Genomic DNA, 56815 nt, shown 5'->3' on the forward strand with positions numbered 1-56815 from the left:
CCCAGCCCGCAGAAGCGACCCAAGAGCTCCTACATCCGCTTCCAGGCAGCGATGCCGAACGAGACCTGGCAGTCCGACTTCACCCACTACCGACTCACCCGACCAGACGGCACCCCAGGCGCCAACACCGAGATCATCACCTGGCTCGACGACCACGCCCGCTACGCCCTGCACGTGTCCGCCCACCCACGGATCACCGGCCCGATCGTGCTCGCCACGTTCCGCGAAACCGCAGGTCAGCACGGCTACCCGGCCTCAGTCCTGACCGACAACGGCATGGTCTACACGACCCGGTTCAGCGGCGGACGCGGCGGCCGCAACGGGCTGGAGACCGAATTGCGACGACTCGACATCGTGCAGAAGAACACCCGACCCAACCACCCCACCACCACCGGAAAGGTCGAGCGCTACCAACAGACGATGAAGAAGTGGCTCACCGCGCAACCCACCCAGCCCACCACCATCACCGACCTGCAACGCCTCATCGACCGCTTCCTCGACGCCTACAACCACCACCGCCCCCACCGCTCGCTGCCGCACCGCGCCACCCCCGCCACCGCATACACCGCCCGGCCCAAGGCCACCCCGACAGCCGACCGCGGCAACGACGTGCACTACCGAGTCCTGCACGACATCGTCGACAAGGACGGCAAGCTCAGCCTGCGCATCAACGGCCGCATGCACCACATCGGGGTCGGCAGACCCCACGCCCGAACCCCAGTCCTCAAACTCGTCGACGACCTCAACATCCGCATCGTCAACGCCGCCACCGGCGAACTCATCCGAGAACTCACCCTCGACCCCACCCGCAACTACCAACCACTCGACCGACCCCCGAAATGACCAACAGCCCGGACCCCAATGGGGTCCGGGCTGTCCGGTATCTCTTGCGAGATCACAGCGGCGGAGGTAGGGGGATTCGAACCCCCGAGGGCTGTTAACCCAACCCGCTTTCCAAGCGAGCGCCATAGGCCACTAGGCGATACCTCCGCCGAGGAGAGTACCGGTCGGTCCGGTGGCCGGTGAAATCGCCTGCCGGACCCTGGGTTTGGGTGGCCGTCCGGGCCTCGCCTAGACTCCCCGGCAACCCCCCACGCGGCGTCACCTCGCCCAATTCCCCCAGGGCCGGAAGGCAGCAAGGGTCAGTGAGCTCTGACGGGTGCGTGGGGGGCCTCTTCGTGTCCGGGAGCGGCCGATCCGGGGGCGGGTCTCCCGCGGTGGTCGGTGTGGGTGGGCACGGTTAGGGTTCAGGACGTGGAGTCACCGCTCGCGCTCTATCGCCGCTACCGGCCCGAGACCTTCCAGGAGGTCATCGGGCAGGACCACGTGACCGAGCCGTTGCGGGCGGCGCTGGCGGCCAACCGCGTCAACCACGCCTACCTCTTCTCCGGCCCGCGCGGCTGCGGCAAGACCACCTCGGCCCGCATCCTCGCCCGCGCGCTCAACTGTGCGCAGGCGCCCATCTCCGACCCGTGCGGCGAGTGCGACAGCTGCCGCGACCTCGCGCGCGGCGGCCCGGGCTCGATCGACGTCATCGAGATCGACGCGGCGTCCCACGGTGGTGTCGACGACGCCCGCGACCTGCGCGAGAAGGCGTTCTTCGCGCCGGTGCGCGACCGCTACAAGGTCTACATCATCGACGAGGCCCACATGGTCACCACGCAGGGCTTCAACGCCCTGCTCAAGCTGGTCGAGGAGCCGCCGCCCCACCTGCGGTTCATCTTCGCCACGACCGAGCCCGACAAGGTGCTGCCGACCATCCGCTCGCGCACCCACCACTACCCCTTCCGGCTGATCCCGCCGCGGCTGCTCAGCGACTACCTGTCCCAGCTCGCCGGCGAGGAGGGCGTGGCGATCGAGCCCGCAGCCCTGCCCCTCGTGGTGCGGGCCGGCGCCGGGTCGGCCCGCGACACCCTGTCGGTGCTCGACCAGCTGCTCGGCGGCGCCGGCGATGCCGGGGTCACCCACAAGCTCGCGACCGACCTGCTCGGCTTCACCCCGGACTCGCTCCTCGACGAGGTGGTCGAGGCGTTCGCCACGCGCGACGGGGCCGCCGTGTTCTCGGTCGTCGACAAGGTCGTCGAGACCGGCCAGGACCCGCGCCGCTTCACCGAGGACCTCCTCCGCCGGCTGCGCGACCTCGTCATCGTCACCGCCGTGCCCGACGCCCCCGCGACCGGCCTGATCGACGTCTCGGAGGACGCCGGCGAGCGCCTCGTGGCGCAGGCCGCGCGCTTCGGCGCGATCGAGCTCAGCCGGGCCGCCGACATCGTGGCCGCCGGGCTCACCGAGATGCGCGGTGCGACCGCGCCGCGCCTGCTGCTCGAGCTGCTGTGCGCCCGCGTCCTGCTGCCGGGCGCCGACCACACGGCAGACGGCGTGATGGCGCGCCTCGAGCGGCTCGAGCGCCGCATGGACGTCACGGGTGCCCCGGCGCCCACCGCTGCCTCCGCTCCGGCCCCCGCTCCGGCCCGACCGACTGCCCCGGCGCCTGCGTCGGCCGTCCCGTCCGCGGCTCCCCAGCCCGAGCCGTCGGCCGTCGCGCAGGCGGCCCCGCAGGCGGCTCCCCCAGGGGGTCCGCAGGTCGCGCCGCGCGGCGACGAGCCGCCCCCGCCGCCCATGCCGCTGGCGCCCACGGGTGCGCCGGCCTCGCCCGCCCGTGACGACGGCCCGCCGCCGCCCCCGCCGATGCCCGGACCGGCGTCCCAGCAGCAGCCCGCGGCGCAGCAGGCCCCGCCCGTCGTGGCGGAGCCGGCTCCTGCCCCCGCCGCCGGCGTCGGCCCCGACGCCCCGGTCGCCGAGCAGCCCGCCGGTCCGCGGGGAGGCCTCAGCCTGGTCGACGTACGCCGCCTGTGGCCCGACATCCTCGAGCAGACCAAGAACCGTCGCCGGCTGGCGTGGATGGTGCTGTCCCAGCACGCCCACGTGGTCGACGTCGACGGCGTGCGCCTGACGGTCGGCTTCGCCAATGCCGGAGCGCGTGACTCGTTCGTCAACGGCGGCTGCGACGAGATCCTCCGTCAGGCCGCGATCGACGTCGTCGGCATGGACTGGCGGGTCGAGTCGATCGTCGACCCGTCGGGGGCGGCCGCGGAGGCCCCCGTGGTCCGCCAGGCGGCCACCGACCCCGTCGCGCCCGCCACACCTCCGGGTCCACCGGCGCAGGAGGCGCCCGACGGCCCGCCGTCCTGGGTGACCGGCGACGCGGCCCCGGCTCCGACGGCTCCCGCGGCACCGCCCCCGGTGTCGGCCGCTCCCGCCCGCGAGGCCCTCGAGGCGGCGCGCGCCGGCGGTCCCGCCGAGCCGGCCGCCCCCGCCCGCTCGGCCGACGACGACGTGGATCCCGACGACCCCGACGCCGACTCCGACGCGATCGACACCGAGTCGCTGCTCAGCCAGACGCTCGGCGCCAAGCTCATCGAAGAGATCAAGAACGACTGACCCGATGACCCCCACCGACCCCACCCCAGACCCGCACCGGGAGACCCGATGACCCAGAACCCCTTCGACGCCCTCGGCAGCGGCGGCTTCGACATGAACGCCCTGCTCCAGCAGGCGCAGCAGATGCAGCAGCAGCTCGAGGAGGCGCAGGCCGACCTCGCCAAGCAGACCGTCGAGGGCACCGTCGCCGGTGGCGCCGTGACGGTCACCGCCAACGGTGTCGGCGAGCTCGTCGGCGTCACGATCCGCTCGGGCGAGTTCGACGGCAGCGACCCCGACGACCTGTCCGACCTCTCCGACCTCATCGTCGCCGCCTACCGCGACGCGCGCGCCAAGTCCGAGGCGCTGGCCGGCGACTCGCTCGGCCCGCTGACCGAGGGCCTCGGCGGAGGCGGCGGCATGCCCGGCCTCCCCGGGCTCGGCTGAGGGGACCTCGTTGTACGAAGGTGTCGTCCAGGACCTGATCGACGAGCTCGGCCGCCTGCCGGGCGTCGGTCCCAAGAGCGCGCAGCGCATCGCCTTCCACCTGCTGCAGGCCGAGCCCACCGACGTACGCCGCCTCGCCGACGTGCTGATCGAGGTCAAGGCCCGGGTGAAGTTCTGCTCGACCTGCTTCAACGTCAGCGAGGACGAGCAGTGCCGGATCTGCCGTGACGAGCGCCGCGACCCGAGCGTGCTGTGCGTCGTCGAGGAGTACAAGGACGTCGTCGCCATCGAGCGCACGCGGGAGTTCCGCGGTCGCTACCACGTGCTCGGCGGCGCCATCTCGCCCATCGACGGCATCGGGCCCGACCAGCTCCACGTCAAGGAGCTCATGCCGCGCCTGGCCGACGGCGTGGTCACCGAGGTCATCCTCGCCACCGACCCCAACCTCGAGGGCGAGGCCACCGCGACCTATCTCACGCGCCTCCTCCTGCCCATGGGGTTGCGCGTGACCCGCTTGGCGAGTGGACTGCCCGTGGGCGGTGACCTCGAGTACGCCGACGAGGTCACGCTCGGACGAGCGTTCGCCGGAAGGAGATCAGCCGAATGACCGAGACCGACGAGAAGGTGTTCGGCGAGCAGATCGCCGACTCCGTGGAGAGCTTCCTGCTCGCCCTGCGCGCCATCGCCCGCGAGGGCAACGGGGCGCAGGCGGTCTCGCTGCTGCTCCTCGAGATCAGCCAGGTCCTCCTGGCCGGTGCCCGGATGGGCGCCCAGAACGACTTCACGCCGCGCGAGGAGTTCCAGCCCGACGTGGGCCCCGAGGCCGACATCGACGACCTGCGGCTGCGGCTGGCCGAGATGCTCGAGGGCGTCGACGACTACTCCTTCGTCTTCGACCCCTACGTCCCCGAGGTCGTCGTCAGCCGCCTCTCCGACGACCTCGCGTCAATCGCCATCGACCTCGAGAACGGCCTGCGCCACTACCGTGCCGGCAACGTCGACGAGGCGCTGTGGTGGTGGCAGTTCTCCTACGTCAACAACTGGGGCAACCTGGCGGGTGCGGCGCTCAACGCGCTGCTGACCGTCGTCGCGCACGACCGCTTCGACACCGACTTCGAGGCCGACGCCGACGCGGTGGCCGTCGCGGATGAGATGCTCGGGAGTGCGCCGGTCGCCCGCCCGTAGAATCGGCGGTGGCCTGGCGGCAACGGCGCCGGCGGGCACGCCAGAGCACCGCGGCCGCTGACGGTCGCACACCGATCCCGAGGACCAACCGTGGGCATTGTCGTGCAGAAGTACGGCGGCTCCTCGCTCGCCGACGCCGACGCGATCAAGCGCGTCGCCCGGCGCATCGTGGACGTCAAGAAGGCCGGTCACGACGTCGTCGTCGCCGTCTCCGCCATGGGAGACACGACCGACGACCTCTACGACCTCGCCAACGGCGTCTCGCCGCTCCCGCCGGCCCGTGAGATGGACATGCTGCTCACCGCCGGTGAGCGCATCTCGATGGCGCTGGTCGCCATGGCCATCAGCGACCTGGGCTACACCGCCCGCTCGTTCACCGGCTCGCAGGCCGGCGTGATCACCGACTCGGTCCACGGCAAGGCCAAGATCATCGACATCACGCCGGGTCGCATCACCCAGGCGATCGGCGAGGGCCACATCGTCATCGTGGCGGGGTTCCAGGGGGTCTCGGCCGACACCAAGGAGATCACCACGCTCGGCCGCGGCGGCACCGACACGACCGCGGTGGCGCTCGCCGCCGCGCTCGAGGCCGACGTCTGCGAGATCTACACCGACGTCGACGGTGTCTTCACCGCCGACCCGCGCATCGTCCCGAGCGCCCGCAAGCTCGGCAAGGTCTCCTACGAGGAGATGCTGGAGCTCGCCGCGTGCGGCGCGAAGATCCTGCACCTGCGCTGCGTGGAGTACGGCCGCCGCTACGGCATCCCGATCCACGTCCGTTCGTCGTTCAGCCAGCTCGAGGGAACCTGGGTCGTCAGCGATCCCGCCCTCCAGGGACCCGAGGAAGAGACCATGGAACAGCCCATCATCGCCGGCGTCGCCCACGACCGCAGTGAGGCCAAGATCACCGTCGTCGGCGTGCCCGACAAGGTGGGCGAGGCCGCCCGGATCTTCGAGGCGCTCGCCGACGCCCAGATCAACCTCGACATGATCGTGCAGAACGTCTCGGCCGCCGCGACGAGCCTGACCGACATCTCCTTCACGCTGCCGCGCACCGACGGCCAGACCGCGATGACCGCCCTGGCGCGCATCCAGGCCGAGGTCGGTTACGACAAGCTGCTCTACGACGACAAGATCGGCAAGGTGTCGCTGATCGGTGCGGGCATGCGCTCCCACCCCGGCATCACCTCGAAGTTCTTCGCCGCCCTCGCCTCCGCCGGGGTCAACATCGGGATGATCTCCACCTCGGAGATCCGGATCTCGGTCGTGGTGGACGAGAACGTCGTCGACGACGCCGTGCGCGCCACGCACACGGCGTTCGACCTCGACGCCGACGAGGTCGAGGCCGTGGTCTACGGAGGCACCGGACGATGACGAGCACGGTCAACATCGGCATCGTCGGAGCCACCGGCCAGGTCGGCGTCGCCATGCGCCAGATCCTGCTCGAGCGGGACTTCCCGGCCGACCAGGTGCGCTTCTTCGCCTCCTCCCGCTCCGCCGGCACGGTGCTGCCGTTCGGTGACCGCGAGATCACCGTGGAGGACGCCGAGACCGCCGACCCGGCGGGCCTCGACATCGCCCTCTTCTCCGCCGGCGCCACCACGTCCCGCGCGCTCGTGCCGAGGTTCGTCGACGCCGGCGTGATCGTCGTCGACAACTCCTCGGCCTTCCGCAAGGACCCCGACATCCCGCTGGTGGTGTCGGAGGTCAACCCCGACGCGATGGCCGGTGTCATCGAGGCCGGGCGCGGCATCATCGCCAACCCCAACTGCACGACCATGGCCGCGATGCCGGTGCTCAAGCCGCTGCACGACGAGGCCGGCCTGACCCGGCTGATCGTGTCGTCCTACCAGGCCGTCTCCGGCTCCGGCGTCGCCGGCGTCGACGAGCTCGCCAACGCGGTCGCCGCGGCAGGTGACAAGGCACGCGAGCTGGCCTACGACGGCTCCGCCATCGCCTTCCCGGACCCGGTGAAGTACGTCGAGCCGATCGCCTACAACGTCCTGCCGATGGCGGGCTCGGTGGTCGACGACGGCCTCAACGAGACCGACGAGGAGCAGAAGCTCCGCAACGAGTCGCGCAAGATCCTGGGCCTGCCCGACCTGCTGGTCTCGGGCCTCTGCGTCCGCGTGCCGGTGTTCACCGGACACTCGCTCGCGGTCAACGCCGAGTTCGAGCGACCGATGACGCCCGCCCGCGCCCGCGAGATCCTCGGGTCGGCGGCCGGCGTCGAGCTCGACGAGGTCCCGACCCCGCTGAAGGCGGCCGGCAACGACCCGTCCTACGTCGGCCGGCTCCGCCAGGACCCCGGTGTCCCCGACGACCGCGGCCTCGCGCTCTTCATCAGCAACGACAACCTCCGCAAGGGCGCTGCCCTCAACACCGTGCAGATCGCGGAGCTGATCGCCGCCGCACGCTGAGGTCACCCGTCTCGGCGATCCCCGGTCGACCGGGGGTCGCCGAAGTTGTCGGCCCGTGCACGGCCTGACAACCTCGGGAAGGGCCTGACAACCCCGGCGTCAGCGGACGTCGTACGACGACGCGCTCGCGGAGGTGCCCGCCGTCTCGTCGTCCCCGACGGCCGTGGTGACCCACCACGACACGGCGTGGGCGACCGCCGACGCGACCGGGACGGCGACGAGCGCCCACCCCTGGTCGAGCGAGTCGAGGAGGAGGACCAGCACCAGGACGGCCAGGATCCCGACGGCGAGGAGGCTGGTCGACCCGGCGTGCGGAACGCCGAGCACCCGGAGCAGGAGGGTTCCCGCCCACGTCAGTGCGGCGAGGACGAGCAGCAGGATCAGCAGCCCGGGCCCGCCGCCGCAGGCCGAGGTGCCGCGCACGGCTTCGCAGCCCACCCCGGCGAGCCACCCGAGCAGCATCGCGAGCGCGCCGACCACGACGCCCGCCACGACCGCGGCCGTCAGGCCGCGCACCGGCACCGTCGGGAGCCGCCGGGTCCTGGGCTCGCGCGCGGGCTCGCGGTCGGGGACCTTCCTCCTGCGGCGCAGCGAGAAGGACGGCATCTCGAGCGGAGGACGGTCGTCTGCCATGGGGGCACAGTGCCACATGACAGGAGCTCCCGGACCCACGGTGGGGTCCGGGAGCTCCGGTGGTCGGGCTGACAGGATTTGAACCTGCGGCCTCCTCGTCCCGAACGAGGCGCGCTACCAAGCTGCGCCACAGCCCGCCGCCCGGACCGACGATCCAGTCCGGGCAACGCGGGCGAGCATACCGGAGCGGCCGGGGGCTGCCGAAATCGCCCCGGCCCGGTGGGACCCGCCTCAGCCCCGCCTGGTGAAGGTGAGGTGGATGACCCCGCTCGGCGAGGACACCGACTCGATGTCGAAGGTGTCCTCGAGCGCCTCGAGCCCGTCCCACAGCCGGGCTCCCCGGCCGAGCACGATCGGCACGACGACGAGGTGCAGGTGGTCGACGAGACCCGCGGCGACGAAGTCGCGCACCACGCTCGCACCGCCGCCGAGGCGTACGTCGAGGTCACCGGCAGCCTCCCGCGCGACGGCCAGCGCCTCGGCGGGGGAGGCGTCGAGGAAGTGGAAGGTCGTCCCGCCCGCCATCTCGAGCGGCGGTCGGGGGCGGTGGGTCAGGACGTACGTCGGCGTGTGGAAGGGCGGGTCCTCGCCCCACCACCCCCGCCAGTCCGGGTCGTCCTGCCAGCCGGGCGGACCGAACTTGTTGGCGCCCATGATCTCGGCGCCGAAGCCCACCTCGTGGCGGCCCGCGAAGACGGCGTCGACGCCGCACTGGCCGCTCTCGCGGTCCCAGAAGCTGGTGGCGAACATCCACTCGTGCAGCCGCTGGCCGGCGTGGCCGAACGGCGACTCGAGGGACTGCGGCTCGCCGGAGCCGTAGCCGTCGAGGGAGATCGAGAAGTTGTGGACCCGGACGAGCGGCACGTGGAGCTCCTTCAGGAGAGGGGCGGGTGGTCGAGCACGGTGGGGACGTACTCGAGGAGCTGGAGGCGACCGTCGAAGGTCCGGCTCTCGACCAGCTCGAGCCGCACGTCCGGGTAGCCGTCGAAGACCCGCTCGCGTCCGGTGGCGCCGTTGATCACGGGGAAGACGACGAGCCGCAGCCGGTCGACGAGACCGGCGACGAGCAGCGAGCGGGCGAGCGTGAGGCTGCCGAGCGTGCGCAGCGGCGACGGGCCGTCCTGCGTGAGGCCCCGCACGGCCTCGACGGGATCGTCGGCGACGAGCCGGGTGTTCGCCCACGCCAGCGGCTCGGTGAGGGTCGAGGAGAAGACGACCTTGTCCATCGCCTCGAGCTCGGCGAAGGCCTCGGGCTCCTCGTCGGCCAGCCCGGACATCAGCCGGTAGGTGGTCGCCCCCATCAGCGTGGTGTGCGCCTCCTGCTCGCCGAGGAACGCGAAGTAGTCGGGACCACCCATGCCCCACAGGCCGGGCCAGCCGTCCGCGGCGGCCCAGCCGTCGAGGGACACGATGAGGTCGACCATCAGCTCGGGCACGGCGGACTCCCCTCTCGCTGGTCCCACACCACCACAGCCGGGGCGCATGTGGGAAGGTCCCGACGACGGAGCTAGGGCGCAGGCACCAGCGTCAGCAGCGTCGCCTCGGGACGGCAGGCGACGCGGAAGCGCACGTAGGGGTTGGTCCCGAGACCGGCCGACACGTGGAGCCACGACGAGCCGTCGTCGCCGGGAGCGGAGCCGGCGGGATGGCGGTGCAGGCCGCGGGCGCGGGCGGGCTCGAGGTCGCAGTTCGTCGTGAGGGCGCGACCGCCCGGCAGGCACACCTGCCCGCCGTGGGTGTGGCCCGCGATGATCGCGTCGTAGCCGTCGGCGGCGAACTGGTCGAGGACGCGCAGGTACGGCGCGTGCGCCACGGCCAGGCGCAGGTCGGCCGCCGGGTCGGCCGGTCCGGCGACGCGGTCGAGGTCGTCGTACGCCAGGTGGGGGTCGTCGACGCCGACGAAGGCGATCCTGGTGTCGCGCACCGTCAGCGAACCGAAGCCGTTGGTGAGGTCGAGCCAGCCGGCCTCGCCGAAGCGCTCCTTGAGCTGGGGCCACGGCAGCTGCGGCGTCGAGGTGTTGCGCTTGCCGGTGTCGGGGAGCAGGTAGAGCAGCGGGTTGCGCATGCCGGGCGCGTAGTAGTCGTTGGACCCGAGCACGTAGACGCCGGGCACGTCGAGCAGCCCGCCGAGCGCGTCGGCGACGACCGGCACGGCGCGCATGTGGGCGAGGTTGTCACCGGTGTCGATCACGAGGTCGGGCTCGAGGTCGGCGAGCCCGCGCAGCCACTCCTGCTTGGCCCGCTGGTCGGGGGCCATGTGGATGTCACTGAGGTGGAGCACCTTCAGCGGGGCGTGGCCAACGGGCAGCAGCGGGACGGTCACGCGGCGGAGCGTGTACTGCCGGGCCTCCCATGCGGCGTACGTCGCCAGGCCCACGCCGGCGAGCGTCCCGAGCCCGAGCGTGCGGCGTACGACGGGGAGGAAAGGCATTCGCCAAGGCTGCCACAATGGTGCGCATGAGTGCCCTGAAGGACCGTCTCCGCGCCGACCTGACCACCGCCATGAAGGCGCGGGACGAGCTGCGCTCCTCCACGATCCGCATGGTGCTCACCGCGATCACCAACGCCGAGGTCGCCGGCAAGGAGGCCCGCGAGCTCTCCGACGACGACATCATCGGCGTGCTCTCCACCGAGGCCAAGCGCCGGCGCGAGGCCGCCGTGGCGTTCGAGGAGGGCGGCCGCACGGAGATGGCGGCCAAGGAGGCTGCCGAGGGCGAGGTCATCGCCGAGTACCTCCCCGCCCAGCTCAGCGAGGCGGAGATCGCCGACCTGGTCGCCGCCGCCATCGAGCAGACCGGCGCGGCCGGCGAGGGGATGCGCGCGATGGGCAAGGTGATGGGCGTCGTCACGCCCCAGGTCAAGGGCCGCGCCGACGGAGGCGCCGTGGCGGCCGAGGTGCGCAAGCAGCTCGCCTGACCCCCGACCGGGCACTTCCTCGCGGTGGAACGCACCGACCGGGCACTTCCTCGCGCTGTAGCGCGAGGAACTGCCCGGTCGACGGGATGTAGCGCGAGGAACTGCCCGGTCAGCCCCGGCCGTTGCCGTTGCCGCGCCCCCGGCCCTTGCCCTTGCCCTTGCCGCCTCCGTCGCCGCCTCCGTTGCCGGCCGACGGCGGCGGGGGCACGTAGCCGGTCGAGGTGTAGAGCGTGACGGTGTCGCCGCTGCTCAGCTGGGCCCCGCCCCCGGGGGAGGTGGAGGCGACCAGCCCGGCGCCGGTCTCGGAGTTGACCTGGCCGCCGTCGGCGACGGTGAACCCGGCGGCCTGGAGCGCCGCGGTCGCCGCCTCGACGCTCTGGCCGGCCACGTCGGGGACGGTGCTGAGCACGCCGGCGATCTCGTCGCCGGGCGGCGTCTGGAAGTCCTCGTAGGGCAGCTTGGCGGACACCGCCGACATCGCGTCGCCCCACAGTGGTCCGGCGACGGTCGAGCCGAACGCCTCGTAGATCGGCGTTCCGCCGACGACCTGCCCGTTGAGGCTGACCCACTCGCCGAACTCGTTGGCGCCGGCCACCATGGCCGCCGTCGCGAGGGTGGGGGTGTAGCCGACGAACCACACGGCCATGTTGCTGTTGTTGGTGCCGGTCTTGCCCGCCGACGGCTTGTCGATGGCGATGTTCTGGCCGAAGCCGCCCGGCTCCATGACGCCGCGCAGGATGTCGTTCACCGCGTCGGCGGTGGCGCCGGGCATGACCTGCTCGCACTGGCTGGGGAAGTCCTTGAGGGACGCGCCGGAGGAGTCGAGCACCTGGGTGACCGGGCGCGGGTCGCAGTGCAGGCCGCGCGCCGCGAAGGTGGCGTAGGCCTGCGCCATGGTCAGCGGGTCGGCGTCGGAGACGCCGAGGATCCACGACGGCACCTGCTGGGCCTTGGGCACCTTGACGCCCATCTTCTCGGCCAGCTCGAGCGGCTCGCACATGCCGGTGCGGGTCTCCAGCTGGGCGAAGAACGTGTTCACGGACTGCTGGGTGCCGCTGTAGAGGTCGAAGGTGCCGGAGCCAGTCGAGTTCTGCGGGTCCCAGCCCTTCTGGTCGCCGGCGTAGGGGCCGTCGCAGGTCTCGAAGTCCCAGTCGTCGAAGTGCATCGTCTGCGGCGCAGAGATGCTCGTGCTCAGCGGGATGCCCTGGTTGATGGCGGCCGCGAGGACGAAGAGCTTGAACGTCGAGCCGGCCTGGAAGCCGTTGGCGTCGCCGTACTTCTTCGGCACGGTGTAGTTGAGGTAGGTCTCCCCGCCCTTCTTGTCCTTGCCCATCGGACGGGACTGGGCGAGCGCGCGGACGTCACCGGTGCCGGGCTCGATCATCGCCAGGCCGCCGATGGCCTGGTCGGTCTGGAAGACGTGGGAGCTGACCGAGTCGTCGGCGGCCTTCTGCATGTCGAGGTCGACCGTGGTGTTGATCGTCAGGCCGCCGTTGTTCAGCGTGCGGCGACGCTCCTTGGGCGTGTCGCCGAGCACCGGGTCCTTGAGCAGCCAGTTGACGACGTAGTCGCAGAAGAACGGTGCCCGCGACTGCTGGCAGCCGTTGGGCGACGTCTCGATCTTGAGGGTCTTCTCGATCGGCGTGCCCTTGAGGCGCTCGGCCTTCTTCTCGGTCAGGATGCCGAGCTGGGCCATGCGGTCGAGGACGACGTTGCGCCGTCCCTCGGCCCGCTCGGGGTTGTCGACCGGGTCGTAGCCCACCGGGTTCTTCACCAGGCCGGCCAGCGTGGCCGACTCCAGCAGGTTGAGGTCCTTGGCGTTCTTGGAGAAGAAGTGGCGCGCCGCCGACTGGACGCCGAAGGCGCCGTCGCCGAAGTAGGCGATGTTGAGGTAGCGCTCGAGGATCCAGTCCTTGGTGTGGTTCTTCTCGAACGCGATGGCGTAGCGGAGCTCGCGGATCTTGCGCGCGTAGGTCTCCTCGGTCGCGGCCTTGCGCTCCTCGTCGGTCTCCGCCTGGTAGAGCAGGGTCTGCTTGACCATCTGCTGGGTGATCGACGATCCACCCTGCACCGAGCCGCCGTTGGCCTGGTTGGTCACGAAGGCGCGGAGCGTGCCCTTGAGGTCGAGGGCGCCGTGCTCGTAGAAGCGGTAGTCCTCGATCGCGACGATCGCCTTCACCATCGGCCTCGAGATCGACCCGAGCGGCACGTTGATGCGGTTCTGGTCGTAGAGCGAGGCGATCAGGTTGCCGTTGACGTCGTAGATGCGCGTCTTCTGCGACAGGTCCTTCGCCTCGAGCGACTCGGGGAGGTTGACCATGCCCTTGCTGACGTCCTTGGCCGCCACGCCGACCAGGCCGGCGAACGGGATGGCGAGGCAGGCGACGAGGACTCCCATGACGACCGCGACGGCGGCCATCACCGCGAGGTGGGACGCGACGCGGCCGGCGGGACGGCCCGGAGGGCGCCCCGAGGGCGAGGACGAGCGTGAAGACATGCGCACCAGAGTACGGGCTGGACGCATAGCACTCGGAATTCCAGCGGCGCAGCCGGATAGTCACATCGGACTATACGAATTGAGCCACACGGTCCCTGTCTGGACCGGGGGTGATTCGTTTACTTTTCACTGGGAGTCAGGGATGGCCGCTATGGGGGCGGCTGACCGGCTCGCGAAAAACACTGTGGGGACTGACTTATGTGGGTCGAGGACTGGGCAGCACGCGCCGCATGCAAGGGCGACACGCCGGACGCACTGTTCGTGCGTGGCGCGGAGCAGAACAAGGCCAAGCAGGTCTGCGCGGGGTGCCCCGTGCGGACCGAGTGCCTCGCCGAGGCGCTCGACAACCAGATCGAGTGGGGTGTCTGGGGTGGCATGACCGAGCGTGAGCGCCGTGCGCTGCTCCGCCGTCGCCCCGGCTCGTCGTGGCGCACCATCCTCGAGACCGCCCGCACCAAGGTCGAGTCGCCCTCAGTCTCCGTCTGAGCCCTGGCTCGCCAGGCTCGCGCCGATCGCGCGCAGGCCGTCGAGGTCGTGGACGTCGCTCGCCATCGCGGGCACGACCGCGGTCGGCACCTGCGGGTGGGCTGCGGCGAACCGCTCACGCAGGTGCTGCTCGCGCTCGATGATGCGGACGCGGTCCGCGTGGAGGCGCAGCAGGCCCGCAGTCAGTGACGAGGAGTCGGCCGACTGCAGCCGGTCGGCGGCGGTGATCGCCGCCTCGGCCGACAGCTCGGTGCGAGCCGAGGGGCTGGCCCGGTTGACGACCAGGCCCGCCAGGGGCATGTCGTCGTCGGTGAGCCGGTCGACGAAGTACGCCGCCTCGCGCAGCGCGTCCGGCTCCGGCGCCGCGACCACGAGGAAGGCCGTGCCGTCGGCCTGGAGCAGCGCGAAGGTCTGGTCCGCCCGTTGGCGGAAGCCGCCGAAGAGCGTGTCGAAGGCCGCGACGAAGGTCTGCATGTCGCGCAGCACCTGCGCGCCGAGGACCTTGGTCAGCGAGTTGGTGACGACCGAGAACCCGGCCGTCATCAGCCGCGCCGGTCCGCGGGCCGGGGCGAGCAGCAGCCGGATGAAGCGGCCGTCGAGGAAGCTCGACAGCCGCTCCGGCGCGTCGAGGAAGTCGAGCGCCGAGCGCGACGGCGGGGTGTCGACCACGATCAGGTCGTGGCTGCCGTCGGCCAGCGCCTGCCGGTGCAGCTGGCCGAGCTTCTCCATCGCCATGTACTCCTGCGTGCCCGCGAACGAGCTGGACAGCGCGACGTAGAACGGGTTGTCCAGGATCTGCCTGGCCTTCTCCGGGCTGGCCTGCGACTCGACCACCTCGTCGAAGGTGCGCTTCATGTCCAGCATCATCGCGTCGAGCGACCCGCCCGCCCCGGTGTCGACCGCCGCGACCGGCCGCGGCGTGTTGTCGAGCTGCTCGATGCCCATCGACTGCGCGAGCCGGCGGGCCGGGTCGATGGTCAGCACCACGACCTTGCGCCCCCGCTCGGCGGCGCGCAGCGCGAGCGCGGCGGACGTCGTGGTCTTGCCGACCCCGCCTGCGCCGCAGCACACGATGATCTCGGTGGTCCGGTCGTCGAGCATCGCGTCGACGTCGAGCGGGGGCGGGGTGTTCGTCATGCCATCCCCTGGCGGCGGAGCAGCTGGGCGAGCTCGACGAGCGCGCCCTGGTCGATCCCGCCCGCGAGGCGCGGCAGCTCATAGGTGGGCACGCCCTCGGCCGCGACGAGCGCGCGCTGCTCGTCCTCGAGGTGACGGCGTACGGCGTGGTCGCGCGCCTCGGCGACCAGTGACTCCACCAGCTCCGCGTCGACGTCGACGCGGGCGCGCGCCAGCTCGGAGGTGACGGCGGTCGGGTCGACGGTGTCGTCGCGCACCTGGGCCAGCGCGCTCGGGCTGAGGGCCTGGGGTCGCACCAGGTTGACCACCACGCCACCCACGGGCAGTCCCGCCGCGCGCAGCTCGCGGATCCCGTCGGAGGTCTCCTGCACCGGCATCTCCTCGAGGATCGTGACGAGGTGGACCGCCGTGCGCGGGGAGCGCAGCAGCTCCATCACCTTGTCGGCCTGGGACTTGACCGGGCCGACCTTGGCCAGGCCCGCCAGCTCGGAGTTGACGCCGAGGAACTGGCAGATCCGACCGGTCGGCGGCGCGTCGAGCACCACGGCGTCGTACGTGATCTGCTCCTTGTGCCGGCCGCCGCGGGGGCGCTGCACCGCCTCGTAGACCTTGCCGGTGAGGAGCACGTCGCGCACGCCGGGCGCGATCGTGGTGGCGAAGTCGATGACGCCGAAGCGGTCGAGCGCCTTCCCTGCCCGCCCGAGCTTGTAGTACATCGCGAGGTACTCCAGCAGCGCCGACTCGGGATCGATGTGGAGCGCAAGGACCTGGCCCGCCCGCCCGTTCTCGTCGGGGGCGCCCTTGGCAAGGCGACGCTCCTCGTAGGGCAGCGGGTCGACGTCGAACATGCGGGCGATCCCCTGGCGGCCCTCGACCTCGCAGAGCAGGACGTTGCGACCCGAGGTGGCCAGCGCCAGGGCCAGCGCCGCCGCGACCGTCGACTTCCCGGTGCCGCCCTTCCCCGTGACCACGTGCAGGCGGACCTTCGGCCAGTCGTGGGGGCGATCGACGTTGGCGGTCACGAGCCGAGGATAGCCATCGGGGCGAGGCCGGATCCGGGCCGCTTCTACGTGTGAACACGCGGCTTTGAGTCCATGGCGACCGTCTTTTGCTTGACCAACGCACAAAAGTCTGCGAACGTCCGCGACAGGACCTTCGTGACCCACGTCACAGCCACGTCCGCACCGCCGTACTCACACCCGCCTCTGGAGGCCCTGGGATGTCACCCACCACCCCGCGTCGAGGGATCGTCCGCCGATCGTCCGTCGGCACCGCGTTGACCGCCGCGCTCGCCCTCGTCGGCAGCGTCCTGCTCGGCGTCGTCGCCGCCGTTCCTGCCCAGGCCCACGACGGGCACGGGCACGTGCTCATCTTCACCGAGGACGCGGCGGGCGACTGGCACGACGCCGCCATCGCCCAGGCCACGCCGAAGGTCAAGGCGGCCCTCGAGGCGGAGGGCATGGCCGTCACGGTCGTCCACAAGGAGACGCCGGGTGGCTCGGAGGCCGTGTTCACCGACGAGGGCCTCGCGCCGTTCGACGCGATCCTCGTCTTCCAGGCCAACGGCGACCCCTGGAACGCCTCCGAGAAGGCGGCGCTCGAGCGCTGGCAGGCAGCGGGCAACGGCATCGCGGCGGTGCACAACGCGCTCGACATGCGCGGCAACTACCCCTGGTGGGACAACATGGTCGGCTCGCTGATGCCCGGCCACGCGCCCACCGGCACGGACCCGGGCCCGTCCGGCGTCGTGCGCAACGAGGACACCACCCACCCGTCCACCAAGCACTTCGCGGGCACCGAGGACGTGACGCGCTGGACCCGCAACGACGAGTGGTACAACTTCAGCAACAATGTGCGCGGCACCGCACACGTGCTCCAGTCCATGGACGAGACCACCTACTCAGGCGGCAACATGGGCTACGACCACCCGATCACCTGGTGCAAGCCCTACGAGGGCGGTCGCTTCTGGGGCACCGCGCTCGGCCACTTCCCCTCCCACTACGACGAGCCCGACTTCATGGCCGAGCTCGTGGGTGGCGTCAAGTACGTCGCCGGCCTCGAGGAGGGCGACTGCGGCGGCACCGTGTGGAGCAACTACGAGCGCATCCCGCTCGACCAGAACACCTCGGCCCCCTTCGCGATCGACGTGGCCGACGACGGCAAGGTCTTCTACACCGAGCTCGTCCGCGGGCAGCTGCGGATGTACGACCCGGAGTCGCAGGCCGTGACGACGGTCCTGTCGCTCCCCGTCTACTCCGGCGGCGAGGACGGCCTGCTCGGCGTCGCGCTCGACCCCGACTTCACGACCAACGGCCACATCTTCCTCTACCGGTCGGCGGAGTCGCCGAACAACGCCGACCCCGGCAACTTCTGGTCCACCGTCTCCCGCTTCACCTTCGAGAACGGGTCCGTGGACCCCGCCTCGGAGAAGGTGATCATCAAGATCCCCGCCCGGCGTCTGCCCGACGAGCCGGGCCACACCGGCGGCGGCCTCGACATCGACGACGACGGCAACCTCTTCATCGGCGTCGGTGACGACGTCAACCCCCACTCCGAGCCCTCGGGCGGCTACGCCCCGCTCTCCGAGCGCGCCGGCACCTTCCACGACGCCCGCGAGACCTCGGCCAACACCAACGACCTGCGCGGCAAGATCCTGCGGATCACGCCGGTCGACGAGCCGGGCGAGCCCGGCGCCGGCTCGAGCTACACGATCCCCGACGGCAACCTGTTCCCCGAGTCCGAGGACGCCGGGCGCGACAAGACGCTGCCCGAGATCTACGCCATGGGCTTCCGCAACCCGTTCCGCTTCTCCATCGACAGCGAGACCGGCTGGCTGAGCATGGCCGACTACTCGCCCGACAACGGCACCGACGCCCCGGCCACCCGCGGCCCCGCCGGCATCGCCGAGTGGAACCTGATCAAGAGCCCGGGCAACTACGGCTGGCCGCTGTGCATGGGTGGCAACCACCAGGGCCAGAACCCCAACGGCGAGCCCTTCCGCGACGTCGACTACGGCACCACCACGCCGCTCAACCCGCCGGTCGTCGGTGACTACTTCGACTGCGCCAAGCCGGTCAACGACTCCGTGCGCAACACCGGCCTGACCAACCTGCCCCCGGCTCGCGCCGCGGACATGTACTACGGCTACCGCCGGTCCTCGGTCGGCGCGATCCCGCAGGGCGGCGGCCTGGCCCCGATGGGCGGCCCGATCTACCGCTACGACGAGGCGCTCGAGTCCGACACCAAGTTCCCGGCGTCCTTCGACGGCAAGCCCTTCTTCTACGACTGGGCGCGCAACAAGATGTACAACATTCAGCTCAAGGACCCGGCCGCCGGCCAGGGCACCCAGGTGGAGAAGGTCAACCCCTTCCTGCCCGACGTGCCGTTCCTCGCGCCGATCGACTCCAAGTTCGGTCCCGACGGCTCGATGTACGTCCTCGACTGGGGCGGCGGCTACGGGCGTGACAACCCGACCTCGGGCCTCTACCGCATCGACTACATCAGCGGCTCGCGGTCGCCGGTGGCCCGCATCGACGCCTCCCCGGACTCCGGCCAGACGCCGCTCGAGGTGACCTTCGACGGCAGCCGGTCGAGCGACCCCGAGGACGAGGAGCTCACCTACGCGTGGGACTTCGACGGCGACGGCACGCCCGACGCGACCGGCGTCACCGCCACGCACACCTATGACGAGGACGGTGTCTTCGACGCCCGCCTGACCGTCACCGACCCGGCCGGCAAGAGCGGTACGACGACAGTGCCGATCACGGTCGGCAACACCCGTCCCGTGGTCGAGCTCGAGACCCCGCCCGACGGCGCGTTCTTCGACTTCGGCGACGAGATCAGCTGGAAGGTGCAGGTCACCGACCCCGAGGAGGGCGACGGTGTCGACCCGCAGGCGGTCGAGGTCCAGCCCGCGCTGGGCCACGACGACCACGCCCACCCGTTGACCGCCACCCGCGGCCTCACGGGCAGCACCGTCACGACCATCGGTGGCCACGCGGCCGACGAGAACATCTTCTACGCCGTCGACGCGCGCTACACCGACACCGGCGGCGCGGACGGGGCCAACAAGCTCCTGGGCTCCGACACCGCCGTGATCTTCCCCAAGCTGCGGCAGGCCGAGTGGTTCGACGCCAAGTCGGACACCGCCACCCTCGCCCCCGGCCGTGACCCCGCCGGCGGCGGCCAGGTCGTCGTCGGCAAGGACGGTGCGTGGATCAGCTTCGAGCCGGTCAGCTTCCACCAGATCGACGCCTTCCACCTCCGGGTGCAGGCGGCCGCCGGGGGCGGCACCATCGAGCTGCGCAAGGGCAGCCCGACCGGTGACGTGGTCGGCACGGCCGAGGTCCCGGCGACCGGGCAGCAGTTCCGCGACGTCGCGGTCGACGTCAGCGAGGTGGGCAGCGAGTCGATGGCGCTCTACCTGGTCTTCACCGGGTCGAGCGACATCAAGCTGAACTTCACCGAGGCCATCGGCCAAGGCATCTCGCCGACGGCCAAGCCGGTCGTCGCCATCACAGAGCCGTCCGACGGCGACAAGGTCGACCCGGGCGCCGAGGTGGCCGTGGCCGCTGACGCGAGCGACGCCGACGGGTCGATCGAGAAGGTGGAGTTCTTCGCCGGCGACACCTCGATCGGTGAGGACACCACGGCGCCGTACACCGCCACGTGGACCGCTCCCGACGAGGAGGGCCTCCACGAGATCACCGCGAAGGCCACCGACGACGACGGCAACACCACGACGTCGCGCCTCGTGCAGGTGCAGGTCGGCGAGCTCTTCGGCGACCTGGTGCCCTTCAGCAACGTCAACGGCGAGTTCGAGCGGCTCGGGTCCGGCGCCTTCCGGATCTCCGGCGCCGGCACCAACGCCTGGCAGGGCACCGACCAGTACACGACGCTGTTCAAGCCGGCCGGTGGCGACGACTCCTACGACGCGATCGTGCGGGTCGACGCCAGCTCCCTGCAGAACAACTCCGGCAAGGCGGGCCTGCTGATCCGCAACGACATGACGCAGCCCGGCACCTCGCCCGGTTACGCCATGCTCGCCTGGCGTCGCGCGAGCGGCATGGAGTTCCTCACCGACCCCGACGGCAACGGCCAGCTCAACGCCTCGGTCGCCGGCGGTGCCAGCACGACCCCGAAGTGGCTCAAGCTCAGCCGCCGCGGCGACGAGGTGTCGGCGTTCTGGTCCAACAACGGAGAGACCTGGACCCAGGTCGGCAGCGCGGTGACGCTGGCGGGCATCGCGGACACGCAGGACGTCGGCATGTTCATCATGGCCCACGAGAACGCCGTCCGGACCGCGGACTTCTCGCAGTTCGCGATCGACACCGACCCGCAGGAGGAGGAGCCCGAGCCGGAGACCCCGAGCGAGCCCCTGACCTGCATCACGGGCCCGGTCTCCGACGAGTTCGACTCGCCGGCCCTCCTGCCCAAGTGGTCGATGCGCAACGCACCGGGCGCGCCCATCACCCAGGCCGGCGGCTCCCTGCGCCTGCCCGTCACCAACGCGGACATCAACGAGTCGAGCCCCGGTCCGGTGAGCTTCGCCGGCCAGCCCGTGCCCGCCGGCGACTGGACCGCGACCACCAAGATCACGTTGGACCACAGCTCGCACTGGCAGTGGGCCGGCCTGGTCGTGCACCAGTCGGACGACGAGTACAACAAGCTCGGCTTCGTCCGTCACCAGAACGGCACGCGCCTGGTGGAGTTCCAGTCCGAGACCGGTGGCCGGCGCACCACGCCTGCCGCGCCGGTCGTGGCGGCTGACTTCCCGAGCACGATCCACCTGCGGCTCACCAACGCCGCAGGCAAGCTCAGCGGGGCCTACTCGGCCGACGGTGGGGCCTGGACCGCGCTCGCGGGAACGCTCGACCTCAAGACCGGGTCGGGTGCCCAGATCGGCCTGATGGCTGCCGGTGACCTCGGCACCTCGCCGCGGGTGGCGCAGGTCGACTGGTTCCGGGTCACCCCGGACCGGACGCCGGGTGCGGTCGAGTCCGACGACGAGTTCGACGGCGCTGCCCTCGACGGCTGCCGGTGGGCGGAGTCGGTGCGCTACGACTCCACCACGGCGACGGTGGCCGACGGCCACCTGAAGATCGAGACGGAGCCGGGCGACATCAACGGCAACAACCCGATCCAGCCGAGCAACTTCATCCTGCAGGACGCTCCCGACGGTGACTGGGTGGCCGAGACCAAGTTCAAGGCCCCGCTCAAGCACCGCTACCAGCTCGCCGGCCTGCTGATGTACGGCAACGACGACAACTACGCCAAGGCCGACATCGTGGCCTACAACGCTCCCGGCAGCGCGCTCGACCTCCGGGCCGAGCTCGCCGCCGAGAAGGGTGGCAACGGCGTCGCCGGCGGTGACGCGCTCAACATCGCCGACACCACCGAGAGCGGCTACTGGTGGGTCCAGGTCACCAAGGAGGGCACGAAGTACACGGCAGCGGTGAAATCGACCGCGGGCCAGGACTGGACGCCCATCGGTGACGGCATCGCCTACGACGGACCGCTCAACTCGCTCGGCATCATGGCGATCGGTCCCGAGCAGGACGAGCCGGTCACGGTGGAGTTCGACCACTTCCACCTCGACGCCGAGGGGGAGGAGCCGCCCGCCGACACGACCGCCCCGGTCACCACCGCCACCCAGGCCGTGGTCGAGGACGGCGTGCAGGTCACGCTCACCGCCACCGACGAGACGGACGGCTCCGGCGTCGCCTCGACGGAGTACCGGATCGACGAGGGTGAGTGGACCGACTACACGGCCGCGTTCACCATCAGCGAGCCCGGCACCCACACGGTGGAGTACCGCTCCACCGACGTGGCCGGCAACGAGGAGGCCGTCAAGAGCCTCGAGGTGGTCGTCGAGGCCGCCGACGAGGACGCGCCGACCACCACCCTCACCTGGACGCCCGCCACGGCCGACGGTGAGCAGGGCTGGTACGTCACCGCGCCGAGCTTCACGCTCGACGCGGAGGACGACGGCTCGGTGGCGTCGACCAGCTACCGCATCGACGGCGGCGCGTGGACGACGTACGCCGGTGAGGTCGAGCTCGGCGACGGTGAGCACACCGTCGAGTACCGCTCGACCGACGGGGCCGGCAACGTCGAGGACGTCCAGTCCTCGCAGGTGAAGGTCGACACGGTGACACCGGCGACCGGGGCCACGCAGGAGAAGGCGCCGAACGGGATGCGGGTGGTGCTCGACGCCACCGACGCCACCTCGGGTGTCGCCGGGACCGAGGTCAAGGTCGACCAGGGTGCCTGGAAGGCCTACACCGCCCCGGTCGTGGTGACCGGCGCCGGTGACCACACGGTCCGCTTCCGCTCGACCGACAAGGCCGGCAACGTGGAGGAGGAGCAGTCCCTGGCGATCACCGTCGACGGACCGCCCGCCGACACGACCGCTCCGGTGACCACCGTGCAGACCGACCCGGCCTCCCCCGGCAGTGCCGGCTGGTTCACCACGGCCCCGAGGGTGACGCTCTCCGCGACGGACGCAGACTCCGGCGTGGCGCGCACCGAGTACCGCATCGGCAACGGCGCGTGGACGGCGTACGCCGCTCCGTTCGCCATCACCGCGCAGGGCCGCCAGGTCCTCGAGGTGCGGTCGGTCGACGAGGCCGGCAACGTCGAGACGGCGCAGTCGAAGGAGATCGCGGTCGACTCCGGCGAGCCGGAGGTCACGGTCTCCGGAATCCGGGCACGCACCTACCCGAGCCACAAGGCGACGGACGTGGCGTGGACGGCGACGGACGCGACGTCCGGGGTCCGCACCGTGCGGGCCGTGCTCGACGGCGAGACCGTCGAGGCCGGCACCTGGCAGATGTGGACGCTGTCCGCGGGCCGCCACGTGCTGACCGTCACGGCCACGGACGTCGCGGGCAACACCGGCTCGCGCACGGTGGTCTTCACCGTCCAGCCGACCGGCGCGTCGCTGAAGAAGGTCGTCAAGACCGTGGCGTCCGACGGCGAGATCGGTCCCAAGCTCGCCAACAAGCTGCTGCAGGCCGACAAGGACGCCCGCAAGGCCGAGCGGTCGGGCAACCGGAAGGCGGCGAAGAAGGAGCTGAAGCAGCTGCGCAAGCTGGTCCGCACCAAGGTCGACGGGGAGCTCCGCGCCGCCCTGCTCGCCCAGGTGAGGGAGCGCCTGGCGAAGCGGTGAGCCGGCAGGTCCGCCACTGAGACTGGCCGGGCCCGGGGAGGGTGCCTCTTCCCCGGGCCCGGCTGTTCCATGCTCGCTGGGTGCCCGCGTCCGACCGTGCCCGGCCACACCTCGGGCGCCTGACTGTGGTGCCCGCCCACACGGTGGCGGCGGTCACACCCCCGCTAGGGTCTCGGGCATGGACAAAGTGGTCTCTTCTGCGGCCGAGGCGGTCGCCGACATCCCGGACGGCGCGACGCTCGCGGTCGGCGGGTTCGGCCTCTCCGGCATCCCCTCGGTGCTCATCGACGCGATCCTCGAGGCGGGGACGACCGACCTCGAGGCGGTCTCCAACAACTGCGGCGTGGACGAGTGGGGACTGGGTCGCCTGCTCTTCGCCAAGCGGATCCGGCGGATGATCTCCTCCTACGTGGGGGAGAACAAGGAGTTCGCCCGGCAGTACCTGCACGGCGAGCTCGAGGTCGAGCTGACGCCGCAGGGCACGCTCGCCGAGCGGATGCGCGCGGGTGGGTCGGGCATCCCCGGCTTCTACACCGCGACCGGCGTCGGCACCCAGGTCGCCGAGGGCGGACTTCCCTGGAAGTACGACGACGCGGGCAACGTCATCGTCTCGTCGCCGCCGAAGGAGACCAAGGTGTTCTCCACCCCCGAAGGGGACAAGGAGTACGTCCTCGAGGAGGCCATCGTCGCCGACTTCGGCCTGGTCCGGGCCTGGAAGGGCGACCGGCACGGCAACCTGATCTACCGGCAGTCCGCGCGCAACTTCAACCCGCTGGCCGCCATGTGCGGGCGGGTGACGATCGCGGAGGTCGAGGAGCTCGTCGAGCCGGGCGAGCTCGACCCGAACGACATCCACACCCCCGGCGTCTACGTGCAGCGGGTGGTGGCGCTGACGCCCGAGCAGGCGGCGGACAAGAAGATCGAGAAGGTGACGACCCGGCCGCGGCCGACCGACGCCGCGCCGGCCGAGGACGCCGCGACGCACGGACTGGGAGGCTGACATGGGCTGGACACGTGAGCAGATGGCGGCCCGCGCCGCCTCGGAGCTGCAGGACGGCTCCTACGTCAATCTCGGCATCGGGCTGCCGACGCTGGTGCCCAACTACGTCGCCGACGACGTCGAGCTGGTGCTGCAGTCGGAGAACGGCATCCTCGGCGTGGGGGCGTACCCGTTCGAGGGCGACGAGGACGCCGACCTGATCAACGCGGGCAAGGAGACGGTGACGCTGCGCAAGGGCGCGTCGTTCTTCGACTCCGCGCAGTCGTTCGGGATGATCCGCGGCGGCAAGATCGACGCCGCGATCCTCGGCGCGATGCAGGTCTCGGCCGTGGGTGACATCGCCAACTGGATGATCCCCGGCAAGATGGTCAAGGGCATGGGTGGCGCGATGGACCTCGTCCACGGCGCCAAGCGCGTGATCGTGCTGATGGAGCACACCGCCAAGGACGGCTCGTTGAAGATCCTCGACGAGTGCGACCTGCCCTACACCGGCAAGCGCGTGGTGCAGCGCATCATCACCGACCTGGCTGTCATCGACGTGATCGACCCGGCGACCGGCGAGGTCGCCCCGTCCGGCACCGCTGGCGACCGGGCGCTCAAGCTCGTCGAGCTCGCCCCGGGTGTCACCGAGGATGAGGTGCGGGAGAAGACGCAGCCGCCGTTGGTCTGATCGGTCTGGAGTCACCGGATATCCGGTGACTTCCCTGCTTCGAGGTCGAGATCTCGGCCTCGAAGCAGGGAACTCGGGTGCGAAGCACGATCGCGCTCGGCCCTGCCCGCAACGTACTGCTCGCGCGCCGAGGACCTCGGGGTCCAGAGCCCGCTCCCGCACCGGGCCAAGAGTCCCGGTTCGGACGGGACCGGACGCCCTTCCGCGGCCACGACGCCGTACCTAGCGTCGGTGGCTCGAGGCCGAGCACGTGAGCGCGGCCGCAACGGGAGGAGCCGGAGGATGCGAGTCTTCACGAGCGGTCGCTACGCAGCGGTCACGTCCACACTCGCGCTGGTGGTGGCGTGCGGAGGAGCGTCGTACGCGGCCATCGTCGTCACCGGTGCGCAGATCAAGGACAACACGGTCAGCACGCAGGACATCAAGGACCGGACGATCAAGACGAAGGACATCTCGGCCGGCACGAAGGATGCGCTTGCGGGCGAGGTCGGTCCGGCTGGTCCCGCAGGAGCGACGGGTGCGGTGGGTCCGTCCGGACCTGCCGGCCCAGCGGGACCTGCAGGCGGGTCGTACCCGTCCAAGGTGTACTCGGTCGCTGCCGAGAACTTCACGTGGATGGTGCCCGGGTCGCTGCAGCAGGTGGCCTCGCTGCCAGTCCCGGCGGGCACGTACGCCGCCTTCGCGAAGGCGACGATCGGCACCAACGGCAGCGGTGGCGGCCACGTGCAGTGCGAGCTGAGCGGGGGAGGACAGGTCGACCGGCAGCTGGTCACCAACGACGGGCCCGGTTACGCGTACGAGGTGACGTACACGCAGATCGTCTTCACCACGGACACAGCGACCGACGTCGCGCTCTCCTGCTTCGGCACGAGCGCGAACTACGTCCACATGGAGAAGGTGACCGCCATCAGCGTCGCCTCCGCAGGCTGACGCAGCGCGACCGACCTCGTCCGGCCCGGGAGGTGGGCCTGCCGCCGCTGGTCCGATCAGTCGCCGGGTCGGCCCACGTGGGCATCGTTCCTGCCCGCGAACCACTGCTCGAGCTCGCGGAGGACCTCGGGGTCCAGCGCCTGCTCCGGGTCCGCCGCGATCTCGCGCTGGATGCGCGTGCGCGCCGCGTCGTACAGCGGTGCGCCCATGACGTACGGCAGGTTGCGGGCGTACCACCGGGGGAACACCTGGGTGCCCCACCGCTGCAGGACGATCGCGACCAGGCCGGGTCGGCCGCGGCGGACCCAGAAGCCGACAGCCCGACCGAGGACGACGGCGACACCGAGAGCGAGCGCCATGACGAGGAGCGTCGAGGCGATCTCGTCGCTCGCGAAGTTGTCGGTCAGGGTGAAGAAGTTGCCGTAGTAGACCGGGATGAGCACGTCCACCTGGTCGGTGAACGGCCGGACCTGCTCCGCGACGCCCGCCAGCTGCCGGAGCGAGTCGAGGTCGGGTCGCGCGTCGTAGGCGTTGCCCACGTGCCCGATCGCCGCGCGGACGTTGTCGAAGGTGCCGCTGAACCCGTCGATCTCGAGCACGCTGCGCGCCCGACCCATCTCGTCGTACGTCGTCTCGATCGAGCCGAGGGTGCGGACGCTCTCGTCCGCCGTCCGCTGGAGCTCGTCCTGCGGGAGGGTGTGCTCGTTGAGGTACGTGACGGCGGCCTGGACCTGCTCGCGGTGCTCGACGACGTACGACGCCTGCTCGTACCTCTCCGTCAGGTTCGGCACCGCCCGGACGGCATCGCCGGCCTTCCCGCTCATCGTCTCGGCGTCGCTCAACGCGACGCTGAGGGCGGCCCCCGCGCCATAGGCCTTGATGAACATCTCCGCGAGCGAGCCGCTCACCAGCCGCCCGATCTCGAGCCGGCGTCGGAGGGAGGACAGGTGGTCGGGGCCGGGCATGGGAGGTCCTTCGGTCGTGGGCGTCCTTCCGCATCGGCATGCTGCCCCACGGGCTCGGCGTTTCCGAGCAGCGTGCACCCCGATGGGTGGACCGGAGCCCGGCCGCACATCCCCCTCGACGCGTGGGTGCCTCGACCTCGTACGCTGCCGATGACATTCGCCGCGGGGGAAGAGGGAGGAGAGGCACGTGCCGAACCAGGAGCACGACACAGACGTCCGAAGTGCAGCGGGCGACCACCAGGACGACCCCGCGGGGCGGCCCGTGGTGCCGGAGCAGCGCTCGCCCTCGGCCGCGCGGCTGCTGGAGATGACGGCCCGCGACACCGACCAGTGGCTCTCCGACGCCCGGGCGGAGGCGGCGGAGGTCGTCGCGAAGGCGCGGCAGGAGGCAGAGACGCTGCTGCGTACGGCGCAGCGCGAGGCCTCGAACATGGTCGAGGCGGCGCGGGTCGAGGCCGCGCGCACCGGCGAGGAAGCGCAGGCCGCGGCGGACGGCGTACGCGCCGAGTCGGAGAAGCAGCGCGTGGAGGCTGAGGCGGAGGTCGCCCGCCTCCAGCAGGTGGCGACCGACCACGCGCAGCACCTGCGCCACCACCTCAACGACATGCTGGAGCGGCTCGAGCCCTAGCCGGACGCGCTGCGTCGCTGGTGCACGAGGGAGCGCACGGCGACGCCGCGCGCGCAGAGAGGTCGCGAGCCTTGCTCGTGTCGTACTCGTGGTGGCGCGGGTAGCGGCTCGTCAGCATCGACGCCCGTGCGGGACCGCACGGCGGCATCGCGCTGGGGGACTGCCGGGACAGGCGCCCCTTTTGCGACAGTCGTCGCCGGGGGTTGTCCATCGACCCCAGCGTCGAGCGCGGCTGTTCGTTCGTGATGACTCACAGCACGTTGTGGGGCACGGGGTGTGAGTGTCAATGCGGGCTCGAGGCGTTGAGGTGGGGTGGAGCGAACCGCCGCCGCCGTCGACGCCGAGGAGCGCCGTCGCGTCAAGAGCGAGGAGGTCGGTGGTCTGTAGTCGTCAACGCCTACGACGCGTCGTACCCCTCGCCACCGGCGCTCTTCGACCAGGCGGGCAGCTGCTGGAGCGCCCAGCCGTTGCCGTCGGGGTCGGCGAAGAAGACGAAACGGCCCCAGGCGAGCTCGTCGACGTCGCTGACCTCGATGCCGCGCGCGACGAGGTCGGCGTGGGTCGCGTCGGCGTCGGCGATGACCATCTGGAGGTTGTCCAGCGACCCGGGCTCCATCTTCGTGAGCCCCTTGCCGATCGCGATCGAGCACGCGGACCCCGGAGGCGTGAGCTGGACGAACCGCACGTCGTCGCTCACCACCTGGTCGTGGTCGGCGACGAAGCCGACCTTCTCGTAGAACTCCTTGGCCCGGTCGACATCGGTCACGGGCACCATCACCAGCTCCAGCTTCATGTCCATGGCCCGAGGCTAGGACCCCTTCAGGCCACCTGCTGACCGCAATACGGCCGCGTCGGCCGAGGACGCCACGGGCGGTCCCGGTATCCGCCATGTGGGCGTGGGTCGTCGGGGTAAATGTCGGCGTGTGCTATCTCTAGTAACCCAGTAGAGATTAAGTGGAAAGGCGCACGATGGAGTTCCTCTGGTACATCCCCAACCAGGTGACGGCGGGCCACCGGCTCGACGACACCGTCGCCGGGCACAACAGCCTCCAGCGCCTGACGTGGCTCGCCCGCCTGACCGAGGCGCACGGCTGGGGTGGGGCCCTGATCGGCACCGGGTGGAAGCGGCCCGACACCTTCACGGTCGCCACGTCACTGGCCGCGGCGACGACGACGTTCAATCCGCTCATCGCGATCCGGCCGGGCTACTGGACGCCGGCGCACTTCGCCTCGTCCGCCGCGACGCTCGACCAGCTCAGCGGCGGCCGGGTGAAGGTCAACATCGTCTCGGGCCCGGACCACCAGCCGCAGTACGGCGACGACGAGGGCGACCAGGCGCAGCGATACGCCCGCACGCGCGAGTTCATGCGGCTGGTGCGGCGCTACTGGACCGAGGGCGACATCACGTTCGACGGCGCGCACTACCGGGCCGAGGGTGCCACCCTCGAGCACAAGCCGGTGGCGCGCGAGGGCAGGCCGCACCCGCAGCTTTACTTCGGCGGCGCGTCCGAGGCCGCCCAGCGCACCGCGGCCGCCGAGGCGGACGTGCAGCTGTTCTGGGGCGAGCCGCTCGATGGCGTGGCGGCGCGCATCGACCACCTGCGCACGCTCAGTGCCGAGCTCGACCGTGACCTGCCGCCGCTCGAGTTCGGCCTGCGCATCACGACCCTCGTCCGCGAGACGACCGAGGAGGCGTGGGCCGACGCCGAGGCGAAGGTCGCCGCGATGGCCGAGGGGCAGCACGAGTGGGCCGTCGACCCCGGTCGCCGGGTGGCCGTGGGGCAGCAGCGGCTGCTCGACCTCGCCGAGAAGGGCGACGTGCTCGACGACTGCCTCTACACGGCCCCCGGCCGCGTCGGCGGTGGTGGCGCCGGCACGACCTGGCTCGTCGGGTCACCCGACGACGTGGCCAAGGCGCTGCGTCGCTACGCCGACCTCGGGGTCACCCACTTCGTGCTCAGCGACACGCCGTACGAGCGCGAGATCGTGCGCGTCGGCGACACCCTCCTGCCGCTCCTGCGCTGACCGCCAGCCCCGACGCACCGGGCCGGGACGTGATCGGGAACTCCTGTCACGTCAATATCACTAAAGTCTAGTCAATTACATTAGTTTTGAAGTCCGCTGTTCCGAGAAGGAGAACCCCTGATGCCACGACGTGGGCGCACCCGCACCCTGACCCGAGCGGCCCTGCTGGCCACTGCCGGCCTCCTGGCCCTGTCCGCCTGCGGCGGTGAGCAGGCCGGCCCCAGGCTCGAGCTCACGGCTGCCCTTCCCGACGCGCCGTCCGAGGACACCGTGCTGCGCGTCGGTGACCCGGCCACCCAGGTGGCCCTGGAGACCTCCGGCCTGATCGACGACCTCGACATCGACGTCGAGTGGGCCAACGTCACCGGCGGCCCCAAGACGCTCGAGGCCTTCCGTGCCGACGCGATCGACATCGGGTCGGTCGCCGACATCCCGCCGCTCTTCGCGCACTGGACCGGCACCGACGTCCGCATCGTCGCCGCACGCGAGACCGTCGACCCGATGGAGCACCCGACCTACGAGCTCGGCGTCGCTCCCGGCGTCGACGTGAAGTCGATCGAGGACCTCAAGGGGAAGAAGATCGCCTACAGCCCGGGCCAGGCCCAGGGCGCGCTGGTGCTCAACGTTCTCCGCGAGGCCGGCCTCACCCAGGACGACGTCGAGTTCGTCGAGATGCAGAGCGTCGACGACGCCTTCTCGGTCGCGCTGGCCAGCAAGCAGGTCGACGTCGCCCCGCTCGGCCAGACCCTGGTCAAGACCTACCTCGCCAAGTACGAGCGCGACGGGGCCAGCACCATCGAGCCCGGCGTGCGCGACGACGCCTGGACGCTCTACACGCCGACCACCGTGCTGGAGGACGCCGACAAGGCGGCCGCGATCAAGGAGTACGTCGCCGCGTGGGCCAAGGCCCAGCAGTGGATCTCCGACCACCCCGACGAGTTCGCGCAGGCCTACTACGTCGACCACGAGGGCCTCTCGCCCGAGGACGCGCAGTACGTCGTCGACGCGCTGGGCCAGTTCACCGTGCCGACCAACTGGGACGAGTTCATCGCCCGCCACCAGGAGACCGTCGACACGCTGGTCGAGGCGCAGGACCAGGAGCCGCTCGACGTCGAGACGATCTACGACCGGCGCTACGAGAAGGCCATCGCCGACGCGGTGGAGGGTTCATGACGACCCTCACCGGCAACCTGTCGGCCCCCACCCGCGCCCTCGCCGAGGCGGAGGACGTACGCCCCACCCGGCGCCGGCTCGGCCCGGGCGAGCCGATCCGCTTCGGCGGCCTCATCGGCATCGCCGCGCTCCTGCTCGCGTGGGTCGTGGGGTCCGCCACCGGCGTGCTCGACCCCCGCACGCTCACCGAGCCGTGGACGGTCGTGCAGACCGCAGGCACGCTCATCGAGAACGGTCGCCTGCAGGAGAGCTTGGTGACCTCCGGCATCCGCGCGGCCCTCGGCCTGGGCCTCGGGGTCCTCGTCGGCACCGTGCTGGCCCTGGTCTCGGGGCTGTCGCGGATCGGTGAGTCGTTCATCGACGGGCCCATCCAGGTCAAGCGCTCCATCCCGACCCTCGCGCTCATCCCGCTGCTGATCCTGTGGCTCGGCATCGGCGAGCCGATGAAGGTCATCACGATCGCCCTGGCCGTCTTCGTGCCGATCTACATCCACACCCACAACGGCCTGCGCACCATCGAGGGCAGGTACGCCGAGCTCGCCGAGACGCTCGGCGTGACGCGCGGCGAGTTCGTGCGCCACGTCGTGCTCCCCGGCGCGATGCCCGGCTTCCTGCTGGGCCTGCGCTTCGCGGTGACCTCGTCGCTGCTCGCGCTCGTCGTGGTCGAGGTCATCAACGCCACGAGCGGGATCGGCCACATGATCACGCTCGCGTCCAACTACGGGCAGACCGACATCATCGTCGTCGGCCTGGTCGTCTACGCGCTGCTCGGCGTCACCGCCGACGCGGTCGTCCGACTGATCGAGAGGAAGGCACTGTCATGGCGTCGTACGCTGGCGAGCTGAGCACCGAGGTGGCACCGGCGGTGCGGGTGAGGTCCCTGCACCGCAGCTTCAACGAGGCGGGCGGCGTGCTCAACGGCCTCGACCTCGACATCGCGCCCGGCGAGTTCGTGGCCCTCCTGGGTCGCAGCGGCTCGGGCAAGAGCACCCTGCTCCGGTCGCTCGCCGGCCTGGACCGCGGCGTCGCCGGCACCGGCGTCATCGAGGTGCCGGAGAAGGTCTCGGTCGTCTTCCAGGACTCGCGGCTGCTGCCGTGGAAGCGCGTCCTCGACAACGTGACGCTCGGCCTGCGTGCCGGTGACGCGGCCGACCGCGGCCGCCAGGCGCTGGCCGAGGTCGGCCTCGCCGGGCGCGAGAAGGCGTGGCCCCACGAGCTCTCCGGCGGCGAGCAGCAGCGCGCCTCGCTGGCCCGCTCGCTGGTGCGCGACCCTGAGCTGCTGCTGGCCGACGAGCCGTTCGGTGCGCTCGACGCGCTCACCCGGATCCGGATGCACACCCTGCTGCGCAAGCTGTGCGAGGTGCACCAGCCGGCCGTGCTGCTGGTGACGCACGACGTCGACGAGGCGATCGTGCTGGCCGACCGCGTCATCGTCCTCGACGGGGGCGTCGTACGCCACGACGCGCGCGTCGAGCTCGACGGCCGGCGCTCGCAGGCCGACCCGGCGTTCGCCCGGCTGCGGGCCCGCCTGCTCACCGAGCTCGGCGTCGAGGACGACCACGACGCGCCGGGCCGTCACCTCGACCGTGCGGTGGAGAGGGCGGCGTCATGACGGTCCGGCAGCTGCACCTCAACCTGTTCATCTACCCCGACGGCCACCACGAGGCGGCCTGGCGGCGCCCGGAGTCGCAGCCGGAGCGGATCACCGACATCACCTACTACCAGGAGCTGGCCCAGCGGGCCGAGGCCGCGAAGTTCGACGCGGTCTTCTTCGCCGACGGGCCGGCCCTGGCCGACAACATCCGGTACGCCGCTCGCGGTGGGCTCGAGCCGATCACCAAGATGACCGCCATCGCCGCCGCCACCGAGCGGATCGGGGTCATCGGGACGTCGTCGACGACGTACAACGAGCCCTACAACCTGGCCCGGCAGTTCGCCTCGCTCGACCACCTGAGCAACGGCCGGGTCGGGTGGAACATCGTCACGACCTCCTCGGCCGCCGCGGCGCACAACTTCGGCCTCGACGCCCACCCGGCCCACGCCCAGCGCTACGAGCGCGCCGAGGAGTTCCTCGACGTGGTCACCAAACTGTGGGACAGCTGGGAGGACGACGCCGTCCTCGCCGACCGCGAGAGCGGGGTCTACGCCGACACCGACAAGATCCACCGGATCGACCACGAGGGTCGCCACTTCTCCGTCGCCGGCCCCCTCAACGCGCCGCGCTCGCCGCAGGGGCGACCGGTCTACGTGCAGGCCGGGTCGTCGGAGGACGGCAGGTCGTTCGCGGCCCGCTGGGCCGAGGCGATCTTCACCGCGCACCAGACCCTGGAGAACGCGCAGGAGTTCTACGCCGACATCAAGGCGCGCGCCCGCTCCGTCGGTCGCGACCCCGAGGGGCTCAAGGTGCTGCCCGGCATCAGCCCGTTCATCGGGTCGACGGCCGCGGAGGCCCGCGCGCTGGAGGAGGAGTTCAACGACCTCACCCAGCCGGCGTACTCCCTCAAGCAGCTGAGCAACCTCGTCGGCGTCGACCTGACGGCGTACGACCTCGACGGCCCGTTCCCGACCGAGGTCGTGGCGCCGGTGGGTGACCGCGCGTTCCACAGCCGGTCGCAGCTCGTGCTCGACATCGTGGCCCGGGAGAGCCCGACGATCCGCCAGCTGTGCCACCGCCTCGCCGGTGCCCGCGGGCACCGGGTGGTCGCGGGCACCCCGGTCGACATCGCCGACACCATCCAGGAGTGGGCCGAGAGGGGCGCGGCGGACGGCTTCAACGTGATGCCGCCGTGGCTCCCGGGTGGCATCGACGTCTTCATCGACGAGGTCGTGCCGCTCCTGCGCGAACGCGGGCTGTTCCGCACGGAGTACACAGGAACCACGCTCCGCGAGCACCTCGGCCTCGACCGGCCGGCCAGCCAGTACGCACCGACCCCGCAGAAGGAAACCGCATGAGCAGCTTCGAGCACTACCGACCCCTGGGACGCACCGGCGTCCAGGTCAGCCCGCTGACCCTCGGCGCGATGATGTTCGGCGCGTGGGGCAACCCCGACCACGACGAGTCCATCGCGATCATCCACCGCGCGCTCGACGCCGGCATCAACGTCATCGACACCGCCGACGTCTACGCCCGGGGCGAGTCCGAGGAGATCGTCGGCAAGGCGCTCAAGGCACGCAAGGGCAGCCGCGACGACGTCTTCCTGGCCACCAAGTTCCACGGCAACATGCACGACGAGGACCCCAACCAGGCGGGGAACTCGCGGCGCTGGATCGTGCGCGAGGTCGAGCACTCGCTGCGCCGCCTGCAGGTCGACCACATCGACCTCTACCAGGTGCACCGGCCGCGGCCGGAGGTCGACATCGACGAGACGCTCGGCGCGCTGACGGACCTCGTGCGTCAGGGCAAGATCCGCTACATCGGCACGTCGACGTTCCTGCCCTCGCAGGTCGTCGAGGCACAGTGGGTGGCCGATCGCCGCGGCCGGGAGCGGCCGGTCAGCGAGCAGCCGCCGTACTCGATCCTCGCCCGCGAGGTGGAGCGCGACATCCTGCCGACGGCGCAGAAGTACGGCCTGGGGGTGCTGCCGTGGAGTCCGCTCGCGGGCGGCTGGTTGTCCGGTCGCTACCGCCGCGGCGAGGAGCCGCAGGTGACGTCGAGCCGGCTGCGCCGCCAGCCCGCGCGGCATGACCCCGCGTCGCCGGAGAACAAGGTGAAGCTCGAGGCGGTGCACCAGCTGCAGGAGCTCGCCGACGAGGCGGGGCTCTCGATGATCCACCTCGCGCTCGGCTTCGTGCTCGCCCACCCGGCGGTGTCGTCGGCCATCATCGGCCCGCGCACGCTCGAGCAGCTCGAGTCGCAGCTCGGGGTGGAGAAGGTGGTGCTCCCCGCCGACGTGCTCGACCGGATCGACGAGATCGTGCCGCCCGGCACGACCCTCAACGAGGCGGACCGGGGGTATGCCCCGCCGGCGCTGGTGGAGGCTTCGCTCCGGCGTCGGTGACTCGGCCGTCGCTGGAGTCACCGGATATCCGGTGACCGCCCTGCTTACAGGTACAGATCTCTACCTGTAAGCAGGGAACTCGGGTGCGAAGCACCGTCCGGCGGCCGGGCCGGCTCGCGTGGGGTGAGCCGGTCCCGGTAGCCGCTGTGAGGCTTCTCTCGTCGGGGAACATCGACCGGCGCGGGATGGCTGAGGGAGTCGTACAGTCCTCAACCACTCTGGAGGCACCACCTTCATGTCCCGTGCATTCGAGCCCCTCGCCGTCGGTCCCTGGAAGCTGCCCCAGCGCTTCGTGATGGCCCCGCTGACCCGCAACCGCGCGGGCGACGGCAACGCCCCGACCGCCCTCAACGCGGAGTACTACGCGCAGCGCGCCGGAGCCGGACTGATCGTCACGGAGGGCACCGCCCCCAGCCACGTCGGCCAGGGATACCTCGACGTTCCCGGGCTCTACACCGACGAGCAGGTCGCCGGCTGGCGCCTGGTCGCCGACGCCGTGCACGCCCGCGACGGTGTGGTCGTCGCCCAGCTCATGCACGCCGGTCGGATCGCCCACGCGGACAACAAGGACGGCGTGGAGACGATCGCCCCCAGCGCCGTGCAGGCCCCCGGCGAGATGGTCACCGCCGACGGCAGCAAGCCGCACGACGTGCCCCGCGCGCCGGAGACCGACGAGATCGCCGGCCTGGTCGCCGACTTCGTGACCGCGGCCCGCAACGCGGTCGCGGCCGGTCTCGACGGTGTCGAGGTGCACGCGGCCAACGGCTACCTGCTGCACCAGTTCCTCGACCCCACGGTGAACCTGCGCGGCGACGTCTACGGCGGCTCGCCGGAGAACCGCGCCCGGTTCGTCGTCGAGGTCGTGCGCGCGGTCGCCGAGGCGATCGGCGCCGAGCGGGTCGGCCTGCGGCTGAGCCCGGCCCACCAGTTCAACGGCATCGGCGAGGAGCTCGGCCCCGACCTCACCGCCACCTACCGTGCGGTGGTCGACGCCGTCGCGCCGCTCGGCCTGGCCTACCTGAGCCTGCTGGCCAGCCCGCTGGAGCCGCTCGAGACGCTGGTGCGCGACCTGCGTGAGCGCTTCGACGGCGTCGTGCTCCTCAACGACGGCTTCGGCGACGTCACCACCCTCGACTCGGTCGAGGAGCTGCTCGCGACCGGTCTTGCGGACGCGGTCGTCGTCGGGCGCCCCTTCCTGGCCAACCCCGACCTCGCCGACCGGTGGCGTGACGGGGCGGAGCTCAACGCGCCGAACCCCGACACGTTCTACGGCGGCGGCGCCGAGGGCTACACCGACTACCCCACCATCGAGCAGGCGTCCTGACCGCTCCCGATGACATGACGGCCCGGCCGGTCCCTCGCGGGGCCGGCCGGACTCATGTCGTACGCGTCCGGGCCGCGGCGACCACGCCGAGGACCGCGGCGAGCGCGGCGAAGGTGAAGACCGTGAGGAACGGGTCGAGGTCCTGCCGCTCGGCGGCCGCGAAGGCGGCGCCGGCCACGGACAGGGCGAGCGCGGCGCCGAGGGAGTCGGCCACCGTGAGGGCGGAGGAGTTGAAGCCCCGGTCGCGGTCGGTCGACGCCTCGAGCATCGCCACCCCGGTGCGCGGGTAGGCGAAGCCCATCCCGGCGCCGGCGAGGACGTACGCCGCTGCCGGCAGGACGGCGGACGGGTCTGCGCCGGCGTCGCGGGTGAGCACGCTGGTCGCCAGCGCGGTCAGGCCGACGAGGACCAGCGAGGTGCCGATGACCATCGCGCGGGTGTGGGACACCCGCGAGCCGAGGCGCGCCTGGACCTGGCTGGCGCTCGCCCACACCACGCCGACGCAGGTGAGCGCGATGCCGGCGCGGCCGGGGGAGAGACCCCAGTGGTCCTGCAGGACGTAGACGATGTAGGCCTCCGCGCAGAAGAACGTCGCCGCGAGCAGGCCGCGGGTCGCCACCACCGACGGCAGCCCCCGACGCAGGGTGCGGCTGCCAGGCGGGAGCAGGCGCCCCAGCGAGACCCAGACGCCCGCCAGTGCGGCCAGCGCGCCGAGAGCGGCGACGCCGCGGGCCGAGCCGACGAGCTCGAGCACCAGCACCCCGGCGGCCCCGAGCGCCGCCCACCACAGCCGTGACACGGGTGTGTCCGTGCCCTCGGCGTGCACCGTCAGCCCGCGGAGTGCGGGAGCCAGGAGCGCGAGGGCGAGCGCGACGAGCGCCACCACGCCGAGGAAGACCCAGCGCCAGCTCCACACGTCCGCGACGAAGGCGGCGAGCCCGGGACCGAAGAGGGAGGGCAGCACCCACGCGGCGGCGAAGGAGGCGAAGACCGCAGGACGGAGCGCGGCCGGGAACACCAGCCCGACGACGACGTACAGCCCGACCGTCAGCGCCCCGCCGCCGAGCCCCTGGAGGACGCGGCCGACGAGCAGCACCTCCATCGACGGCGCCAGCCCGCACACAAGCAGTCCGGCGGAGAAGAGCGCCATCGCCGCGAGCAGCGGCACCACCGGTCCGGTCCGGTCGCTCCACATGCCGGCAGCGACCATCCCGACGACCCCGCTGGCGAGCGGCGCGGCGAAGGCGAGCGCGTAGAGGTCGAGCCCGTCGAGGTCCCGCGCCACGGTGGGCATCACGGTGGCGACGGCCATGGCCTCGAACGCGACGAAGGCGATGAGGCCGAACATCGCGATGGTCGTGGCGGCGTACGCCGGCGAGAGGATCCGCTCGCGAGGCTGGGTCGGCGTCGGGGTGGTCGTCACTGGTCAGACGGTAGGACCTCCAGTGCACGTGAGGTCAATCGGAATAACCCACCGGGTGCGGACGCTGGGTCGACAGTGACTGCTCCCTCCGTCGACCTGTCCGTCCTCGACCTCGTCCCGGTCCGCAGCGACCAGACCACCGGTGACGCCCTCGCCGCCTCGCGGGGCCTGGCGCAGGTCGCCGACGAGCTGGGCTACCGCCGCTACTGGGTGGCGGAGCACCACAACATGCCGGCGGTGGCGGCCACCAACCCGCCCGTGCTGATCGCCATGCTGGCTGCGGCGACCGAGCGGATCCGGGTCGGGTCGGGCGGCGTGATGCTGCCCAACCACGCCCCGCTCGTCGTGGCCGAGCAGTTCGCCCTGCTCGAGGCCGCCTACCCCGGTCGCATCGACCTCGGCATCGGCCGCGCCCCGGGCACCGACCCGCTGACCCGGTTCGTCCTGCGCGGGGGGAGCGCGGAGTCCGCCGACGAGGCGGTCGCCAAGTTCCCCGACTACGTCGAGGACATCCGCACCCTGATGACGACCGAGGGCGTCGAGCTCCAGGTCGGGCCGCGCCGCCAGCCGCTGCGAGCCACGCCGTCGGCCCGCACGGTCGCCGACATGTGGCTGCTCGGGTCGTCGGACTACTCGGCGCGCCTGGCGGCCGAGAAGGGCCTGCCGTACGTCTTCGCGCACCACTTCTCGGGGGAGGGGACCGGCGTCGCGCTCGAGCTGTACCGCTCGACGTACCGCCCCTCTCCGGAGTACCCCGAGCCGCGGACCTTCCTCACCGTCAACGCCGTCGTGGCGCCGACGGAGGAGGAGGCCCGGCGTCGCGCGCTGCCCAACGTGCAGCAGATGATCGCGCTGCGCACCGGTGCGCCGCTGCACCCGCAGCGGCTCGTCGAGGAGGCCGAGGCGGTCGAGATGACCGCGGACCAGCGCGCCTTCGGCGATGCGATGGCGCAGCGCTGGATCGTCGGCTCGCCCGACCAGGCGCGGGCCCGCATCGAGGAGCTCGCGGCCGAGCACGGCGTCGACGAGGTGATGGTGCACCCCGTCGCGGGTGCCGCGGCCGGGACCGACGTGCGTACGTCACCCGCGCGCGAGGAGACGCTGCGCCTGCTCGTGGGCTGACCGGGCAGTTCCTCGCGCTGCACAGCGCCGACCGGGCAGTTCCTCGCGCTGCACAGCGCCGACCGGGCAGTTCCTCGCGCTGTACAGCGCCGACCGGGCAGCTCCTCGCGCTCGTGCGTGTGCCCAGCGCGAGGAAGTGCCCGGTGGGCGGGTTCCAGCGCGACGAAGTGCCCGCTCGGCGGGTTCCAGCGCGAGGAAGTGCCCGGTGGACGGGTTTCAGCGCAAGGAAGTGCCCGCTCGGCGGGTTCCAGCGCGAGGAGGTGCCCGGTCAGTGCTGCTCCTCGAGCCCGACCGCCTCGCGCAGGTTGCCCGCCGCCTCGCGGAGCTCGGGGTCGTCGGCCGCGCGTGAGTCCATCAGCGCGGCGAGCGCCTCGGCGATGACGTTGAGCTTCTCCTGCATGGCCTCGGTGTTGCGGCGCCCGGCGTTCTCCAGCAGGACGAGGAGCAGCAGCGACAGCACACCGCCGAAGGTGTGGATCGCCAGCTCCCACTTGGTGGTCGACTTCCACAGCGGGTAGCTCGCCGCCCAGATGACCACGACGGCCACCACGACCGCGAAGAACGGGGCGCGGCTGATGACCTTGGTCGACACCTCGACGAACCGCTCGAAGGGGTCGAGGCCGTCCTGCTTCTCCCGGCTCTCCGCCGCGTCTGTGCGCTCCATGGACGGAACCTAGTGCCTCCCGAGCCCCGCGTCGCGCGCCCGGATGATGACGTCGGCACGGTCGGTGGCCTGCAGCTTGGCCAGGATGCTGGTGATGTTGTTGCGGATCGTCTTGGGCGAGAGGAACAGCTCCTGCGCGATCTGGCCGTTGGAGCGTCCGGCGGCGATGAGGTCGAGCACCTCGGTCTCCCGCTCGGTGAGCTCGGGGAAGGGACGCTCGGGGCGGGCGGTGGGGGCGAGCACCTCGGCGATACGAGCGGCGAGCGAGGCGCCGAAGACGACGCCTCCAGCGTGGACGGTCGACACGGCGCGGACGATCTCGTCCTGCTCGGCGCCCTTGCGGAGGTAGCCCCGGGCACCGGCGCGCAGGGCGGAGAGCACCGTGCCGTCGTCCTCACCCATCGTCAGCACGAGCACCCCGACCTCGGGGTGCGCCGCGACGACCGCGCGGGTGGCGTCGATGCCGTTCATCACCGGCATCTGCACGTCCATGATCACCACGTCCGGGCGGTGCTCGTCGACGAGCGCGACGGCCTCGGCGCCGTCGGCGGCACGGGCGACCACCTCGATCCCGGGCAGCGGGTCGAGCAGCGAGGCGAGGCCGTCGCGGAAGACCGGGTGGTCGTCGGCGATCAGCAGCCGGATCGGGTCAGTCATGGCAGTCCCCCTCCACTCCAGTGTCGCGGACCCCGGCGCCGTACGGCAGGACCGCGTGGACGGTGGTGCCGCCGGACTCCGGGCAGGTCACCTCGCAGCGCCCGCCGAGCTCCTCGGCGCGCTCGCGCAGCGACAGCAGCCCGACGCCGGCGGTGACGTCCGGGCCGATGCCACGGCCGTCGTCGGCGACCGTCACGGTGAGCGCGGTGTCGCCACCCTCGAGGCGTACGTCGACGTGGCGCGCGCCGGCGTGCTTCACCACGTTGGCAAGCGCCTCCGACACGATCCGGTAGGCCGCGACCTCGACCGCCGCCGGCAGGCCCGTCGCACCCTCGACCGACACGTCCACGGCGACCTCGGAGCGCACCCGGTCGGCCTGCTGGCGCACCGCGGCCTCGAGGCCGAGGTCGTCGAGCGCGGGCGGGCGCAGGTCGTGCACGAGGCGGCGTACGTCGTCGAGGGCCTCGCTCACCTCGGTGCGGGCCAGGCCGACGAGCTCGCGGGCGCGGACGGGGTCGGCGTCGATGGCGTTGCCGGCGGCCTGCAGGCGCAGCGCGACCCCGCCGAGGGCCGGGCCGAGGCCGTCGTGCAGGTCTCGGCGGATCCGGCGGCGGTCCTCCTCGCGCCCGAGCACCAGGCGCTCTCGGCTGGCCTGCAGCTCGGTGGCGAGCAGCCGGGCGCGGATCGCCACGGCGGCCTGGCGCACGAGGTCGACCAGCAGGCCCTGGTCGCGGCGCGACAGCATCGATCGGTAGCCCTGGACGGGCAGCACCAGCCGCCCGACGCGCTCGTCCTGGTAGGCGATGTCGATCTCCTGCACCTCGGCGGGCGCGGTCCCGTGCGACGCGGAGAGCAGGCCGCCGTCGGGGGTGAGCACCTCGACCCGCACGTGCCGGACCTTGAAGGTGTCGGCCACCGCGGAGGCGAGCGCGGGCAGCTGCTCGTCGACCGTCCCGATCGTCTCCAGCCGGGCCGCGAGCGCGGACACCGCGCCGTACCGGTCGCCCCGCCGGCCCAGCAGCAGGCGGTGGACGAGCCCGCCGAGCCAGCTGCGGAGCGGGCCGTAGACCACGACGGCCAGCACGAGCACGACCAGCGTGACGCTGCGCTGGTCGAGGCGGTCGCCGAGCAACGCGGTGCCGGCGGCGAGCACGGAGAGGTCGACGGCGACGACGATCGCGGCGACGACGGCGGTGGTGAGGGTCCACGTGACCAGGGCGTCGACGTCGCCGAGGTCGGGGCGCAGCAGCCCGATGGCGACCGAGGCGGCCAGCGTGATCACCGCGACGTCGAGGAGGACCGTGGTGACGCCCCCGCTGACCGAGAGCGTGGCTCCCGCGGCCACGAGCAGGACGCACATGATCCCCGCCCACAGCAGCCATCGCAGCTGGGTGCGCTCACGGCCGGACCCCTGCCGGTAGCGGACCAGCAGCAGCGCGACGGCGGCCACGATGGACCCGAGGGTGAGCACCTGCCCGACCCGCAGCAGGGCCTCGACGAGGCCGTCGGGGACCGGGAGGCTCACCACCTCGGTCGAGACGCCCGGCACGGGGGTGGTGAAGACGACGTCGTCGGGGGCGAGGACGAGCACGATCGGCAGTGCGAACGACGCAGCGAGCACGCCCACGGACAGCGCGTGCCAGCGACCGGCCAGGAGCCTCCCGGTCGGGTAGAGCAGCAGCACGGCCACCAGGCCGGACAGCAGGACGGCCCCGAAGCGGGCCACGAACCAGAACGCGGCGTCCGTGCCGACCGAACCGTGCGCGTAGCCGTGGGCGAGCCATCCGGACAGGGCGCCGTCGACGGCCCAGACCACCGCGACCACCCCGAGCACGCGACCGACCGCGTCTCCCGGACGCTCGCGGAGGACCCAGGTGGCCGAGACGGCGAGGACCAGCCCGGGCAGGGCCACCGGGAAGGCGAAGCCGATGTCGGCCGCGGTCCGCTCGGCGTCGGTGTTGGTCAGGTCGAGCCACACCGACGCGACGAGGCACACGACGGCGACGAGCACGGGAACGTACGACGCCACCGCGGCGCGTGACCGGGCGCGGCCGGCGGTCGTCGTACTCACGCGAGCAGTATCGCCGCGCGGGTGTCCCGCCGTCAGGGGACCGGAGTCCCCTCGTGGCGGGACCCGACGAGGGGACCGGACGCGGGACCGCTCTCCCTGCCGGGCGGGTCTCCGGGACGGCGAACCTTCTGGCATGCCGCAACCGGCGGCGGACCCACCACCAGATGACAGGAGTCACGACCGTGACGATCTCGCACTCTCCCGCTCCCGCTCGCTCCGACGTCGCCACCGCGACTCCGGGCACCGCGACGAGCCCCACCCGCCCGTTCCTGCTCCACGGCAGGGTGCTCACCGCCGGCGCCGTGGCCTGGTCGGCCTCCATCCTGGCCGTCGGCCAAGACCCTCAGGACACCACCGGCCTGGTCGTCTTCGGGCTCGGCTCCGGCCTGTTCCAGGTCGGCGTGCTGTTCCTGCTGCGCGTGCTGTGGCGCACCCGGGCGCTGGGCGACGGCCGGATCGCCCGAGGGGTGATCCGCGCCGAGACCGTCGCGCTCAGCCTGGCGATCGCGTCGACGTTCGTGGACGCCATCGGGGTCTCCGACCTCACCCAGCCGGGCTGGCTGGCGCTGGACCTCTTCTGGCCGCTGTCGATGCTGGGCATGTTCCTCATCGGTGTCCGGATCGCGATCGCCGGCCGGTGGAAGGGCGCTGCCCGCTTCTGGCCGATGGTCGCCGAGAGCTGGGCCGTCGTCACCGTCCCCGCGCTCGGCATCTTCGGCGAGACCGTCGGCATGTACGTCGGTGCCCTCCACCTGCTCGTGGGCTACGCCGTCCTCGGCGTGCTGGTCAGCCGCAAGCGCGACTGACCATCACGAGCAGAAGGCCCCGGACCTCTCCCCCGCGGAGGTCCGGGGCCTTCGTCGCGCTCAGTCGAGCGCCAGCCCCGCGGCCGGGGTGACCCGGGCGGCGCGACGGGCGGGTACGACGCACGCGGCCAGGCCGGCGAGCGCGGCGACCAGCGCGACCGCACCGAGCTGCACGACCGGGACCGTCATCGTGACGTCGTCGATGACCGGCCCGAGCAGCACGCGCACGCCGACCCAGGCGAAGACGAGGCCGATCGCCGTGCCCAGGGCGGTGGCGACCCCCGAGAGCAGCAGCCCCTCCGCGGCCATGGCCCGGCGCAGCTGGTCGCGGGTCAGGCCCATCGCGCGCAGCAGGGCGTTCTCCCGGCTGCGCTCGAGCACCGACAGGCCGAGCGTGTTGCCGATGCCGATCAAGGCGATCAGCACGGCGATCCCCAGCAACCCGACCACGGCGCCCGTCAGGATGTCGACCTGCAGGTCCACCCAGGCGCGGTCGGCGTAGCCCCCGTCGACGACCGCCCGGCTCCCGGCCAGCGCGGCCAGGTCCCCGTCGAGGTCCTCCGCGTCCGTCCCGGGGACGGCTCGCGCCCACACCGCGACCGGCTGGGCCGTCGAGGTGAGCTCGGCCATCGTCGCGGAGGACACCAGCCCGGCCTGCCCCCACGCGGGGCCGAGCCGCACGTCGAGGGTGTGGTCCCGGCCGTCGACCGTGACGACGACCCGGTCGGTGTCCAGCACCCGGTCGGCCACGTCGCGGGGCCACGCGTCCACCACGTCGTAGGACAGCAGGACGGTGCCGTCCGGCGGCGAGAGGTCGCTCGGTCCGCGCACCACGGTGGGCCGCCCGGAGACCTGTGCCAGCGGGAGCGGCTCGTCGCCCACGGCTGCGATCGTGCCGGCGAGGGTGACCGTGTCGGCCACGCCGTCGACCGCGGCCGCCCGCTCGACCAGCGCGTCGTCGAGCGGTGCGTCCACCGCGGTGACGGTCGCGTCGAGGGGGTAGTCGGTGTCCATAGCGTCGTCGATGCCGGTGCGCGAGGACGCCAGTCCGGTCAGGATCGCCGTGGTGAGGGTGACGCCGACCAGCAGCGAGGCGGCGGTGGTGGCGGCGCGGCGCCGGTCACGCACCGCGTTCCCGGCGGCGAGGCGGCCCACGGGGCCGGTGCCGAGGAGCCGGCTCGCCGCGGTCAGCAGCGCCGGGACCAGCCAGGGCCCGAGCAGCAGCACGCCGACGAAGGCGATCATGCCGCCGCCCAGCATGAGCACGACGGAGGGCAGCGCCCCGTCCGCCACCGCGACGGCGAGCAGGCCCGAGCCGGTGGCCACCGACAGCACCGCGAGCGCGAGCCGGAGGCGGCCGGACTGTGAGCGCGCGTCAGGACCGGTGTCGGGGCGCAGGGCGGCCAGCGGCGGCACCCGGGTGACGCCGCGGGTGGGGAGCCAGGCGGCCGCCACCGTGACGAGCACGCCGAGCGCGCAGGCGCCACCGAGCCACCACGGGTCGATGGTGGCTGCGCCCATGTCGGTGAACCAGATCCCGACGAGCTGGACCAGGCCGAGGCCGCCGAGCCCGCCGACGACCACCCCCGCGGCGGAGGCGACCACCCCCGTCGCGAGCGCCTCGAGCCGCACCGAGCGGCGGAGCTCGCGGCGGGTCACTCCCACGCAGCGCAGCAGCGCGAACTCGCGCAGGCGCTGGGCGAAGAGGATCGAGAACGTGTTGGCGATGACCAGCATGGCCACGAAGAACGCGATGGCGACGAAGACCAGCGCCAGGATCGCGATGATGTCGACACCGCGGGAGATCTCGGCCTGCCGCTCGGCCACCCAGGCGTCCGAGTCCCGGACGGTGGCGTCGGGGACGAGTCGGGTGGCGAGCTCCGCGGACCCGCCCCAGGCGACGGCGTCCGCCCAGAGCGTGTCGCGGAAGCGCTCCAGGGTTGGCCACGGGACGTAGAGGTCGGCGCCCATCGCGGCGGGGCTGTCGACCAGGCCGACCACCTCGACGTCGGCGGCCGCGCGGCCGCTGCCGACGCGGAGCAGGTCGCCGATCCCCACGCCCGATCCCTTGGCCGCGTTGACGTCGGCGACGGCCTCCCCGGGCGCGGTCGGGAGACGACCGGCCTCGAGGGCCTGCCACTGCAGGCCCGGGTCGAGGGAGACCTCGGCGACGTCGGCGGACCGGGTGAGCTGGACGCCGTCGCGCGAGACGGGCTCCATCGCGTAGCCCAGGGCGAGTGCCGCGACGTCGTCCTCGGCCGCGCCGGCCATCAGCCGGGTGACGTCGCGCGGGTCCGCGACGGTCACCACGTGGTCGACGTGGGCGACGGGCGCCCCGACGTCGGCGGTCATCCCGGCGCGGGTGGCCCCGGTGAGCATGCCGATGACGACGATGAAGGCGACGCCGATGACGACGGCCACCGACGCCGCGACGTACCTCCGGGTGTGGTGGCGCATCGACGCCACGAGCACGGTGCGCATCAGGCGCCCCGTCCACGCAGCGCGGCGACGAGCTCGTCCTGGCCGGGGTCGGTGAGGTGGGCGGTGACGGCGCCGTCGTGGATGACCACCACGTCGTCGGCGTACGCCGCCGCGTCGAGCTCGTGGGTCACCATCACCACCGTCATCCCGAGCTCGCGGACCGAGCGGCGCAGGTGCCCGAGCACCTCCGCGCTGGCCTCGCTGTCGAGGTTGCCGGTGGGCTCGTCGGCGAAGACGATGTCGGGCTGGGTGACGAGCGCGCGGGCGATCGCGACGCGCTGCTGCTGGCCGCCGGAGAGCTGGCTGGGCAGGTGGCCGAGCCGGTCGCGGAGCCCGAGCACGTCGACGACCTGGTCGTAGCGCTGCCGGTCGACCGGGCGACCGGCGAGCTCGAGGGGCAGGACGATGTTCTGGCCGGCGGTGAGCATCGGCAGCAGGTTGAAGGCCTGGAAGACGAAGCCGATGTGCTCGCGCCGGAAGATCGTCAGCGCGGTGTCGTCGAGGCCGGCGAGGTCACGCCCGGCGACGGTCACCTCGCCGGAGGTCGCGGCGTCGAGGCCCGCCAGGCAGTGCATGAGGGTGGACTTGCCGGAGCCGCTCGGGCCCATGATGGCGGTGAAGCGGCCGGCCGGGACGTCGAGGTCCACGCCGCGCAGGGCGTGGACGGCGTTGTCGCCGGTGCCGTAGGTGCGGGTCAGGCCGCGGGCGCTGGCAGCCGTCCGGGTGCCGGCCGGTGTGCTGGTGTCGAGTGTCGTGGTCATGGGGACAACGGTGCTCGTCAGCGGCCGCCCGGTCGTCGGCCCGGGGAAGGCTTCTCGGGTCGGCCTGCGGGCGGACGCGCGCGGTCGGCGTACGACCGGGGGAGGACCCTGCCGCCGAGGTTCGTACCCGAGTTGCGTGCTTCGAGGTCGAGATCTGTACCTGTAAGCAGGGCGGTCACCGGATATCCGGTGACTCCAGCGGGGAGGCGGTCAGGGACTCACGAGGCCCGTCTCGTAGCCGAGCACCACGAGCTGGACGCGGTCGCGGGAGCCGGTCTTGGCCAGCACCCGGCCGACGTGGGTCTTGACGGTCGTCTCGGCGACGACGAGGTGCTCGGCGATCTCGGTGTTGGTCAGGCCGCGGGCGATGAGGGTGAGCACCTCGACCTCGCGCTCGGTCAGCTGGGCGAGCCGGTCGTCGTACGTCGCCGGCGCGGCCGGGTCGGGCAGCGCGGCGAAGTGGTCGAGCAGCCGCCGGGTGGTGCTGGGGGCGACGACGGCGTCGCCCGCCATCACGGCACGGATCGCGCCGAGCAGGTCGGGCGGTGCGGCGTCCTTGAGGAGGAACGCGGAGGCGCCGGCGCGGATCGCGGCGAAGGCGTACTCGTCGAGGTCGAAGGTCGTCAGCACGATCACCCGCGGCGGGGCGGCCCGCGCGAGCAGCCGGCTCGTCGCCTCGACGCCGTCGACGCGCGGCATCCGGACGTCCATCAGCACCACGTCGGCGGCCGTGACGGCGAGCCGCTCGAGCGCCTCGCCCCCGTCGCCGGCCTCGCCGACGACCTCCATGTCGTCCTGGCTGTCGACGAGCATCCGGAAGCCGGCGCGCACCATCTGCTGGTCGTCGACGAGGAAGACCCGGACCGGCCCGGCGTGATGGCCGGCTGCGTCGCTCTCGCTCACAGCGGCAGCCTCGCAGACACCGCGAACCCGCCCCCCGGCGCGGGGCCGGCCTCCAACGTCCCGCCGTGGACGGCGGCGCGCTCGCGCATGCCGACGAGGCCCAGGCCGCGACTGTCCGGGTGGGAGGCCGCCCCCCGCCCGTCGTCGCGGACCTCGATGACGACCTCGGTGCCGACGGCGACGCGCACGTCCACCGCCGCGTCCGGCCCGGCGTGCTTGCGCACGTTGGTGAGGGCCTCCTGCACGATGCGGTACGCCGCCAGCCCGATCCCGTCTGGCACGTCGGTCGCGGGCTCCGGGAGGTCGGCGCTCACGCGCGTGCCGGCGGCGCGGGCCTCGTCGACGAGGTGGCGTACATCGTCGAGGCCGGGCTGCGGCGCCACGCCGGTGTCGCCCTCGCGGAGCAGCCCCAGCAGCCGTCGCATCTCGGTGAGCGCCTCGCGGCCCGCGGCAGAGATCGTCTCCAGGGTGCCGACCGCGACGGCGGGGTCCTTGGCGGCGGCATACCGCGCGCCGTCGGCCTGGACGACGATCACCGACAGGCCGTGGGCGACCACGTCGTGCATCTCCCGGGCGATCCGCGAGCGCTCGTCGCGTGCGGCCAGCTCCACCTCCCGCTCGGCCATCCGCTCGGCCTGCTCGGCGCGCGCGACCAGCGAGGCGACGTACCGCTCGCGCGACTGCGCCGCCCAGCCGAGCGCCCACGCGGCGGTGACGATGGCGCCGATCGTGACGGTGTAGGGCGCGAGGTTGCCCGGGGTGAGGTCGCCGGCCCCGAACCCGAACAGCCAGCGGGTCGCCGCGACCAGCGCGCCGGCGTACCCCACGAGCAGCGCCGCCACGCCCTGCCACCGCGGCGACCAGCGCGCGACGGAGTAGACCGCGACGGGGAAGGCGAGCTGGCCGACGGTGGGCTCGTCGTGGAGGACCGCCTGCAGCGCGGACGCCGCCGCGACGACGAGGAAGACCGGCCACGGGTGGCTGCGGCGCCAGAGCAGGGGCAGCACCTCGGCGACGGTGAAGGCGGTCGCGACCGGCTGGTCGGCAGCGATGTGGCCCAGGCCGCCCACGACGAGGACGAACGCGACGACCAGCCGGTCGAGCCAGCGCCGCCCACGCGGCCCCAGGCGCCACGGGTGCGGGTCCATGGTGCAGAACGTTAGACCGCGCACCCGCCCCCGGCGTCAGACCACGGGAGGACGCCGAACAGCCGCGCGTCGCCCCCGAGTAGGGTGCGATCCATGACCCAGTGGGAATACCAGGTGGCGCCGATTCCGCTCCACAACGAGGCCCTGATGCTCAACAACTTCGGCCAGGACGGCTGGGAGCTGGTGGCCATCCACACCAACGCGCAGGGCGGCCTCGTCGCCTTCCTGAAGAAGCCGAAGGCCTGACGTGGGTGCCGAGGCCCGCCTCGCCGAGCTGGGCATCACCGTCCCCGAGGTCGTCCCGCCGGTCGCGGCCTACCAGCCGACGGCGAGGAGCGGCAACCTCGTCTTCACCGCCGGCCAGCTGCCCGCCCGCGACGGCGGGATGCTCGCGATCGGCAAGCTCGGCGCCGAGGTCAGCGACGAGCAGGGCTACGAGTGCGCCCGCCAGTGCGCCCTCAACGCGCTCGCCGCGGTCAAGGCCGAGATCGGCTCGCTCGACGACGTCAAGCGCGTGGTCAAGGTCGTCGTGTTCGTCGCCTCGACGCCCGACTTCACCGGCCAGCCCCAGGTCGCCAACGGCGCCTCCGAGCTGCTCGGCGAGGTCTTCGGCGACGCCGGCAAGCACGCCCGCTCCGCCGTCGGCGTCACCGTGCTCCCGCTCGACGTGCCCGTCGAGGTCGAGATCGTCGTCGAGGTCTGAGACCTTGCAGCGCCTTCCCCTCCCCGAGGCGCTCGTCGCGCAGGCGAGGTCGTACGCCGAGGGTGGTGCGACGCCCGCCGAGCCCCGCGACGCGGCGACGGTGGTGCTGGTGCGCCCGGGTGCCGCCGGCCCCGACGTCTACCTCCTGCGCCGCCAGACGTCGATGGCCTTCGCAGGCGGGATGTGCGTCTTCCCCGGCGGCGGCGTCGATCCTCGCGACTTCGACGACGAGCTGGTCGAGCGCGGCCTGTGGGCCGGTCCGTCGCCCGCCGAGTGGGCCTCGCGGCTCGGCTGCGACGAGCCCCGGGCCCGGGCGCTGGTCTGCGCGGCCGTGCGGGAGACCTTCGAGGAGTCGGGAGTGCTGCTGGCGGGCGCCGGTCCGGACTCGGTCGTGGCCGACACCACCGGCGACGACTGGGAGGCCGACCGCGTCGCGCTGGAGTCGCGCGAGGTCTCGCTGACCGCCTTCCTCGAGAAGCGCTCGCTCGTGCTCCGCACCGACCTCCTCGGCGCCTGGTCGGGCTGGCTGACCCCGGTGTTCGAGCCGCGGCGCTACCGCACGTGGTTCTTCGTGGCCCGCCTGCCCGAGGGGCAGGTGACCCGCGACGTGTCGAGCGAGTCGTCCTCGGTCATGTGGGCCGGCGCGATGGACGCGGTGTCGCTCGTCGAGCGGCAGGAGATCCTCATGCTGCCCCCGACGTGGCTGACCTGCCTCGAGGTGGGCCAGTACGCCGACCCCTCCGCCGTCCTCGCCGAGGCGAGCGGCCGGAGGGTCGAGATGTTCATGCCCGAGGTCGTCGCCGACGGCGAGGAGTTCATCCTGTCCACCCCACCGGCCTACGCCACGCTGATGGCCGCTCGATGAGCCACCGGGGATGAGCGACCGGGGCTGGTCCGGCGGGACCTTCGGCGAGACCGGCACGTGCGTGCTCGCGCCCAACGCCGACGTGATGACCCTCGACGGCACCAACACGTGGGTGCTCCGCGACCCCGACTCGGCGCGCTCGGTCGTCGTCGACCCGGGCCCGGCCATCGACGCCCACCTCGACGCGATCGACGCGGCCGCCGGTGACGTGTCCGTCGTGCTGCTGACCCACCACCACGCCGACCACAGCGAGGCGGCGCGCCAGTACGCCGAGCGCCACGGGTGCGGCGTACGCGCGCTGGACCCGGCCTACCGGCTGGGGTCCGAGGGCCTCGGCGAGGGCGACGTCGTCACGGTCGGCGGGCTCGAGGTGCACGTGGTCGCGACGCCCGGCCACACGTCGGACTCGCTGTCGTTCGTCGTGCCGCAGGATCGCGCCGTGCTGACCGGCGACACCGTGCTGGGTCGCGGCACCACCGTCGTCGCGCACCCCGACGGCCAGCTCGGGGCCTACCTCGCCTCCCTCCAGCGGCTGCACGCGCTCTGCGGCGAGCAGGGCATCACCGCCGTCTGGCCCGGCCACGGCCCGGTGATCGACGACGCGCTCGGCGCCCTCGACCTCTACCTCGCGCACCGCGAGCAGCGGCTCGACCAGGTGCGCCAGGCCCTGCGCGACCTGCACGCCGTGGAGCGGGAGGGCGGGTCCTTCCCGCACGAGACCCTGCCGCGCGCGATCGTCGAGATCGTCTACGCCGACGTCGACCCTGTGCTCTGGGGTGCGGCGGAGCTGTCGGTGCGCGCCCAGCTGGCGTACCTCGAGGGCGAATGACCCTTGCGTCCGCACCGACGGAAGAGTGAGGTGGGTGCCATGAACCACACCCCGATGAGCAGCCCGCACCGGCCCGTCGTCGTCCTGTCCCGCGCCCTGGACCAGGCGGGTGACGCCCTCGCCGTCGTGCACCCCGACGACCTCGACAAGCCGACGCCGTGCGCGGGGTGGACCGTGCGCGAGCTCGCCGACCACCTGGCAGCCGCACCGGAGCACTTCCTGCAGCAGGCGCGTGGCGAGGAGGTCGACTGGAGCGCGAGCACCGGCGTCGGCGGCGACCCGGCCGTGCTGGCCGCACACTTCCGCACGCACGCCGACGACCTGCTGCACCACTGGCACGGCCGACCCGACGACCAGGTGGCCCAGGCCGACTGGCAGAGCGCCGAGCTCGGGGTGCACACCTGGGACCTGGTGCGGGCAATCGGTCGGAAGGTGCCGCTCGACGACGAGGTGGCCGAGCGCGGGCTCGCCTTCATCCAGCAGGGCCTGACCGACGACAACCGCGGCGACGCCTTCGGTGCGCCGGTCGGCGTCCCCGACGACGCCCCGGCCTACGACCGGCTGGTGGCGTTCGCCGGCCGCGACCCGCGCGCCTGAGCCGTCGTACGGATCGAACGACGCCGCCCGTCGGCGGTCCCCGCGTACGGCCGCGCCGGCCACGCCCGTTGGGTCCGTACGACGGCTACAGGAAGCGTCGCCAGAGCCACCGCAGCGCCATCAGGACGGCGATGGAGGCAGCCACCCCGAGTCCGATGAACAGCGACAGCTCGATCCCGAAGGGCGCCGGCGGACGGTCGGCCGCGTCGAAGTCGTGGGTGAGCACCTGCGGCGACGTGCCGTCGAGGTCGGGCACCAGGTCGACGGCGACGCTGAGGCTGGCCGTGTCGGGCACGCCGCGCACCAGGATCCGGTAGGTCCACTCCGACCCGGGGCGGTCGGGTGAGGTCATCAGGACCAGGTGCGGTCCCTCGACGTAGCTGCCGGCCGGAGCGTCGACCTCGGCCACGAGCAGGCTGTCGTCCGCCCAGCCGACCGGCGTCACCGTCGCGCCGTCGGGGTAGAGGTCGGCGGGAAGCCGCCGGAGCGGGTCGGTGCCGCTTGCGGTCTCGAACGGCACCGCCCGGACGGCGACCTCGTCGGCCGGGAAGGGCGCGCTGACGCCGCCACCCGGAGCCGTCACGCCGGTCAGCGCCGACGTGCTGCTGTCACCCGTCGCCGGGTCGATCGTCCAGCTCTCGATGTCGGGTGCCTCGCCCGGCTCGGTGACGCGACCGTAGACGTCGACGGCGATCTCACCGTCCGACGTCCACGACACCGCGCGCGGCGTCCCGGTGCCGGTCGGCAGGTCGAGGAGGCTCGTCTCCCCGGTGACCAGGTCGACCACGCGGTACCAGCCGGTGCTGATGGTCGTCACCCCCCGGACCCGCTCGACGGAGCTGCCCGCCGGGTAGGCCAGGCGTCGGCCGTCGGGGGACAGCGCCAGCCACGGCCCGTGGAACCACCCGTCCATCGCCTCGGCGTCGAGCTCGGGGAAGTCGGGGAGGTCGACGCGGAGGGCCTCGCCGGTCGTGGCGCTCACCAGGACGGGCTGTCCGAGGTGGACGTCGTCGACGTAGGCCACCGACGCCCGGCCGATCGCGAGGTCCGACACCATCGGACCGTCTGGCTCACCGATACGGCTCGGGATCGCGCCGGCCGGCACGACGTCGCCCGCCGGTCCGACGTCTGCGGGGCGCACGGCGAGCGCCCCCGCGCCGGCCACCACCGCGACGACGGCGACCGCGGCCAGTCCGGCGGCGGCGCGGGTACGACGACGGGCGCGGCGACCGCGGTCCCAGGCGGACGGGTCGGGGGAGAAGGTCTGGGTGCGGGCGAGGGCGTCGAGCTCCTCGCGCAGGTCGGTGCTCATGTGTCTGCTCCCACCAGGTCGGCGAGCTCGGGGGCCAGGACGCGCAGCCGCTGGAGGGCCTGGCGCGACATGGACTTGACCGCGCCGCTGGAGATGCCCAGCGTGGCGGCCGTCTGGACCTCGGTGAGGTCCTCGAAGTAGCGCAGCACCAGCACGGTGCGCTGGCGCGGCGTCAGCCGGCGCAGGGCCTGCTCGAGGGTGAGCCGCACGGTCGGGTCGGCCGCCGCCACCGGGGCGTCGTACGACCCCAGCGGGGACTCGGCGAAGCGGCGCCGCCGCCACCAGGAGATGTTCTGGTGGTACATCGTGCGGCGCACGTAGGCCTCGGGCGAGGTCTCGATCCGCTCCCAGTGCCTGGCCGCCTGCACCAGCGCCGCCTGCACCAGGTCCTCGGCGAGGTGGTGGTCGCCGGTCAGCAGGTAGGCGGTGCGGGCGAGCGCCGGCCCGCGCGCGTGCACGAACTCGTCGAACGCCGATCGATCACTCATCACGGCAACCCCCTTCACGACGTACGACGCACGCGGGCGCCCCGCCGGGGGTCAGGTGCTGAGAATCGGTGCGAAGAAGGGTCAGCGGGCGCGGCGAGAGAGGCGCTCGAGGTCCATGATCACCACGGAGCGGGGCTCCAGGCGCAGCCAGCCGCGCGAGGCGAAGTCGGCGAGCGCCTTGTTGACCGTCTCGCGGGAGGCGCCGACCAGCTGGGCGAGCTCCTCCTGGGTGAGGTCGTGGTGGACGTGGACGCCGTCGTCGGCGGTCCGGCCGAAGCGGTCGGCGAGGTCGAGGAGCGCCTTGGCGACGCGGCCCGGGACGTCGGAGAAGACCAGGTCGGCCACGACGTCGTTGGACTTGCGCAGCCGCGAGGCGAGCTGGGACAGCAGGCCGCGGGCGACCTGCGGGCGGCCGTCGAGCCAGCGCAGCAGGTCGTCGTGGGACAGCGAGGCGAAGGAGGCGTCGGTGACGGCGGTGACCGTCGCGGAGCGCGGGCCCGGGTCGAAGAGGGACAGCTCGCCGAACATCTGACCGGGTCCCATGATGGCGAGCAGGTTCTCGCGGCCGTCGGAGGAGGAGCGGCCGAGCTTCACCTTGCCCTCGGTGACGATGTAGAGCTTGTCGCCCGAGTCGCCCTCGTGGAAGAGCACGTCGCCGCGGCGGAGTCGGGTCTCGGCCATCGAACCGCCCAGCGCAGTCGCCGCCTCGTCGTCGAGCGAGCTGAACAGCGGTGCCTGCCGAAGCACGTCGTTGTCCACGTCAATCCTCCCGGTGGGGTGCGTCCCGACCGGTGCTGCTCGGGATCGCTGACGATCCTAGCCGTGGTGCGGCTCACAACCGCGACTCCGGGCGGCGAGGCGTCGTTCGCGCCGGCTTCGGGGGTGTCGGAGGCGGACCGTAGGCTGAGCGCGTGCCCGCCCCCGCCCGCAAGGTCGTCGAGATCCCCAAGCCCGACACGTCGCTGGTGCGCCGGGCGCGCAAGGTCGACCGCATCCTCGCCGAGACCTACCCCGACGCCCGCGCCGAGCTCGACTTCACCAACCCGTTCGAGTGCCTCGTCGTCACCGTGATCTCCGCGCAGACGACCGACCGGCGGGTCAACGCGGCCAGCCCCGCGCTGTTCGCGGCCTACCCGACGCCCGAGGCGATGGCCGCGGCCCCGCGCGAGCACCTCGAGCAGCTCCTCGGGCCGCTCGGGTTCTTCCGGCAGAAGACCGACGCCCTGCTCAAGCTCAGCCAGGCGCTCGTCGACACCTTCGGCGGCGAGGTGCCCTCCCGCCTCGACGACCTCGTCACCCTGCCGGGCGTGGGCCGCAAGACCGCCAACGTCGTGCTCGGCAATGCTTTCGGCAAGCCCGGCATCACCGTCGACACCCACTTCGGCCGGCTCGCGCGTCGCCTCGGCTGGACCGAGGAGACCGATCCGGTCAAGGTGGAGCACGCCGTCGGCGCGCTGTTCCCCAAGCGTGACTGGACGATGCTGTCGCACCACCTCATCTGGCACGGCCGGCGCCGGTGCCACGCCAAGAAGCCCGCGTGCGGCGCCTGCCCGGTCGCGCGCCTGTGCCCCTCGTTCGGCGCGGGACCGACCGACCCGGTCGAGGCGGAGAAGCTCGTCACCACGCAGGGACCTGCATGAAGAAGCTCCTCCTGGTGCTGGCGCTCGCCACGTGCGTCGCCGTGGGTGCCGTCGCGTGGTCCTCGATGGGCGACGCCGGCCCCATCGACGTACGCCCTCCCGACGTCGAGGTCGACACCCCGGCGCTGCGCGAGGTCAAGGCGCGCATCGGCATGGAGGACTGCACGCCCGGCACCGGCGACCCGGTCGAGGGCGGGCTGCCGGAGATGACGCTCCCGTGCCTCGGCGGCGGGCCCGACGTCGAGCTCTCCTCGCTGCGCGGGCCGATGCTGATCAACCTGTGGCAGGCGCGCTGCGAGCCCTGCCGCCTCGAGATGCCGGCGCTGGAGGAGTTCCACCAGCAGTACGGCGACCGGGTGCGGCTCGTCGGCATCGACTTCAACGACGTCCACCCCGACGGCGCGCTCGCGCTGGCCGAGGAGACCGGGGTGACCTACCCCTCGATCGCCGACCCGGGCGGCGAGCTGATGGTCGAGGACGCCTTCGCGATCGCACGCCGCGGGCTGCCGGCGTTCGTCTTCGTCGACGAGACCGGCAAGGTCGTCGCCCAGGACTCCGGCGGCGTCGAGTCGGTCGGCGAGGTCCGCGACCTGGTGGCCGAGCACCTCGGGATCGACCTGTGAACGAGGGGTCCGCCGGGCGGCCGGGCTCGCTGCCGCGGTGGCTGGCGCCCGTGGTCGAGGCCGCCTCCACGATCACCGTCCACGAGCTGACCCGCTTCATGCCCCCACCGGACAGCGACCCGCGCCGCGGCGCCGTGCTGATGGTCTTCGCCGACCGCGACGCCGACCCGGCCGCCCCCGACGACCTCGCCCACCGCGGCGAGCTCCTGCTCACCGAGCGCAACCACCACATGCGCTCCCACCCCGGCCAGGTGTCGTTCCCGGGCGGTTCGCTCGACGAGGGGGAGACCCCGGTCGAGGCGGCGCTGCGCGAGGCCCACGAGGAGATCGGGCTGGTCCCGGCCGAGGTCGAGGTGTTCGGCGAGCTGCCCGAGCTGTGGCTGCCGCCCAGCAACTTCGCGGTGACGCCGATCCTGGGCTACTGGCGCGACCGGGGCGAGGTGCGCATCGAGAGCCCGGCGGAGGTCCACGAGATCCACCACGTCGCGATCGCCGACCTCCTCGACCCCGACAACCGCATCACCGTGCGCCACCCCAGCGGCTGGCTGGGCCCCGGCTTCCTCATCGGCGCGCAGCGCGACGTGGTCCTGTGGGGCTTCACCGCCGGCATCATCGCCCGCCTGTTCAGCTATCTCGGCTGGGCGCAGGACTGGGACAGGGCGCGGGTGCGTGACCTGCCCGACCACATGCTGCAGGGTGTCCCCAGAGGCACCGACCTCGCGCCCAACACCCCGCACGACACCCCCCAGAACACCAGGCTCGAGGAGTAGCTCGCGATGAACGTCCTCGACTGGTGCCTCGTGGCGCTCGTGGGGATCTATGCCCTCTCGGGCTACTGGCAGGGATTCATCACCGGCGCGAGCGCCACCGCCGGGCTGCTGCTCGGCGGCCTCATCGGCATCTGGGTCGCGCCGCTCGCGCTCGGTGACGCCGCCCCGTCGCTGTGGGTCTCCCTGGGCGCGCTCTTCATCGTCATCATCTGCGCCTCGCTCGGGCAGGCGCTCTTCCAGTACGTCGGCGCCCGGCTGCGCGACCGCATCACCTGGCAGCCGATCCGCGCCGTCGACGCGATCGGAGGATCGGTCCTCAGCGCCGTCGCGGTGCTGCTCGTCGCGTGGGCGCTGGGTGTCGCGGTGTCCGGCACCCGCATCGGCGCGGTCACGCCGCTGGTGCGCGAGTCCACCATCCTGGCCGAGGTCGACCGGACGCTCCCGGCCGACTCGGGCAAGGTGCTGCAGACGTTCAACAACGTGGTCGGAACGACGTTCTTCCCGCGCTACCTCGAGCCCTTCGCGCCCGAGCGGATCGTCGCGGTCCGCCCCGGCGACCCGCGCATGCTGACCGACCCCGACGTGCTCGCGGCCGAGGCCAGCGTGGTGAAGGTCCGCGGCACCAACGGCTGCGGCGGTGGGGTCGAGGGCACCGGCTTCTTCTTCGCCCCGGGCCGGCTGATGACCAACGCCCACGTCGTCGCGGGCGTCACCCGCCCCGAGGTGGAGGTCGCCGGCTCGACGGTCACCGCGTCCGTGGTGCTCTACGACCCCGACCTCGACATCGCCGTCCTGTCGCTGCCCGACACCGGGTCGCTCCCGCTCGCGTTCGACACCGAGGTCCAGCCGCGCGACCCCGTCGCCGTGCTGGGCTACCCCCAGGACGGCCCCTACGACGTCGAGTCCGGTCGCATCCGCTCCGAGCAGC

At 72.4% G+C, this 56815-nt stretch carries 52 protein-coding genes, 2 tRNA genes and 1 other RNA gene (1 of these 55 cut by a window edge); 33 read left to right on the forward strand and 22 right to left on the reverse strand.

Annotated features, from left to right (window positions below):
- The coding region (locus NYO98_RS20480) for an integrase core domain-containing protein (RefSeq protein ID WP_268113724.1) at nt 1–843 on the forward strand (843 nt) is incomplete at its 5' end.
- A gap of 61 nt (nt 844–904) precedes the next feature.
- Here the strand turns inward: NYO98_RS20480 and NYO98_RS20485 are convergent.
- Nucleotides 905–990: transfer RNA gene (locus tag NYO98_RS20485), tRNA-Ser, on the reverse strand.
- A 95-nt stretch (nt 991–1085) separates the two neighbouring features.
- Here NYO98_RS20485 and ffs point away from each other — a divergent pair.
- The 7 genes from ffs to NYO98_RS20520 all read left to right on the forward strand — a co-directional run bounded on the left by ffs (nt 1086) and on the right by NYO98_RS20520 (nt 7472).
- Nucleotides 1086–1176, forward strand: an RNA gene (gene ffs / locus NYO98_RS20490) — signal recognition particle sRNA small type.
- Nucleotides 1177–1254: 78 nt separating this feature from the next.
- A complete protein-coding gene (locus NYO98_RS20495; protein WP_268113725.1) occupies nt 1255–3441 on the forward strand; it encodes a DNA polymerase III subunit gamma and tau in 2187 nt (728 codons plus the stop codon).
- A 48-nt stretch (nt 3442–3489) separates the two neighbouring features.
- A complete protein-coding gene (locus NYO98_RS20500) occupies nt 3490–3867 on the forward strand; it encodes a YbaB/EbfC family nucleoid-associated protein (protein ID WP_268113726.1) in 378 nt (125 codons plus the stop codon).
- Nucleotides 3868–3877: 10 nt separating this feature from the next.
- Entirely contained in the window at nt 3878–4474 is a 597-nt protein-coding gene (gene recR / locus NYO98_RS20505) for a recombination mediator RecR (RefSeq protein WP_268113728.1), read from the forward strand.
- Entirely contained in the window at nt 4471–5052 is a 582-nt protein-coding gene (locus tag NYO98_RS20510; protein WP_268113729.1) for a DUF5063 domain-containing protein, read from the forward strand. Before recR ends, NYO98_RS20510 begins: the two co-directional genes overlap by 4 nt.
- A gap of 90 nt (nt 5053–5142) precedes the next feature.
- Complete coding sequence (locus NYO98_RS20515) at nt 5143–6426, forward strand: aspartate kinase (protein WP_268113730.1); 1284 nt, start codon at nt 5143–5145, stop codon at nt 6424–6426.
- Nucleotides 6423–7472, forward strand: coding sequence for an aspartate-semialdehyde dehydrogenase (locus tag NYO98_RS20520; protein WP_268113731.1), 1050 nt, complete (start codon nt 6423–6425; stop codon nt 7470–7472). The genes NYO98_RS20515 and NYO98_RS20520 overlap by 4 nt, the downstream gene beginning before the upstream one ends.
- Before the next feature lie 99 nt (nt 7473–7571).
- Here NYO98_RS20520 and NYO98_RS20525 read toward each other — a convergent pair whose 3' ends face one another.
- The 5 genes from NYO98_RS20525 to NYO98_RS20545 form a co-directional block, all read right to left on the reverse strand.
- Nucleotides 7572–8105, reverse strand: coding sequence for a hypothetical protein (locus NYO98_RS20525; protein ID WP_268113732.1), 534 nt, complete (start codon nt 8103–8105; stop codon nt 7572–7574).
- A gap of 60 nt (nt 8106–8165) precedes the next feature.
- A tRNA-Pro gene (locus NYO98_RS20530) sits at nt 8166–8242 on the reverse strand.
- 94 nt (nt 8243–8336) lie between these two features.
- Nucleotides 8337–8969: a dihydrofolate reductase family protein gene (locus NYO98_RS20535; protein ID WP_268113733.1), complete on the reverse strand. Its 633-nt coding sequence runs from the start codon at nt 8967–8969 to the stop codon at nt 8337–8339.
- Nucleotides 8970–8980: 11 nt separating this feature from the next.
- Entirely contained in the window at nt 8981–9541 is a 561-nt protein-coding gene (locus tag NYO98_RS20540; RefSeq protein WP_268113735.1) for a dihydrofolate reductase family protein, read from the reverse strand.
- Between the two features lie 71 nt (nt 9542–9612).
- Nucleotides 9613–10536 (reverse strand): metallophosphoesterase, encoded by a 924-nt coding sequence (locus NYO98_RS20545; RefSeq protein ID WP_268113736.1) that lies wholly within the window; start codon nt 10534–10536, stop codon nt 9613–9615.
- A gap of 26 nt (nt 10537–10562) precedes the next feature.
- Between NYO98_RS20545 and NYO98_RS20550 the strand changes: the two genes are divergently transcribed.
- Nucleotides 10563–11021 carry a GatB/YqeY domain-containing protein gene (locus NYO98_RS20550; protein ID WP_268113737.1) on the forward strand — a complete coding sequence of 153 codons (459 nt, stop codon included), beginning with the start codon at nt 10563–10565 and terminating at the stop codon, nt 11019–11021.
- A 109-nt stretch (nt 11022–11130) separates the two neighbouring features.
- Here the strand turns inward: NYO98_RS20550 and NYO98_RS20555 are convergent, their stop codons facing one another.
- On the reverse strand, nt 11131–13518 hold the full coding sequence (locus NYO98_RS20555) for a transglycosylase domain-containing protein (RefSeq protein ID WP_268113739.1): 2388 nt from the start codon (nt 13516–13518) through the stop codon (nt 11131–11133).
- 198 nt (nt 13519–13716) lie between these two features.
- Here NYO98_RS20555 and NYO98_RS20560 point away from each other — a divergent pair, with 198 nt between their 5' ends.
- Nucleotides 13717–14004, forward strand: coding sequence for a WhiB family transcriptional regulator (locus NYO98_RS20560; RefSeq protein ID WP_268113740.1), 288 nt, complete (start codon nt 13717–13719; stop codon nt 14002–14004).
- Here NYO98_RS20560 and NYO98_RS20565 read toward each other — a convergent pair.
- Nucleotides 13990–15141 carry an ArsA family ATPase gene (locus tag NYO98_RS20565; RefSeq protein WP_268113741.1) on the reverse strand — a complete coding sequence of 384 codons (1152 nt, stop codon included), beginning with the start codon at nt 15139–15141 and terminating at the stop codon, nt 13990–13992. The genes NYO98_RS20560 and NYO98_RS20565 overlap by 15 nt on opposite strands.
- Complete coding sequence (locus NYO98_RS20570; protein ID WP_268113742.1) at nt 15138–16163, reverse strand: ArsA-related P-loop ATPase; 1026 nt, start codon at nt 16161–16163, stop codon at nt 15138–15140. The genes NYO98_RS20565 and NYO98_RS20570 overlap by 4 nt, the downstream gene beginning before the upstream one ends.
- 197 nt (nt 16164–16360) lie before the next feature.
- Here NYO98_RS20570 and NYO98_RS20575 point away from each other — a divergent pair, with 197 nt between their 5' ends.
- The 4 genes from NYO98_RS20575 (at nt 16361) to NYO98_RS20590 (ending at nt 25911) form a co-directional block, all read left to right on the forward strand.
- Nucleotides 16361–23311 (forward strand): OmpL47-type beta-barrel domain-containing protein, encoded by a 6951-nt coding sequence (locus tag NYO98_RS20575; RefSeq protein WP_268113743.1) that lies wholly within the window; start codon nt 16361–16363, stop codon nt 23309–23311.
- 178 nt (nt 23312–23489) lie between these two features.
- Nucleotides 23490–24311, forward strand: coding sequence for a CoA transferase subunit A (locus tag NYO98_RS20580; RefSeq protein ID WP_268113744.1), 822 nt, complete (start codon nt 23490–23492; stop codon nt 24309–24311).
- Between the two features lies 1 nt (nt 24312).
- Nucleotides 24313–24981 (forward strand): 3-oxoacid CoA-transferase subunit B, encoded by a 669-nt coding sequence (locus NYO98_RS20585; RefSeq protein ID WP_268113745.1) that lies wholly within the window; start codon nt 24313–24315, stop codon nt 24979–24981.
- Between the two features lie 282 nt (nt 24982–25263).
- The gene (locus tag NYO98_RS20590) at nt 25264–25911 is read left to right on the forward strand and encodes a hypothetical protein (RefSeq protein WP_268113746.1); all 648 of its coding nucleotides are present in this window, start codon (nt 25264–25266) and stop codon (nt 25909–25911) included.
- Between the two features lie 56 nt (nt 25912–25967).
- Here the strand turns inward: NYO98_RS20590 and NYO98_RS20595 are convergent, their stop codons facing one another.
- Nucleotides 25968–26876 (reverse strand): hypothetical protein, encoded by a 909-nt coding sequence (locus NYO98_RS20595; RefSeq protein ID WP_268113747.1) that lies wholly within the window; start codon nt 26874–26876, stop codon nt 25968–25970.
- Nucleotides 26877–27063: 187 nt separating this feature from the next.
- Between NYO98_RS20595 and NYO98_RS20600 the strand changes: the two genes are divergently transcribed.
- The gene (locus tag NYO98_RS20600; protein WP_268113748.1) at nt 27064–27504 is read left to right on the forward strand and encodes an SPFH domain-containing protein; all 441 of its coding nucleotides are present in this window, start codon (nt 27064–27066) and stop codon (nt 27502–27504) included.
- 397 nt (nt 27505–27901) lie between these two features.
- Here NYO98_RS20600 and NYO98_RS20605 read toward each other — a convergent pair whose 3' ends face one another.
- Nucleotides 27902–28303: a VOC family protein gene (locus NYO98_RS20605; protein WP_268113749.1), complete on the reverse strand. Its 402-nt coding sequence runs from the start codon at nt 28301–28303 to the stop codon at nt 27902–27904.
- Between the two features lie 170 nt (nt 28304–28473).
- Here NYO98_RS20605 and NYO98_RS20610 point away from each other — a divergent pair, with 170 nt between their 5' ends.
- The 7 genes from NYO98_RS20610 to NYO98_RS20640 all read left to right on the forward strand — a co-directional run bounded on the left by NYO98_RS20610 (nt 28474) and on the right by NYO98_RS20640 (nt 36024).
- Complete coding sequence (locus tag NYO98_RS20610; protein WP_268113750.1) at nt 28474–29529, forward strand: LLM class flavin-dependent oxidoreductase; 1056 nt, start codon at nt 28474–28476, stop codon at nt 29527–29529.
- Nucleotides 29530–29649: 120 nt separating this feature from the next.
- Nucleotides 29650–30702: an ABC transporter substrate-binding protein gene (locus NYO98_RS20615; protein ID WP_268113751.1), complete on the forward strand. Its 1053-nt coding sequence runs from the start codon at nt 29650–29652 to the stop codon at nt 30700–30702.
- Nucleotides 30699–31547 carry an ABC transporter permease gene (locus NYO98_RS20620; protein WP_268113752.1) on the forward strand — a complete coding sequence of 283 codons (849 nt, stop codon included), beginning with the start codon at nt 30699–30701 and terminating at the stop codon, nt 31545–31547. Before NYO98_RS20615 ends, NYO98_RS20620 begins: the two co-directional genes overlap by 4 nt.
- Nucleotides 31523–32314, forward strand: a complete 792-nt coding sequence (locus NYO98_RS20625; protein WP_268113753.1) for an ABC transporter ATP-binding protein — start codon at nt 31523–31525, stop codon at nt 32312–32314. Before NYO98_RS20620 ends, NYO98_RS20625 begins: the two co-directional genes overlap by 25 nt.
- Nucleotides 32311–33654, forward strand: a complete 1344-nt coding sequence (locus NYO98_RS20630) for an LLM class flavin-dependent oxidoreductase (protein WP_268113754.1) — start codon at nt 32311–32313, stop codon at nt 33652–33654. Before NYO98_RS20625 ends, NYO98_RS20630 begins: the two co-directional genes overlap by 4 nt.
- Nucleotides 33651–34700 carry an aldo/keto reductase gene (locus NYO98_RS20635; protein ID WP_268113755.1) on the forward strand — a complete coding sequence of 350 codons (1050 nt, stop codon included), beginning with the start codon at nt 33651–33653 and terminating at the stop codon, nt 34698–34700. Before NYO98_RS20630 ends, NYO98_RS20635 begins: the two co-directional genes overlap by 4 nt.
- A gap of 235 nt (nt 34701–34935) precedes the next feature.
- A complete protein-coding gene (locus tag NYO98_RS20640) occupies nt 34936–36024 on the forward strand; it encodes an alkene reductase (RefSeq protein ID WP_268113756.1) in 1089 nt (362 codons plus the stop codon).
- 52 nt (nt 36025–36076) lie between these two features.
- On the opposite strand, the gene NYO98_RS20645 is transcribed toward NYO98_RS20640, so the two are convergent.
- Complete coding sequence (locus NYO98_RS20645) at nt 36077–37447, reverse strand: MFS transporter (protein WP_268113757.1); 1371 nt, start codon at nt 37445–37447, stop codon at nt 36077–36079.
- A gap of 75 nt (nt 37448–37522) precedes the next feature.
- Here NYO98_RS20645 and NYO98_RS20650 point away from each other — a divergent pair, with 75 nt between their 5' ends.
- Nucleotides 37523–38569 carry an LLM class flavin-dependent oxidoreductase gene (locus NYO98_RS20650; RefSeq protein WP_268113758.1) on the forward strand — a complete coding sequence of 349 codons (1047 nt, stop codon included), beginning with the start codon at nt 37523–37525 and terminating at the stop codon, nt 38567–38569.
- Nucleotides 38570–38837: 268 nt separating this feature from the next.
- On the opposite strand, the gene NYO98_RS20655 is transcribed toward NYO98_RS20650, so the two are convergent.
- The 3 genes from NYO98_RS20655 to NYO98_RS20665 are packed head-to-tail and all read right to left on the reverse strand — an operon-like array spanning nt 38838 to nt 41961.
- Nucleotides 38838–39233, reverse strand: coding sequence for a low affinity iron permease family protein (locus tag NYO98_RS20655; protein ID WP_268113762.1), 396 nt, complete (start codon nt 39231–39233; stop codon nt 38838–38840).
- 9 nt (nt 39234–39242) lie between these two features.
- The gene (locus NYO98_RS20660; protein WP_268113763.1) at nt 39243–39890 is read right to left on the reverse strand and encodes a response regulator transcription factor; all 648 of its coding nucleotides are present in this window, start codon (nt 39888–39890) and stop codon (nt 39243–39245) included.
- Nucleotides 39883–41961 carry a sensor histidine kinase gene (locus NYO98_RS20665; protein ID WP_268113765.1) on the reverse strand — a complete coding sequence of 693 codons (2079 nt, stop codon included), beginning with the start codon at nt 41959–41961 and terminating at the stop codon, nt 39883–39885. The genes NYO98_RS20660 and NYO98_RS20665 overlap by 8 nt, the downstream gene beginning before the upstream one ends.
- Before the next feature lie 182 nt (nt 41962–42143).
- Here NYO98_RS20665 and NYO98_RS20670 point away from each other — a divergent pair, with 182 nt between their 5' ends.
- Entirely contained in the window at nt 42144–42767 is a 624-nt protein-coding gene (locus tag NYO98_RS20670; RefSeq protein WP_268113766.1) for a hypothetical protein, read from the forward strand.
- Nucleotides 42768–42827: 60 nt separating this feature from the next.
- On the opposite strand, the gene NYO98_RS20675 is transcribed toward NYO98_RS20670, so the two are convergent.
- From NYO98_RS20675 to NYO98_RS20690, 4 genes are all read right to left on the reverse strand, one after another.
- Complete coding sequence (locus tag NYO98_RS20675) at nt 42828–45248, reverse strand: FtsX-like permease family protein (protein WP_268113767.1); 2421 nt, start codon at nt 45246–45248, stop codon at nt 42828–42830.
- On the reverse strand, nt 45248–46009 hold the full coding sequence (locus NYO98_RS20680) for an ABC transporter ATP-binding protein (protein ID WP_268113768.1): 762 nt from the start codon (nt 46007–46009) through the stop codon (nt 45248–45250). Before NYO98_RS20680 ends, NYO98_RS20675 begins: the two co-directional genes overlap by 1 nt.
- A gap of 210 nt (nt 46010–46219) precedes the next feature.
- A complete protein-coding gene (locus NYO98_RS20685) occupies nt 46220–46912 on the reverse strand; it encodes a response regulator (RefSeq protein ID WP_268113769.1) in 693 nt (230 codons plus the stop codon).
- Nucleotides 46909–48060, reverse strand: a complete 1152-nt coding sequence (locus NYO98_RS20690; RefSeq protein ID WP_268113770.1) for a sensor histidine kinase — start codon at nt 48058–48060, stop codon at nt 46909–46911. Before NYO98_RS20690 ends, NYO98_RS20685 begins: the two co-directional genes overlap by 4 nt.
- A 93-nt stretch (nt 48061–48153) precedes the next feature.
- Here NYO98_RS20690 and NYO98_RS20695 point away from each other — a divergent pair, with 93 nt between their 5' ends.
- Genes NYO98_RS20695 through NYO98_RS20715 form a run of 5 tightly spaced genes read left to right on the forward strand, consistent with a single transcriptional unit; the run spans nt 48154 to nt 51054 of the window.
- Nucleotides 48154–48306 carry a hypothetical protein gene (locus NYO98_RS20695; RefSeq protein WP_168218378.1) on the forward strand — a complete coding sequence of 51 codons (153 nt, stop codon included), beginning with the start codon at nt 48154–48156 and terminating at the stop codon, nt 48304–48306.
- A gap of 1 nt (nt 48307) precedes the next feature.
- Nucleotides 48308–48763 carry a RidA family protein gene (locus tag NYO98_RS20700; RefSeq protein ID WP_268113772.1) on the forward strand — a complete coding sequence of 152 codons (456 nt, stop codon included), beginning with the start codon at nt 48308–48310 and terminating at the stop codon, nt 48761–48763.
- 4 nt (nt 48764–48767) lie between these two features.
- On the forward strand, nt 48768–49628 hold the full coding sequence (locus tag NYO98_RS20705) for an NUDIX hydrolase (protein ID WP_268113774.1): 861 nt from the start codon (nt 48768–48770) through the stop codon (nt 49626–49628).
- Nucleotides 49629–49638: 10 nt separating this feature from the next.
- Nucleotides 49639–50457 (forward strand): MBL fold metallo-hydrolase, encoded by an 819-nt coding sequence (locus tag NYO98_RS20710; RefSeq protein WP_268113775.1) that lies wholly within the window; start codon nt 49639–49641, stop codon nt 50455–50457.
- A 39-nt stretch (nt 50458–50496) separates the two neighbouring features.
- Nucleotides 50497–51054: a TIGR03086 family metal-binding protein gene (locus NYO98_RS20715; RefSeq protein ID WP_268113776.1), complete on the forward strand. Its 558-nt coding sequence runs from the start codon at nt 50497–50499 to the stop codon at nt 51052–51054.
- An 85-nt stretch (nt 51055–51139) separates the two neighbouring features.
- Here NYO98_RS20715 and NYO98_RS20720 read toward each other — a convergent pair whose 3' ends face one another.
- From NYO98_RS20720 to NYO98_RS20730, 3 genes are all read right to left on the reverse strand, one after another.
- A complete protein-coding gene (locus NYO98_RS20720) occupies nt 51140–52366 on the reverse strand; it encodes a hypothetical protein (RefSeq protein WP_268113778.1) in 1227 nt (408 codons plus the stop codon).
- Nucleotides 52363–52854 (reverse strand): SigE family RNA polymerase sigma factor, encoded by a 492-nt coding sequence (locus tag NYO98_RS20725; protein ID WP_268113779.1) that lies wholly within the window; start codon nt 52852–52854, stop codon nt 52363–52365. Before NYO98_RS20725 ends, NYO98_RS20720 begins: the two co-directional genes overlap by 4 nt.
- An 81-nt stretch (nt 52855–52935) precedes the next feature.
- Entirely contained in the window at nt 52936–53613 is a 678-nt protein-coding gene (locus NYO98_RS20730) for a Crp/Fnr family transcriptional regulator (RefSeq protein WP_268113781.1), read from the reverse strand.
- Nucleotides 53614–53765: 152 nt separating this feature from the next.
- Here NYO98_RS20730 and nth point away from each other — a divergent pair, with 152 nt between their 5' ends.
- The 4 genes in view from nth to NYO98_RS20750 are tightly spaced (at most 6 nt apart) and all read left to right on the forward strand, a layout consistent with a single transcriptional unit that may run on beyond the window.
- Nucleotides 53766–54494, forward strand: coding sequence for an endonuclease III (gene nth / locus NYO98_RS20735; RefSeq protein WP_268113782.1), 729 nt, complete (start codon nt 53766–53768; stop codon nt 54492–54494).
- Entirely contained in the window at nt 54491–55117 is a 627-nt protein-coding gene (locus NYO98_RS20740) for a TlpA family protein disulfide reductase (protein WP_268113783.1), read from the forward strand. The genes nth and NYO98_RS20740 overlap by 4 nt, the downstream gene beginning before the upstream one ends.
- On the forward strand, nt 55114–55887 hold the full coding sequence (locus NYO98_RS20745; RefSeq protein WP_268113784.1) for an NUDIX hydrolase: 774 nt from the start codon (nt 55114–55116) through the stop codon (nt 55885–55887). The genes NYO98_RS20740 and NYO98_RS20745 overlap by 4 nt, the downstream gene beginning before the upstream one ends.
- A gap of 6 nt (nt 55888–55893) precedes the next feature.
- Nucleotides 55894–56815, forward strand: the 5' portion of a protein-coding gene (locus tag NYO98_RS20750; protein ID WP_268113786.1) for a MarP family serine protease. 254 nt of this gene lie beyond the right edge of the window; only the first 922 of its 1176 coding nucleotides appear in the window; it begins with the start codon at nt 55894–55896; the stop codon falls past the right edge of the window.

The organism is Nocardioides pini (genome assembly GCF_026712185.1).
Lineage (GTDB): Bacteria > Actinomycetota > Actinomycetes > Propionibacteriales > Nocardioidaceae > Nocardioides > Nocardioides pini.

Coding starts and splice junctions, on each gene's coding strand:
- NYO98_RS20500 (WP_268113726.1), top strand. CDS start 3,490: ATGACCCAGAACCCCTTCGACGCCCTCGGCAGCGGCGGCTTCGACATG.
- NYO98_RS20510 (WP_268113729.1), top strand. CDS start 4,471: ATGACCGAGACCGACGAGAAGGTGTTCGGCGAGCAGATCGCCGACTCC.
- NYO98_RS20520 (WP_268113731.1), top strand. CDS start 6,423: ATGACGAGCACGGTCAACATCGGCATCGTCGGAGCCACCGGCCAGGTC.
- NYO98_RS20525 (WP_268113732.1), bottom strand. CDS start 8,105: ATGGCAGACGACCGTCCTCCGCTCGAGATGCCGTCCTTCTCGCTGCGC.
- NYO98_RS20545 (WP_268113736.1), bottom strand. CDS start 10,536: ATGCCTTTCCTCCCCGTCGTACGCCGCACGCTCGGGCTCGGGACGCTC.
- NYO98_RS20550 (WP_268113737.1), top strand. CDS start 10,563: ATGAGTGCCCTGAAGGACCGTCTCCGCGCCGACCTGACCACCGCCATG.
- NYO98_RS20555 (WP_268113739.1), bottom strand. CDS start 13,518: ATGTCTTCACGCTCGTCCTCGCCCTCGGGGCGCCCTCCGGGCCGTCCC.
- NYO98_RS20560 (WP_268113740.1), top strand. CDS start 13,717: ATGTGGGTCGAGGACTGGGCAGCACGCGCCGCATGCAAGGGCGACACG.
- NYO98_RS20565 (WP_268113741.1), bottom strand. CDS start 15,141: ATGACGAACACCCCGCCCCCGCTCGACGTCGACGCGATGCTCGACGAC.
- NYO98_RS20575 (WP_268113743.1), top strand. CDS start 16,361: ATGTCACCCACCACCCCGCGTCGAGGGATCGTCCGCCGATCGTCCGTC.
- NYO98_RS20580 (WP_268113744.1), top strand. CDS start 23,490: ATGGACAAAGTGGTCTCTTCTGCGGCCGAGGCGGTCGCCGACATCCCG.
- NYO98_RS20585 (WP_268113745.1), top strand. CDS start 24,313: ATGGGCTGGACACGTGAGCAGATGGCGGCCCGCGCCGCCTCGGAGCTG.
- NYO98_RS20590 (WP_268113746.1), top strand. CDS start 25,264: ATGCGAGTCTTCACGAGCGGTCGCTACGCAGCGGTCACGTCCACACTC.
- NYO98_RS20595 (WP_268113747.1), bottom strand. CDS start 26,876: ATGCCCGGCCCCGACCACCTGTCCTCCCTCCGACGCCGGCTCGAGATC.
- NYO98_RS20605 (WP_268113749.1), bottom strand. CDS start 28,303: ATGGACATGAAGCTGGAGCTGGTGATGGTGCCCGTGACCGATGTCGAC.
- NYO98_RS20610 (WP_268113750.1), top strand. CDS start 28,474: ATGGAGTTCCTCTGGTACATCCCCAACCAGGTGACGGCGGGCCACCGG.
- NYO98_RS20615 (WP_268113751.1), top strand. CDS start 29,650: ATGCCACGACGTGGGCGCACCCGCACCCTGACCCGAGCGGCCCTGCTG.
- NYO98_RS20620 (WP_268113752.1), top strand. CDS start 30,699: ATGACGACCCTCACCGGCAACCTGTCGGCCCCCACCCGCGCCCTCGCC.
- NYO98_RS20625 (WP_268113753.1), top strand. CDS start 31,523: ATGGCGTCGTACGCTGGCGAGCTGAGCACCGAGGTGGCACCGGCGGTG.
- NYO98_RS20630 (WP_268113754.1), top strand. CDS start 32,311: ATGACGGTCCGGCAGCTGCACCTCAACCTGTTCATCTACCCCGACGGC.
- NYO98_RS20635 (WP_268113755.1), top strand. CDS start 33,651: ATGAGCAGCTTCGAGCACTACCGACCCCTGGGACGCACCGGCGTCCAG.
- NYO98_RS20640 (WP_268113756.1), top strand. CDS start 34,936: ATGTCCCGTGCATTCGAGCCCCTCGCCGTCGGTCCCTGGAAGCTGCCC.
- NYO98_RS20655 (WP_268113762.1), bottom strand. CDS start 39,233: ATGGAGCGCACAGACGCGGCGGAGAGCCGGGAGAAGCAGGACGGCCTC.
- NYO98_RS20660 (WP_268113763.1), bottom strand. CDS start 39,890: ATGACTGACCCGATCCGGCTGCTGATCGCCGACGACCACCCGGTCTTC.
- NYO98_RS20675 (WP_268113767.1), bottom strand. CDS start 45,248: ATGCGCACCGTGCTCGTGGCGTCGATGCGCCACCACACCCGGAGGTAC.
- NYO98_RS20680 (WP_268113768.1), bottom strand. CDS start 46,009: ATGACCACGACACTCGACACCAGCACACCGGCCGGCACCCGGACGGCT.
- NYO98_RS20690 (WP_268113770.1), bottom strand. CDS start 48,060: ATGGACCCGCACCCGTGGCGCCTGGGGCCGCGTGGGCGGCGCTGGCTC.
- NYO98_RS20695 (WP_168218378.1), top strand. CDS start 48,154: ATGACCCAGTGGGAATACCAGGTGGCGCCGATTCCGCTCCACAACGAG.
- NYO98_RS20710 (WP_268113775.1), top strand. CDS start 49,639: ATGAGCGACCGGGGCTGGTCCGGCGGGACCTTCGGCGAGACCGGCACG.
- NYO98_RS20715 (WP_268113776.1), top strand. CDS start 50,497: ATGAACCACACCCCGATGAGCAGCCCGCACCGGCCCGTCGTCGTCCTG.
- NYO98_RS20720 (WP_268113778.1), bottom strand. CDS start 52,366: ATGAGCACCGACCTGCGCGAGGAGCTCGACGCCCTCGCCCGCACCCAG.
- NYO98_RS20725 (WP_268113779.1), bottom strand. CDS start 52,854: ATGAGTGATCGATCGGCGTTCGACGAGTTCGTGCACGCGCGCGGGCCG.
- NYO98_RS20740 (WP_268113783.1), top strand. CDS start 54,491: ATGAAGAAGCTCCTCCTGGTGCTGGCGCTCGCCACGTGCGTCGCCGTG.